This is a genomic window from Sphingomonas sp. FW306-05-A (assembly GCF_058782275.1).
The window spans coordinates 1,255,124-1,312,794 of record NZ_JBYSXN010000001.1 but is presented as its reverse complement, the minus strand read 5'-3'; the positions used below and the strand labels follow the sequence as shown (position 1 = coordinate 1,312,794).

Here is a 57,671-nt window from a genome sequence, read left to right as displayed (position 1 = left end):
GTTGCGGCTTCGGACTGGCGACGCGCCCGGCGTAGCTCAGCGTGGCGCGCAGCCCGCGTGCGGCGACCGCCTGCGCGAGCGCGCTCGCCTCGGTCGTGCCGCCGAGGATCAGGATGTTCGGCATGGCGGATGAACTCGGGGAAGCGTGGCTGACGATCGTCGGGATCGGCGAGGATGGACCAGCGGGGCTGTCCCCCGCAAGCCGCGATGCACTGGCGCGCGCGGAATGGGTGACGGGGGCGGCGCGGCATCTCGCGTTGCTGGCGGAGTTGCTGGGCGATCTGGCGGCGGACGTTGCCCCGTGGCCGGTGCCGTTCGCGGACGGGATCGCACCGTTGCTGGCGCGGCGGGGGCAGCGGGTGGTGGTGCTGGTGTCGGGCGATCCGTTCTGGTTCGGGGCGGGATCGGTGGTGACGCGGGCGCTTCTTCCCGGCGAATGGGTCGCGCATCCGGTGTCCTCGACCTTTGCGCTGGCGGCGGCACGACTGGGGTGGGCGATCGAGACGACCGCGTGCCTCGGGCTCCATGCCGCGCCGCTTGCGCGGTTGCGCACCGTGGTGGCGCCGGGGGTCCGGGCGATCGTACTGTTGCGCGATGGCGCGGCGGTGGCGGCGCTGGCGGGGTATCTGGCGGCGCTGGGGTTTGGCGAGAGCGACCTGTGGGTGCTGGAGGCGCTGGGGGGACCGCGGGAGCGGGTGCGGCGCGTGACGGCGGCGGGGTTCGCGCTTGGCGATATCGCGCATCCGGTTGCGGTGGGGGTGCTGGTCGCGGGCGCGGGCGCGGTGGTTCCGACCGTTGCGGGGCGGCCCGACGCCTTGTTCGCGCATGACGGGCAGATCACCAAGCGCCCGGTGCGCGCACTGACGCTGTCGGCGCTTGCACCGCGACCGTTCGAGACCTTGTGGGATATCGGTGCGGGGTCCGGGTCGATCGCGATCGAATGGCTGCTCGCACATCCGACGACGCAGGCGGTGGCGTTCGAGGCGGATCCGGTGCGCGCTGACCGGATGCGGGGCAATGCGGAGGCGCTGGGCGTGGATCGGCTGGGCGTCGCCGTGGCGCGCGCGCCGGAGGGGTTGGCGGGGCATCCCTTACCCGATGCGGTGTTCATCGGTGGGGGGCTTTCGGCGGCGATGCTCGACTGGCTGTGGGCGCACCTTCCGCCGGGCACGCGGTTGGTCGCCAATGCGGTGACGCTCGAGTCCGAGGCGCTGCTCGCGCAGTGGCAGGGCCTGAGGGGCGGCGATCTGCTCCGCATTGCGCTGTCCGAGGTGGCGCCGATCGGGACGCGGCGTGGGTGGCGGGCACACTATCCGATCGTGCAGTGGAGCGTGACGCTGTGATCGTCGCGGGCTTCGGGTTTCGGCACGCGGCGACGCTGGCGGCGTGCGAGGCGGCGCTGGTGCAGGCGGAGCTGGGGCAGCGGCGTGTCACCGCGCTTGCGACGCTTGCCGACAAGGCCCCCCTGCTCGCCCCGCTCGCCGCCACGCGCGGGATCGCGCTGATCGCGCTTGCACCCGAACGGCTGCTGCACGTCGAGACGCCGACGCAGTCGAGCGCCAGTCTCGCCGCGCGCGGTACCGGGAGCGTTGCCGAAGCCGCAGCCCTCGCCGCGGCCGGGACCGGCGCGCGGGTGATCGTGCGGCGCTGCATTTCCCCCGACCGGATGGCGACTTGTGCCATCGCAGAAGGACCCAGCACATGACCGTTCACTTCATCGGCGCGGGGCCCGGCGCGCCAGACCTGCTCACGCTGCGCGGGCGAGACCTGATCGCGGGGTCACCGGTGTGCCTGTATGCGGGATCGCTGGTGCCCGCGGCGCTGCTCGACCATTGTCCGGCGGGGGCGCGGATCGTCAACACAGCGCCCTTGTCGCTCGACCAGATCATCGCCGAGATCGCGAGCGCGCACGCGGCGGGGCATGACGTTGCGCGGCTCCATTCGGGGGACCTGTCGATCTGGTCGGCGATGGGCGAGCAACTGCGCCGCCTGCGCGCGCTGGGGATCCCGGTGAGCATCACGCCCGGCGTTCCGGCGTTCGCGGCGGCGGCGGCGGTGCTGGAGGCGGAACTGACGCTGCCCGGGCTGACCCAGTCGGTCGTGCTGACCCGCACCTCGGGTCGCGCGAGCGCGATGCCCGATGCCGAGGCGCTGCCCGCCTTCGCGGCGACGGGCGCGACGCTGGCGATCCATCTGTCGATCCACTTGCTCGATCGGGTCGTCGCCGAGCTGACCCCGGCCTACGGCGCAGATTGCCCGGTCGCGATCGTGTGGCGGGCGAGCTGGCCGGACGAGCGGATCGTGCGCGCGACGCTCGAAACGATCGTCGCAGCGGCAGCGGACGGGCCGGAGCGGACCGCGCTGATCCTCGTTGGGCGGGTGCTGGCCCCCGGCGATTTTGGCGAGAGCAGCCTGTACGCAGCGGACTACGACCGTCGCTTCCGACCGACCACGCCGCAGTCGCGGTTCGCCGGGACCGAGGCATGACGCCCGGACTGATGATCGCCGCCCCAGCCTCGGGCACGGGCAAGACCACGGTGATGCTTGGCCTGCTGCGCGCGTTTCGCGATGCCGGGTTGCGGGTGCAGCCGTTCAAGAGCGGCCCGGACTATATCGACCCCGCCTTCCACCGCGCGGCGAGCGGGCGACCGTCGTTCAATCTCGATAGCTGGGCGATGTCGGCGGGGATGCTGCACGGGCTTGGCGCGAAGGCGAGCGATGCCGATCTGGTCCTGGCGGAAGGATCGATGGGGCTGTTCGACGGTGTCGCGACGCCGGGCGCGACCGGGAACGGGGCGAGCGCGGACGTGGCTCGCCGGATGGGCTGGCCGGTCGTGCTGGTGATCGACGTATCGGGCCAGGCGCAATCCGCCGCCGCCACCGCGCTCGGCTTCGCGCGCTACGATCCGGACGTCGAGATTGCGGGCGTGATCCTCAACCGGGTCGCTAGCCCGCGCCACGAGCGGCTGGCGCGCAGCGGGATGGCGGCGGTCGGGCTTCGCGTGTTCGGGGCATTGCCGCGGCGTGGCGACCTCAAGCTGCCCGAGCGGCACCTCGGGCTGGTCCAGGCGTCCGAACATCCCGATCTCGACGCGCGGATCGCGGATTATGCTACGTTCCTGCGCGAGCATGTCGATCTGGACGCGTTGCGTGCGGCGGCACGGGCGGTCGGCGCCCCGACCGGGGCGGTGGAAGCGCCCCGTCTCGCGCCACCCGCCCAACGGATCGCGCTGGCGCAGGACGCGGCGTTTTCGTTCGTTTATCCGCACATGCTCGCTGCATGGCGCCACGCGGGGGCGGAGATCCTGCCTTTCTCGCCGCTGGCCGACGAGGCTCCGGCGGGGGACGCGGATCTGGTGTGGTTGCCCGGCGGCTATCCCGAACTCCATGCCGGACGGCTTGCCGCCGCCGAGCATTTCCGGGCGGGACTAATCGCGCACGCGCAGACGCGACCGGTCCACGGCGAGTGCGGCGGCTATATGGCGCTCGGCCAGGGGCTGATCGACGCGGACGGCGTGCGGCATGCGATGGCGGGGCTGCTCGGACTGGTGACGAGCTATGAGCGGCGCAAGATGCATCTCGGCTATCGCCACGCGACGCTGGTCGCGCCGATGGCGGGTGCGGGCATCGGCACGGCGCTGCGGGGGCACGAGTTCCATTATTCGACAATCCTCGACCAGCCCGACCCGGCGCTGGCGCATGTCGTCGATGCGGAAGGCACCGCTGTGGCGGAGACCGGATCGTATCGCGACCGCGTGACGGGCACCTTCTTCCACCTGATCGCGCCCGATGCCTGAGCGCCCCGTCATCGACCTCCACCTGATCGGGATCGGCACGGGCAACCTGGACCATCTGACGCGGGCCGCGGAAGCCGCAATGAATGCCGCCGACGTGATCCTCCTCCCGCGCAAGCGCGAAGCGGCGTCCGACCTGATCGTGCTGCGGCGGGAGATCTGCGCACGCGTGTTGACGGGGGCGACGCGGGTGGTCGAGTTCGACTTGCCCGAACGTGATGGAAAGAGCGCGTATCTCGCCGCAGTCGGCGATTGGCATGACGCGATCGCCGCGTGCTGGGCCACGCAGATCGCCGCGCAGCTTCCGGACGGGGGCAGGTTTGCGCTGCTCGTGTGGGGTGATCCGTCGCTGTACGACAGCAGCCTGCGGATCGCCGAGCGGCTGCGCGCGGACGGGGTCGCGCTGCGCGTCCACGTCGTGCCCGGCATCACCAGCTTGCAGGCGCTGACCGCGGCGCACGCGATCCCGCTCAATAGGCTCGGTGCGCCGGTCCTGATCACGACCGGGCGGCGGTTGCGGGCGGAAGGCTGGCCCGATGGCGTCGATACGCTGGCGGTGATGCTCGACGGGGATTGTGCGTTCACCATGCTCGATCCGGACGTGATCACGATCTGGTGGGGTGCGTATCTCGGGATGCCGCACGAGGCGCTGATCGCCGGGCCGCTGGCCGAGGTCGCGGAGACGATCGTCGCGCGCCGGGCAATGCTGCGCGCCGAGCATGGCTGGATCATGGACACGTATTTGCTGCGCCGCGGGGTGGCGGCATGACCGCGCCCGAGTTCGATCCGGAGTTCGCCGATCGCTTCGAAACGCTGCTGCGCTGGCGCCGGGACGTCCGGCATTTCGACCCGCGCCCGTTGTCGGAGGCAGTCATACAGGGCTTGCTCGAAACCGCGGCGCTCGCGCCGTCGGTGGGCAATGCGCAGCCCTGGCGGTTCGTCCGCATCCGCTCGCTGCCGCTCCGCGAAACGATCGTCGCGCATGTCGATGACGTGTCCGCAAAAGCCGCAATGGCGATCCACGACACAGAACGCCGGGATCGCTATCGCGCGCTCAAGCTGCACGGCATTCGCGAGGCGCCCGAGCTGATCGCGGTGTTCTGCGACGAGGAACCCTTCGCGGGCCATACGCTGGGCCGCACCACGATGCCCGAGATGCTGCGCTATTCGACCGTGATGGCGATCCACACGCTGTGGCTGGCGGCGCGCGCACACGGGATCGGGCTCGGCTGGGTGTCGATCCTCGAGCCATCCGTCGTCACCGAACTGCTCGACGTGCCGCCGCAGTGGAGCCTGATCGCGCTGCTGTGTCTCGGCTATCCGCTGGACCCTTCCGACATCCCCGAACTCGAACGGCGCGGCTGGCAAGCGCGCGAGCCGGTCGCAGTCCGGACGCTGGAACGATGACTTCCCTTCCCTCCACCCCATTGGAACTAACCCCATGCTGATCCCGGTCGAGAAGGCCCTTTCCGTCGTTGCGTGCAACACCTGCCGCGTTTCCGCAGATGCCCGGGAGGACGCCGACGGCGTGCGTGGTGGCGCATTGCTGGTGGCGGCGCTGGAAGCCGCGAAGGCCGCCGATCCCCGCTATGCCGATGTCGCGATCCAGCAGATGCCGTGCCTGTTCTCGTGCAGCGAGCATTGCTCGGTGCACCTGCGCGCGCCCGGCAAGGTCGGCTATCTGCTCGGGCGCTTCACCCCCGATGCGGACGCGGCGCGCGCGATCCTCGATTACGCGGTCCATTACGCCGGCAGCGCGGAGGGGCGCGTTCCATTCAAGGACTGGCCGCAGGGCATCAAGGGCCATTTCATCGCGCGCACGCCGCCGGAGGGCTATCTTGTCGAAGCGTGATCCCCAGCGCGCGCCTGCCGCGTCTCCGGTGCCGTCGCCGATCGACCGTCCGACGCTCAGGCGACGGATCGGGCTGGTGTACGTCCTGCTGATCGGCGCGAACGTCGGGGCGTGGATTTGGGCGCTGGCGCTGTTCCACGCGCAACCGCTGATGCTAGGCACCGCGCTGCTCGCCTGGGGGCTGGGGTTGCGCCACGCGGTCGATGCGGATCACATCGCCGCGATCGACAACGTCACGCGCAAGCTGATGCAGGACGGGCAGCGACCGATGGCGGTCGGCTTCTGGTTCGCGATCGGACACAGCATGATCATCCTGCTGGCCTCTGTCGCTGTTGCGTTCACGGCGTCTGCACTGTCGGGGTTCGAGGCGCTGAAGGCGAGCGGCGGGGTGATCGCGACGATCGTGTCGGCGGCGTTCCTGTTCACCATCGCCGCGATGAACCTGGTCATCCTGCGCTCGGTCTGGCGGACGTTCCAGCATGTCCGCAGCGGTGGGGCGTATGTCGACGAGGATCTCGACATGCTGCTCGGCGGGCGCGGGTTGCTGTCGCGCATCTTCCGTCCGCTGTTCCGGCTGGTGTCGCGGAGCTGGCACATGGCACCGCTCGGGTTTTTGTTCGGGCTGGGGTTCGATACCGCGACCGAGGTTGCGATCCTGGGGTTGTCGGCGGCGCAGGCGGCTCATGATTTTGCTCTGGGACCGGTGCTGGTGCTGCCTGCGCTGTTCGCGGCGGGGATGGCGCTGGTCGATACAACCGACGGCATCCTGATGCTTGGCGCGTATGAGTGGGCGTTCGTCAAGCCGATCCGCAAGCTGTACTACAACATTACGATCACTGCGGTTTCCGCGTTCGTGGCGATCGTGATCGGCGGGATCGAGACGCTCGCGCTGATTGCGGACAAGCTCGGGCTGCACGGTGGCGTGTGGTCGGCGGCGAGCGATTTGGGGGGGCGGTTCAACCTGTTGGGCTTCGGGATTATCGGAGTGTTCGCGTTGTGCTGGATCGTCAGCTGGGCGGTATTCCGGTGGAAGCGGTTCGATGAGATCGAGGTGCGGTACGGGGGGTGACGGGGGTTCCTTGCTACATCCTGCCGTCATTCCCGCGCAGGCGGGAATCCATTGCCACAGCTTGTGCCCGTTTACGACACGGCGGAACGAATGGATCCCCGCCTGCGCGGGGATGACGGCCTAAGTCTTGCGCCCGGCCTATCCGCCGAACGCCGCCGCCAGTGCAGCTGCACCGACGATCCGGCCCTTGTCGGTGATGTACTCGCTGACCAGCCGCGCGGGGGTGATGTCGAACGCGGGGTTTGCCGCGGGGGACGCCGTCACCGCGATCCGCCGCAACACGCCGTCCTGATCCGGGCCTTCGATCGACAGGACTTCGCTGGCGACGCGTTCCTCGACATGGACCGACGCCCCGTCGGCGGTGTTCGCATCATAGGTCGAGGACGGGAGCGCGACCACGAACGGGATGCCGTTGTCGTGCGCCGCCAGCGCCTTCAGATACGTCCCGATCTTGTTGCAGACGTCGCCGTTACGCGTGACGCGGTCGGTGCCGACGATGACAAGATCGACCTGTCCGCGCTGCATCAGCAGCCCGCCGGCATTGTCGACGATATAGCTGTGCGGCACGCCGTGCCCCGCGAGTTCGAGCGCGGTGAGCGCGCCCTGGTTGCGCGGGCGGGTTTCGTCAACCCAGACGTGGAGCGGGATGCCGAGATCGTGCGCCATGTAGAGCGGCGCGGTCGCGGTGCCCCAGTCGACCGTCGCGAGCCAGCCCGCGTTGCAATGCGTCAGGATGTTGAGCGGCCTGTCGGGGTTGCGCGCGGCCAGATCCTTTAGGATTTCCAGCCCTGCCCGTCCAATCGCCTCGTTGATCGCGACATCCTCGTCGCACAATGCGGCAGCATCGGCATAGGCGGCAGCGGCGCGGTCCTGTTCGGGCATGCGGATCACGACCGCGCGAACGCGGTCGAGCGCCCATTTCAGATTGACCGCGGTCGGGCGCGTCGCAAGCAACTGGCGATAAGCGCGGTCGAGCGCTTCGTCGCCCGCATCGACCCGCAGCGCCAGCGCGAGCCCGTATGCCGCGACCGCGCCGATCAACGGCGCGCCGCGTGTCGCCATGTCGGCGATCGCGTGTGCACAATCGTCGGCGGTGGTCAGGCGCATCGGCTCGACCGACCAGGGCAGTTTGCGCTGGTCGAAGATGCCGACGCTCCAGCCATCGGGATTGACCCAGATCGAGCGCGTCCGGGTTCCGGCGAGGATCATGCGGTCACCTTTTCGGGGAGGATCGTGTCGAAGCTGGTCGCGACGGGATAGGCGCTGGTTTCGTCGGGCGTGTCGCGTACGAGCAGCGTGACCTGCATCCCCGCGGCAGACGCCGCCGCGAGTTCCTCCGCGATGTCGGAGAGGAACAGGATTTCCGCAGCGGGGACCCCGATGCGGTCAGCGATCGTGCGATAGGATGCCGCGTCGCGTTTGGCGCCGACTGCTGTGTCGAAATTCCCTGCAAACAGCGGCGTCAGGTCGCCCGCCGCAGTGTGCGCGAACAGCAGTTTCTGCGCCGCGACCGACCCGGAGGAATAGACGTACAGCGGCAGGCCCTGCGCGTGCCAGCGCTGGAGGCCCGTGATCGCATCGGAATAGACATGGCCGATCAGGCTGCCGTCGGCATAGCCTTGCGCCCAGATCATCCCCTGGATCGTCTTGAGCGGGGCAATCTTGCGGTCCTCGTCCTGCCATTCCAGCAACTGCGCGATCGCGCCCGGCACGTCGAGCGCCGGTTCCTTCGCAGCATCGCGCACGGCCTGCAGTTCGGCAGCGAGCCGGTCGGCATTGGCGGCAACGAACGCCGCAAGCCGCGCGCGGGCATAAGGGAACAGCACGTCGTGGACGAACGCGATGCTCGACGTCGTGCCTTCGATATCGGTGACGATCGCGCGGACGATCACGCAGCCCCCGCGTACAGCGGCACGCCGCGTGCGATCGTGTCGCCGGTGAAACTGGCGACCCAGCCGTCGGGTTCGGCGAACAGGCGGATCGCGGTGAAGCGCGGGGCCGGTCCCATGTCGAACCAGTGGCGCGTGCCCTCGGGCACTGCGATCAGATCGTCGCGGGTGCATTCCAGCGCATAGACCGCGTCGTCGCCGCGGATGTAGAAGACGCCCGATCCCTCGACGAAGAAGCGGACCTCGTCCTCGCCATGGGTATGCTCGTCGAGGAACTTGGTGCGCAGCGTCTCGCGCGCGGGATTGTCGGGGAGCAGGCGGATGACGTCGCACGAGCGGTAGCCGCCCTCTGCCATCAGCCGGTCGATGTCGTCGCGATACGCCGCGATCACGTCGGTGTCGCTTGCGTCCTCGGGCAAGGTGACGCTCGCCGCCCAGCGTTCGAACGTGATGCCGAGCGGGGCCAGCCGGGTCGCGATCTCGCCCGCGTCGGTCGTTTCCGATCGCACCGCATGCGGGGCCGCCAGGTCGTAGAGGGTCAGCGTCGTCATGCTCCGCACCTTTCGAGTTTGAGCGTTTCCCACTCGCAGGCGAGAAGATACTCGACCGCTTCGGTCACGTGTTCGGCTTCGGCGATCGTGCGGCCCCAGGCGTACAGCCCGTGGCCACGGATGTAGAAGGCGGGGACGATCGGCGCTTGCGCGACCAGCAGCGGCCGCAGGATCTCGGCCATCGCCGCCATGTCCTGGCTGTTCTCGACCAGCGGGATCGCGACCCGCGCTTCGTGTGTATCGACGCCGGGGAAGATCTTGAGCAGTTCATAGCCGTCGAACACGATCTCGCGCGAACCGGCAAGCGCGCGGCTGAGCACGACACCCGGCACCGAATGGGTGTGGAGGATCCCCCCCGCCCCAGGATCGACCGCGTAGATCAGGCAATGCAGCAACGTCTCCGCAGACGGGCGCTTGCCGTCGAGCGAGACGCCCTGGGCGGTGGCGCGCATGATCTGTTCGGGCGCGAGCCGCCCCTTGTGGCCGCCGGAGACGGTCAGCGCGAGCGTTCCATCCGGCAGGCGCGCCGAATAGTTTCCTGCGGTCGCGGGCGCGAGACCCGCGCGGTCGAGCCGGTTGCCCGCCGCGATGATCGCGTCGGTGGCTTCGTCGAACGTCATGCGAGGAGCTTCTTGCGGAAATCGGCGACGCGGTCGGCGGCAAGCGCCAGCGTCGCTTCGTCCTTGGCGAAGCAGAAGCGGACATAGCCCGTCTGCGCGCGCTCGGCGTAGAAGGCCGAGACGGGGATGGTCGCGACCCCTGCCTCGACCAGCAGCCGGTGCGCGAACTCCTCGTCACTTATCGTGATCCCCGACGCTGCGAGATCGACGATCAGGAACCACGTCGCCCCACCCGGCATCACCGCATAGCCCGCAGCAGCCAGTCGCTCGGCGAGGAAAGTCCGCGCCTGCCGATAGATGTCGCGGTGCTCGGCGTGCCATTCGGACGGCAGCGCCAGTCCTTCCGCGACCGCCCATTGCAGCGGGGTCGCGGTGGTGAAGGTGAGGAACTGGTGCGTCGCGGCAATTGCGTCGGCAAGCGGCGGCGCGGCGATCGCCCAGCCGACCTTCCACCCGGTGAGCGAGAAGATCTTGCCCGCCGATCCGATCTTGATCGTCCGGTCGCGCAGCGCGGGGATCGTCATCGGAGAGACATGCTCGCCCTCGAACATCATCGCCTCCCACACCTCGTCGCAGATCAGCGTGACGTCATGCCGCACGCACAGCTCGGCGATCGCGGCCCAGTCCTCCGCGCCGATCGCGCTTCCGGTCGGGTTGTTGGGGATGTTGAGCAGCAATACCGCGGTCTTGTCGGTGATCGCCTCGGCGAGCGCCGCGATCGGCAGATGCCAGTCGGGCGGCGTCAGGTCGACCAGCCGTGCGATCCCGCCTGCGCGTTGCACGAGCGGGAGATACGCGTCGTACAGGGGCTGAACCAGAACGACTTCATCGCCGGGGCGAACCAGCGCGAGCAACGCCGCGGCAAGCGCCTCGGTCGCGCCCGAGGTTACGACGACTTCATCGGTGTTGACCGCAAGCCGCTGTTCGCGCTGATAATAATCCACGATCGCGGACCGCAGCGCCGGGAGGCCCCGCATCGGCGGATATTGACTCGATCGCTCGGTCAGTGCGCGCGCGGCGGCATCGAGCAGCTCGGCAGGGCCGTGGCCGATACGCGCCATGTCGGGGAAACCCTGCCCCAGATTGATCGCGCCGAGGTCCTGCGCGAGCCGCGACTGGCGTTCGAAGATGGTCGTTGGCGGGGGCAAAAGGCGGGGATCCCAGATTGATGCGGCTATGCTGGTGCTCCCTATAAAGCGTCGGACCGGCATGCGCAGCGAAAATGCGCCAGCGCCCCCCGCGCGAATTCTTGCGCGCGGGAAAGCGGTGGTTTCGCTCTTCTCAAGCCTTGCCAGTATCGGGGCCGGTATCGGGAACGCGCAGCATCGCCAGCGCGGCCAGCGCCATCACCGCCGCCCCAACGGCCATCGTCCAGATCGGTTCGGTCGGGAAGAAGGCGCGCAGCACCGATCCCATTACGGTTGCCACGAGCAACTGCGGAATGACGATGAACACGTTGAAAAGCCCCATATAAATCCCGAGCTTCGCTTGCGGCAGGCTCGATGCGAGGATCGCATATGGCATAGCGAGGATCGACGCCCAGGCGATGCCGACGCCGACTTCGCTGAGGATCAGCCAGTGCGGGTCGCGAATGACGAAGAAGCTGGCGAAGGCGGCGGCCCCGCACAGCAGGCCCGCGATATGCGTCCGCACCTTGCCGATCTTTGCGGCAACGCGCGGGAGCACGAGCAACGCGATCAGCGCGGCGACGCCGTTATAGACCGCAAACAGGACGCCGACCCAGTCCCCCGCCGCATTATACGCCGCGCTGGTGGGATCGCTCGATCCGAACGCATATTGCGCGACCACCGGGGTCGAATAGATCCACATGATGAACAGCGCGGACCAGCTGAAGAACTGGACCAGCGCCAGACGCTTCATCACCACGGGCATCGCCGAAAAGTCGTCGACGATCATGCTCAGCGCATTGTCGGTATCGCCGCTGCGCGCGCGCCGGATCGCGACCGCGCTCGCCAGACCGTAGGCGACGAGCAGTCCGCCGAGCAGATAGACTTCCTTCTGCAGCGCGAGGGTCGGCACCGCGACGAGGATCGCAACGCCCGCCACGATCCAAGCCGCGCTTCGTCCGAGCCCGCGCGCGGCGAGCGCGCGCATCGGCTGGGCGAGATCCTCGGCGGCGTCGCGCTCGCCGAACGACGCCATTTGTTCGGGGCTGTATTCGCGCGTGCTGCCGACGGTCCACAACACCGCGAGCAACAGCGCGCCCCCCCCCGCCCAGAAGCTGAACCGCACCGTATCGGGCACGCCGTCGAGCGCGGTCTCCGACACGCCGAGATGCGCGAGCACGAACGGGAAGATCGAGCCAACGACGGCCCCCGCCCCGATGAAGACGGTCTGGAGCGCATAGCCGGCGCTATGCTGGTCCTTGCGCAACATATCGCCGACGAACGCGCGGAACGGCTCCATCGATACGTTGATCGAGGCGTCGAGCACCCACAAGGTCAGCGCCGCCAGCCATAATGCTCTGGCCTCGGGCATGACGAACAACGCCAGCGCCGCAAGCACCGCGCCTGCGAAGAAATACGGCCGACGACGGCCGAAGCGGTTCCACGTCCGGTCGCTGTAATGGCCGATGATCGGCTGGACGAGCAGCCCGGTGAGCGGGGCGGCGATCCACAGATAGGACAGGTCGTCCAGCGATCCGCCGAGCGTCTGGAAGATGCGGCTCATGTTCGCGTTCTGGAGCGCGAAGCCGATCTGGATCCCGAAGAAGCCGAAGCTGATGTTCCACAGGCCGCCGAAGCCCTGCACCGGTTTTTCGTTCACGTCGTCCCTCTCATGCCCGGTTCGTCGCGACGGCCGGGCTTGTCACGGGCCTGAGTGCCGACAAGCCGCGGCGCGCACAAGGGCACCGGGCGATGCATACGAATGCAGCGTGGGACAGTGGGTCAGGGCAAGGCTTGCATGACGGCCCCGTGCGGTTCCAAGACACGGCTGATGCAGACTCCACGCCTCCACCGGCAGGGCCGGGAACAGAATCCGCTGCTGGTGATCGACGATTTCTGGCCCGATCCCGAAATGCTGCGTGAAGACGCGGCGTCCCTGCGGATGGGCGAGATCGGCCCGCATTACCCGGGTATCCGCGCCGAAGTCCCGCCGCGGCTGGCGGAGACGATCCGTCGAAAAGTGGCCCCCTTGCTGGCCGAGCATTTCGGGCTCGACCCGGCACCGCGCGTGTCGGAAGCCTATTATTCGCTCGTCACGACCGACCCTGCGCGGCTCGCGCCGATCCAGCGGTTGCCGCATTTCGATGGGGTGGAAGCGCGCCGGATCGCGGTGCTGCTGTTCCTCGGGCATGGCGCGCAGGGTGGGACGGCATTTTACCGCCAGCGCGAGACGGGGTTCGAGAGCGTGGATGCGGCGCGGCTGGAGCGGTTCAGGGGCGCGCTTGCGGACGGCGTGCGGGCGCACGGGATGCCCGAGGCGGCGTATATTGCGGGCGATACGCCCTTGTACGAGCGGATCGCGGTGCAGCCGGGGGCGTATAATCGGGCGCTGGTCTATGCAGGGAACACGTTGCACTGCGCGGATCTGCCGCCCGAGGTGGTGTTGAGCGGGGATCCGCTGGTGGGGCGGTTGACGTTGAATGTGTTCCTGTTTGACGAGTGAGGGTGGACGGATAGGGTCGCCCCTTAATCTTGCGCTTCCCCGGCGAAGGCCGGGGCCCAGGAGGACAGGCTTTTCAAACTGGGCACAGCGCAGCGAACTTCTGCGCACCTCCTGGGCCCCGGCCTTCGCCGGGGAAGCAGTAGAAGTCGAGGGACATGAACGACGGAACTGGCGCGTCGGTATGGCCGATTCTGCCGGCACCCCCGCCCTACCCGCCACGACCTTCCTGCACTACCGCCACCCCCCGACTAACGCTTCCCCGGCGAAGGCCGGGGCCCAGGAGGACGGGTTTTGCAAACTGGGCACAGCGCCGCTAACTTCTGCGCCCCGGCCTTCGCCGGGGAAGCAGTAGAAAGGGGGTACCGCGTCTGGCGCTGCTCCCCCCGATGGCGCCGCCCTACCCCCCGCTACTCGCCCGCACGACCAACCGCGTCGCAAGTGGCGCTGGCGTGACCGCGTCGCCGTGCAGCCGCGCCAGCAATGTCGCGACGAGCACCTCGCCCGCTTGCCGCGCATCCTGCGCGACCGTGGAGAGCGGCGGGCTGGTCAGCGACGCGGACGGAATATCGTCGAAGCCGACGATCGCGACGTCGTCCGGCACCCGCCGCCCCGCCGCCGCCAGCGCGCGCATCGCACCGATCGCGATGCTGTCGCTCGCGGCGAAGATCGCGTCGTAGGAAGCACCGCGCCGCGACAATTCCGCGATCGCTTCCAGCCCCGAGTCCTCGAGCGTCAGCGCATCGACTCGCAACGTCGCGTCGACCTCCAGCCCCGCTTCGGCGAGGGCCTGGCAATAACCACGATACCGCTCCTCGACTTCGGGGTAGCGGCTGTCCGCCGTACCCAGAAATGCAATCCGTCGCCGACCGCGGGCGATCAGGTGCGCGGTCGCCTGTGCGCCACCGTCGCGATTGTCCGACCCAACCGTGATCGCACCGGGCCCCGTCCCCACTGCGCCCCAGCGGACGACATGCGATCCTTGCTCGGCGAGATGATCGAGCCGCACGCGATACGTATCGTAATCGCCATAGCCGAGCAGGATGATCCCGTCGGCCTTGTGGCTGTCCTGATAATCGACATGCCAGTCGCCCGACAGCTGCTGGAACGAGATCAAGAGATCGTAACCGGCTTTGGCCGACGCCCGCGTGATCGACCCCAGCATCGATAAAAAGAATGGGTTTATAGCGCCATCCTCCTCCGCCGCCTCCTCGAAGAACAGCAATGCAAGCGTATGCGTGGCCTGACTCCGCAGGCTCGAGGCGTTCTTGTCGACCGCATAATTGAGCTTCCGCGCGATCGCCTCGATCCGCGCCCGGGTCTGCGGGTTAACCGTCTTAACCCCCCGTAAAGCGCGCGAAACCGTCGGCTGCGACACGCCGGCGAGCTGTGCGATATCAAGGGAAGTCGGCCGTCTCGCCATCGTTGCAACCGTCCAGATAAGCGCCCGGCCTGATGCCGACGTGCGCGGACACGCTACACCGGAAAGCCTTTCGAGAATACGTATGCCCGATCCTTCTGCAAACTCGCGGTTCGAAATATAGCGGCGCCAGGGCAATCGACGCTGAATCACGACGTCGACGAAACTGTACGTGAGGATCTGCGGGCTGGGCCCGCTCGAAAGGGAACGCCACCAAATGACCGAACAAGCGATGAGCCGCGCCATGAGCGCGACCGCACCCGCACGCCTGCTGTCCGAGACGCTGATCGGCCGCCGTGTGAGCGTGATCGCGCTTGCCGCTGCGCTTGTTACGCCAGGCGTCGCGTTTGCGCAGGACGCAGCAACGACCGCCAACGCCAACCCGACCGCCAAGGCGCAGGTCGAGGCGACGACGACCCAGGCCGAGCCGACGCCGGCACCCGCCGCGCCCGCCGAGACCCCGACCGAAGCTGCTGCCGCGCCCGTCGACGAGAATATCGTCGTCACCGGCATCCGCGCAGGTCTTGCCAGCTCGGCGAAGATCAAGCGCCAGTCGGTGCTGATCGTCGACTCCGTTTCCGCCGAGGACGTCGGCAAGCTGCCCGACGTGTCGATCGCGGATTCGCTCGCGCGTCTTCCCGGTGTCACTGCGCAGCGGCTCGAGGGCCGCGACCAGCGCCTGTCGATCCGCGGCCTCGGCCCCGACTTTTCGACCACGCTGCTCAACGGGCGCGAGCAGGTCACGACGGGTGACAATCGCGGCGTCGAGTTCGACCAATATCCGTCGGAATTCTTCAAGAACGTCAACGTCTACAAGTCGGCGGACGCCTCGCTGATCGCGGCTGGTATCGCCGGCACGGTCGACCTGCGGATGCTGCGCCCGCTCGACCAGGGCAAGCGCATCCTCGCGGTCAGCGCGCGCGGCCAGATGAACGGGATCGACAAGCTCAACCCCGACGGCACGCGCTACGGCTATCGCGCGTCGGCGACCTATGTCGACAAGTTCGCGGGCGACACGCTGGGGATCGCGCTCGGCGTTTCCGCGACGCAGACGCCGTCGCAGGACGAGCGCTACAACGCCTGGGGCTATAGCGGTGCCGGCACGGAGGCCAGCCCGTTCCTGCTCAATGGCGCGAAACCGTATGTCCAGTCGAACCTGCTGAAGCGCTACGGCGGTGTCGCGACGATCGAGTGGCGGCCGTCCGACACCTTCCATTCGACCTTCGACGCGCTGTATTCGCACTTTGAGGAAACGCAGATCCTGCGCGGGATCGAATTTCCGCTCGCCGGGCAGCTCGGTGCCACCGGGACGACGGTTTCGGGCGTGACGGTCAACAACGGCTTTGGCACCCAGGCGACCTTCGGCAACGTCTTCGGCGTCCAGCGCAACGATTATAACCAGCGCAAGGCGGAGAATTTCTCGCTCGGCTGGAACAATGACCTCAAGCTGACCGACTCGATCCACCTCAACGTCGATGCGAGCTGGAGCCATGCCGACCGCACCGACTTCCTGCTCGAAACCAACACCGGCACCGGCTTCGCCAAGAGCGGTCCGGCCGACACGGTCACGGTCAAGCAGAACGGCAACGGGACCTACACCTTCTCCCCGACGCTCGATTACACCAACACCAACGTCTTCAAGCTGACCGATCCGCAGGGCTGGGGCAACAACGGCAACCAGCCGGTGGTCCAGACGGGCTTCCTCAACCGCCCGAGCTTCAAGGACGACCTGAAGTCGCTCCGCGCGAACCTCAACGGCGAGTTCTCGGACAGCGTCGTCAAGGGCTGGGAAGCTGGCGTCAACTACAGCCAGCGCAAGAAGACCAGCGCCTACACGTCCTACTTCCTCTGCCCGCCCGGCGGCGGCACGAATTGCACGGTGGCAAGCGGTTCGCCGCTCAGCAGCACTGTTCCTGCGGACGCGCTGCTCGGGACGAACGTCGCGCTCGGTTACCTCGGCATCCCGCAGATGCTGACGCTCGATCCGCTGTACCTCTACAACAACACGCTCAATTCGGCGTTCGACGGCCGTCCGTCCGCACTGGTGCGGGACAATAGCGTGACCGAGAAGATCTGGACCGGCTACGCCAAGGTCACGATCGACGGAATGGTCGGCGACAAGCCGCTCAAGGGCTCGATCGGGACTCAGGTCATCCATTCGGACCAGAGCTCGTCCGGGCAGATCGCCAGCGTCGTGGGCGGCGTCGTTACGATCGCACCGGTGACGCAGACCTATCGCTACACCAACGTTCTGCCCTCGGCGACGATGTCGCTCGAGCTGATCCCGCTGGGCTTCGTCAAGATGGGCGCGTCGCAGACGATGATCCGTCCGCGGCTCGACCAGGAGCGCGTCACGCAGGACGTGGCGATCAACCCGGGGAATATCGGCCAGACGCCCGCGGGCCTGTTCCCGGTGTTCACCTCGACCGGCGGCAACGTCAATTTGAAGCCGTACAAGTCGACCAACATCGACCTGTCGTTCGAGAAGTATTTCAACGCGGGCGGTTATGTCGCGTTGTCGGGCTACTTCAAGCACTTGACCGACTTCGTCGATCCGAACAACTCGCTGCCCTATGACTTCTCGGCACTGCTCCCGGCGCTGACGCCGGCGCAGCAGGCGCAGGTCATCGCCGCGGGCCAGACCACCGGCAACGTCTCGACGCCCGCCAATACCGGGCGCGGCGAAGTGCTCGGGGTCGAAGCGACGCTGTCGCTGCCGTTCAAGGCGATCACGTCCGCGCTGGACGGGTTCGGAGTCTTCGCAAGCGGCAACTACACCGAGTCGACGATCAAGTACGCGAGCAACCCGACCCAGGCGATCACCCTGCCCGGTCTGTCGGCGTGGACCGGCAGCGGGACGATCTACTTCGAGAAGCGTGGCTTCCAGGTGCGCGCGAACTATCGCTACCGCTCGAGCTTCCTCGCCGAAGTCGCCGGTCTGTCGGCGAACCCGACGTACCGGACCGCGCGCGCCGAGGCGATCCTCGATGCGCAGATCGGCTATGAGTTCCAGAGCGGGTTCCTCAAGAACTTCGCGATCCTGGCACAGGCGAAGAACCTGACCGATCGTCCGTTCGTGACGTACCAGGACAACGACCCGCGCAAGGTCAACGATTACCAGCGCTATGGTCGGGACTATTACGTGGGCGTCACGTACAAGTTCTGAACGCGGCTGACGGCCGACGGCGAACCTTCTTCGCCGTCGGCCGATCCGCTGCCTGTTAGTGTAGAAGCGGGGACGCCGATCATGACTGAACAGCCTGGACCGATCCGGATCGTCATCGTCGGTGGCGGGACCGCCGGATGGATGACCGCGGCGACCTTCGCCCGGTTCCTCGAAGTCGGGTTCGAGATCGATCTGGTCGAGTCCGACGAAATCGGCACGGTCGGCGTCGGCGAGGCGACGATCCCGCAGATCCGGCTGTTCAACGATGCGCTCGGACTGGACGAGGATGCGTTCCTGCGCGCGACGCAGGGGACGTACAAACTCGGGATCGAATTCGTCGATTGGCTACGGCCGGGGCATCGCTATATGCATGCGTTCGGCGATGTCGGGCGCGATGTCGGGTTGCTGCCGTTCCACCAATATTGGTTGCGGGCGAAGGCGCTTGGCACTGCCAAGGACCTGACCGCCTATTCGCTCAACAATCAGGCCGCTCTGGCGGACCGGATGCAGCGTGGCCCCGCGCGCACTGCGCGGGTGCTCCCCGACATGCCGTCCGCCTTCCACTTCGACGCCGGACTCTATGCGCGGCATCTGGGGCGCTACAGCGAGACGCGCGGGATCAACCGGATCGAAGGCAAGGTCGCGCGCGTCGAACAGGATGCGAGCGGCGACGTGTCCGCTGTCGTGCTCGAGAACGGCACGACGCTATCGGCGGATCTCTATATCGATTGCACCGGCTTTCGCGGGCTGCTGATCGAGCAGACGCTCAAGACCGGCTATGAAGACTGGACGCACTGGCTCCCCGCGAACCGTGCGATCGCGGTGCCATCCGAACGCAGCGCCGCGTTCACGCCCTACACCCGCTCAACCGCCAAGGCGGCGGGCTGGCAGTGGCGCATTCCGTTGCAGCATCGCACGGGCAATGGGCTGGTCTATTCCTCACAACATCTGAGTGATGACGAGGCGACGGCGACCTTGCTTGCCGGGCTCGACGGGGAAGCACTCGCCGATCCGCGCCCGATCCAGTTCACGACCGGTAAGCGCCGCAAGATGTGGAACCGCAACGTCGTCGCGATCGGACTGTCGGGCGGGTTTCTCGAACCGCTCGAGTCGACCAGCATCCATCTGATCCAGTCCGCGATCGCACGGTTGATGAAGCTGCTCCCCGGCCGCACCGTCGCCGAAGCGGACCGCGTCGAGTTCAATCGCCAGAGCGACTTCGAATACGAACGGATCCGCGACTTCATCATCCTGCATTATCACGCGAACGACCGGAGCGAGCCGTTCTGGAAGATGTGCCGCGGACAGGCGCTGCCCGAAACGCTCTCCGCCAAGCTCGCGCTGTGGCGCGGTAACGGCCACATCACGCGCGAGCATGAGGAACTGTTCACCGAAGTCGGCTGGTTCCAGGTGCTCGCCGGACAAGGCGTGATGCCCGCCGGATACCATCCGCTCGCCGATGCGATCCCGGCGACGGATCTGGCGGAATTTCTCGACACTATCGACCAGCTCAACGCCCGTGAGGTTGCCCAGATGCCAAGCCATGCCGATTTCATCGCGCGCCACTGCGCCGCGCCCGCTCCCGTTACTGGGCCGGTGACGGCATGAGCATCGCGACGGCATTGCTGCTCGCGCTCGCAGGCCAGGCTGCCGCGCCCGCGGCGGTTCCTGCCGCAGTCCCGATCGAACAGGTCCGCGCGCGCAAGGCCGAGGACGAAGTGATCTACTTCGTCCTGCCCGACCGGTTCGAGAATGGCGATCCGGCGAACGACAAGGGCGGGTTGAGCGGCGACCGGCTGACCACCGGCTATGATCCCACGTCCAAGGGCTTCTACCACGGCGGCGACATCAAGGGCCTGATGCAGCGGCTCGATTACATCCAGTCGCTTGGCGTCACCGCGATCTGGGTCGCGCCGATCATCAAGAACAAGGCGGTCCAGGGCGGCAAAGGCAATGAGAGCGCGGGCTATCACGGTTATTGGATCACCGACTTTACCAAGGTCGATCCGCATTTCGGCACCGACGCCGAGTTTGCGGCGTTCGTCGACGCAGCCCATGCGCGCGGCATGAAGGTCTATATGGACATCATCGCCAACCACACGGCGGACGTGATCCAGTACCGCGAATGCACCAACAAGCCGTGCACGTATCGTAGCAAGGGCGACTATCCCTATCAGCGGCGTGGCGGCGTGAACGGCAAGCCGATCAACCCCGGGTTCGCGGGCGATGCGGTCCAGACACCCGAGAACTTCGCGAAGCTGACCGACCCGGCCTATGCCTACACGCCGTTCGTGCCCGCAGCGGAGGCGAGCGTGAAGGTGCCCGCGTGGCTCAACGACCCGAAATATTACCATAACCGCGGGGATACGACCTTCACGGGCGAGTCCGCGCGCTATGGCGATTTTGCCGGTCTCGACGATCTGATGACCGAGGATCCGCGCGTGGTTGCAGGGTTCATCAGCATTTATGGCAGCTGGATCGACCGGTTCGGGGTCGACGGCTTCCGCATCGACACCGCGCGCCACGTGAACCCCGAATTCTGGCAGCAGTTCGTTCCCGCGATGCAGTCCCGCGCGGCGGCGCGCGGCATCCCCAACTTCCCGATCTTCGGCGAAGTCTATTCGGAAGCGGTCGACCCCGGTTACACTGCGCAGTTCACGCGGCGTGACAAATATCCCGAAGTGCTCGATTTCTCGTTCCAGGCGGCGGCGCGCGCGATGCTCAGCGGCAAGGCCGGGACCGACGTGTTCGCCAAGCTGATCGACGGGGACGTGCTGTACGAAGGCGGCGACGCGACCGCGCTGCGGCTGCCGACGTTCCTCGGAAATCACGACATGGGGCGGATGGGCCATATGCTCGACGAGGCGTGGCCCAAGGCGAGCGAGGCCGAGCGGCTTCAGCGGATGACGCTGGCGCATGTCTTGCTGTTGTCGGCGCGGGGCGTGCCGACGATCTATTCGGGCGACGAACAGGGCTTTACCGGCCATGGCGGCGACCAGGACTCGCGCGAGGACATGTTCGCCAGCAAGGTCGAGACCTATAACGACAACCGGCTGATCGGCACGACCACCACCACCGCGACCGAGCATTTCGGGACGGACAATCCGATCTTCCAGACGATCGCGAAGCTTTCGCAGATCCGCCGCGATCACCCGCAATTGCGCCACGGTCGCACCGTCGTCCGTGCGGCATCGGACAAGCCCGGTCTGCTCGCCTTCACGCGCGGCGACGATGACGGGCACGAAGTCTTCGTCGCGCTCAACACATCCAGCCAGCCCGTTACCGCGAACGTCGAAGTCGGCGCGCAATCGGCCGGGTTTGCGACGCTCGCCGGAAGCTGCCCCGCCCGCGTGATCGCGCCCGGCGCGCTGATGATAACGCTCCCACCGCTCGGCTACGCGATCTGCGCCGCCGCCCCTGCCCGCCTCCCCAGCAAATGAGCCTCATGACCGCCGCCATCGTCCAGTCCGACCCGTCCGCCACCGATCCGTGGTGGAAGGGCGCAGCCATTTATCAGATCTATCCGCGCAGCTTCGCCGATTCGAACGGGGACGGGATCGGGGATCTTGCGGGCATAACCGCACATCTCGACCATGTCGCATCGCTCGGGATGGATGCGGTGTGGTTGTCGCCGTTCTTCACCTCGCCGATGAAGGATTTCGGCTATGACGTGGCGGATTACCGCGACGTCGACCCGATCTTCGGCACGCTCGACGATTTCGACGCGTTGATCGCGCGGGCGCACGAGCTCGGGCTGCGGATCATCATCGATCAGGTCTATTCGCACACGTCGGACGACCACCCCTGGTTTCAGGCAAGCCGTGCGAGCCGGTCGGGCGACAAGGCGGACTGGTATGTCTGGGCGGATGCCAAGCCCGACGGCAGCCCGCCGTCCAACTGGCAATCGGTGTTCGGTGGCCCGGCATGGACGTGGGACGCGCGCCGCCAGCAATATTATCTGCACAACTTCCTCAAGGAACAGCCGCAGCTCAACGGGCACAATCCGGCGGTGCAGCAGGAACTGCTCGATACCGCGCGCTTCTGGCTCGATCGCGGGGTCGATGGCTTCCGGCTGGATGCGATCAACTTCGCGATGCATAACCCTGCGCTGACCGACAACCCACCTGCCCCCGCGACCAACCGCGCGCGGACACGCTCGTTCGATTTCCAGCTCAAGCTGCACAACCAGAGCCATGCCGATATTCCGGCATTCCTCGAACGCATCCGCGCGCTGACCGACGCCTATGGTGCTGGCTTCACCGTCGCCGAAATCGGTGGCGAGGATAGCGACCGCGAGATGAAGCTGTTCACGGCGGGCGGCAAGCGGCTCGACAGCGCGTACAGCTTCGACTTCCTTTATGCCGATGCGTTGACGCCCGATCTCGTCGCGGATTCGCTCGCGCGCTGGCCGAACGATCCGACGATCGGCTGGCCGAGCTGGGCGTTCGAGAATCACGATGCGCCACGCGCGGTGTCGCGCTGGACGACGCCACAGCACGCGAACGCCTTTGCGCGGATGAAGCTGCTGCTGCTGGCGTGCCTGCGCGGCAACATCTTCCTGTATCAGGGCGAGGAACTCGGACTGACCCAAGTCGACATCGCGTTCGAGGATCTGCTCGACCCGGAAGCGATCGCCAACTGGCCGATGACCTTGTCGCGCGATGGCGCGCGGACGCCGATGCCGTGGGTCGGCAACGCGCCCGATCTGGGGTTCGGGAGCGAGACGCCGTGGCTTCCGTTCGGCGGCGATCACGGCGCGCTTGCGATCGACGTGCAGGATGCGGACGCGGGGTCGTTGCTCAACTGGACGCGCCGCGTAGTCGCGACCCGCAACGCGCACCGCGCCTTGCGCAACGGCGATCTGCGCATGCTGTACAATGACGACGCGCTGCTCGTGTTCGAACGCGAGGGCGACGGCGAGTGGTTGCTGTGCGTGTTCAACTTCGGCGATACCGCGCGCGCCTGGCCCGAAGGGGTCAGTCAGGACGGGTCCGTCCTGATCGGTACGCAGGACGCGATCGACAGCCTTGCTCCGTTCGCTGCTATGGTGCTGCGCCGGTGACGTCGCCCGCCGGGGACCGAAGCGACGCGAAAGCGATCGTGATCCTCGGCGGGGGCACGGCTGGCTGGATCGCGGCGTGCCTGATCGCGCATCGCTGGCCCGATGCGCGCGTGACTTTGGTCGAAAGCCCCGAGATCGGGATCGTCGGGGTGGGCGAAGGCTCGACCCCGCAGTTGAAGGCGTTCTTCGACGCGATCGGGGTGGACGAGGCGGAATGGATGCCCGCCTGCGATGCGACCTACAAGCTCGGGATCGACTTCGCGGGCTGGTCGGATCGGGCGGGGTTCGAGCGATATTTCCACCCCTTCCCGACCGCACTCGACAGCCATACGGCGGGCTCGTTCTTCTACAACACCCGCGCGCGCCGCACCGGGCGTGACGTGGTCGCGCACCCCGACCGCTTCCTCCTCCCCGCCCGGCTCGCAGCGGACGCGCGCGCACCGCAGCCTGACGAGCACTTCCCGTTCGAGGTCAGCTACGGCTATCATTTCGATGCGTATAAGGTCGGCGCGTTTCTCGCGCAGCACGCGGTTGGCAAACTCGGCGTGACGCATCTTCAGCGGCGCGTGACGCGGGTGGACCGGCGCACGGATGGCGGGATTGCCGCGCTGCTATGCGACGACGGTGCCAGCATCACGGGCGACTTCTTCGTCGACAGCAGCGGCTTTCGCAGCGTGCTGTTCGAGCAGACGCTCGGCGTGCGCTTCGTCGGTTATGCCGACACGCTCTTCAACGATCGCGCGGTGGTCCTCCCCACACCACGCGATTCCGCCGCACCGCTGCCAAGCCAGACCCGCGCGACCGCCTTGTCGGCGGGATGGGCGTGGGACATCCCGCTCACCAGCCGCACCGGCAACGGCTATGTCTATTCCAGCCGCCATCTGACGCCGGAGCAGGCCGAGGCCGAACTGCGCGCGCATCTCGGGGTTGGCGAGGCGGGCACCGCGCGGCATTTGAAGATGCGCGTCGGGCGGGTCGCGGAAAGCTGGTCGTACAACGCCCTGGCGGTCGGGCTCGCGCAGGGGTTCCTCGAACCGCTCGAGGCGACGGCGCTGCATCTCGTGATCGCGACGGTGGAAGCCTTTCTCGACGCGGTCGATGCGGATGGCTTCACCGAAGCCGCGTGCGTGCCGTTCAACGCGCGGATCGCGGCGCGGTATGACGGCGTGCGCGATTACATCGTTGCGCATTACCGGCTCAACCAGCGCCATGCCGATCCCCACGGCTATTGGGCGGCAGCCCGCAAGGTCGAGCCGTCGGATACGCTCAAACGCGTCATGTCGGCCTGGTTCACCGGTGCGGACCTCGTCGCCGAGATCGATCGGCTAGACATCGCGCGCTACTATAACGCGATCAGCTGGCATTGCCTGTTCGCGGGCTATGGCACCTTCCCCAACAATGCGCGGCTGGTCCCGCCCGGCCCGGATATCGACCGGATCGACATGGACCGGATCGACGATTGTCTGCGCCGCTGCGCGCTCAACTTTCCGCCCCACCAGACCTGCCTCCCCCGGCCGATTACCTGAAAGACCTTTGATGAAACGCCTCCCCCTCGCGCTGTTGCTCGCGTCTGTCGCGCTGCCGCTGACCGCTACCGCCGCCCACGCCCAGACCGCCGCCGCCGCCCCCACGCTGGCCGCGCAAAGCAATGGCGTAGACGTCACCGCCGGCACGCTGAAGATGAAGCTGATCGCGCTCTCGGACGACCTCGTCCGCGTCCGGATCGCACGCGATGGCGTCTATCCCGAGGATGCGAGTTGGGCGGTCTTGCCCGCGCAGCGCAAGAGCCGCGCGAAGGTCACGGCGACCCCGGACGGCTTCACCACCGCGCACCTTCGCGTCCGTATCGGCGCTGGCGGCGCGGTGACGTTCGAGACACTCGACGGCAAGATCATCTCCGCCGAGGCGGCGCCCGTTACGATTGACGGCAAGGCGTTCAAGATCGCCAAGACGCTCCCCGTCACCGAGCATTTCTACGGCCTCGGTGACAAGACCGGCGGGCTGGACCGGCGTGGGAAGGAATTCGTCGACTGGAACACCGACGCGTTCGGCTTCACCAGCGGGGACGACCCGATCTACAAGTCGATCCCGTTCTTCGCCTCCACGGGCGGCGCGGGGGGCAGCTATGGCGTGTTGCTCGACAACACGTATCGCACCTGGTTCGACTTTGGGCACCGCGATGCCGAGACGCTGACGTTTGGTGGCCCCGATGGCCCGATCGACTATTACTTCGTCAACGGCCCCAGCCTCGCCGAAGTCACGCGCCGCTATGCCGGGCTGACCGGTCGCGCGCCGCTCGCGCCGAAATGGGCGCTCGGCTATCAGCAGTCTCGCTACAGCTACATGTCCGCCGACGAAGTCCGCGACATCGCGCGCCACCTGCGCGCGGACCGGGTACCGACCGACGTGATCTGGCTCGACATCGATTATCAGGATCGCAACCGGCCGTTTACGACCAACCCGAAGACGTTCCCGGAACTGCCGGGTCTGGTGAAGGACATGAAGGCGGAAGGGATCAAGCTGATCGCGATCACCGACCTCCACATCGCCAAGGCCGACACCGGCTATGCGCCCTACACCACTGGCAAGCGGATCGACGCGTTCGTCAAGAACCCAGACGGCAGCGACTATGTCGCGCCGGTGTGGCCGGGGGACTCGGTGTTCCCGGACTTCACGACGACCAAGGCGCGGACCTGGTGGGGAACGCTGTACAAGGGGTTCCTCGACGCGGGCGTTGCGGGCTTCTGGAACGACATGAACGAGCCGGCGATCTTCAATACGCCGACCAAGACGATGCCGCTCGATACGGTCCATCGCATCGACAGCGACGACTTCGCGCCCCGCACCGGCGATCACCGCGAGATCCACAATGTCTACGGGATGCAGAACACGCGGGCGACCTATGACGGCCTGCTCGCGCTGCGCCCGAACGAGCGCCCGTTCGTCATGACCCGCGCGAGCTATGCGGGCGGGCAACGCTATTCGGTGACCTGGACCGGCGACAATCTCGCGACCTGGGATCACCTCAAGCTGTCGGTCCACCAGATCATCAACCTCGGCCTGTCGGGCTTCGCCTATAGCGCCGCCGACGTCAGCGGGTTTGCGGGCGGGCCAAGCCCCGATCTGCTCACCCGCTGGTTCGAGATCGGCGCATTCACGCCGGTCTTCCGCGATCACTCGGCGACGGGCACGCCGCGCGTCGAGCCGTGGGTCGACGGGCCCGACCATCTCGCGATCCGCCGCCGCTTCGTCGAGGAGCGGTATCGGTTGATGCCGTATTTCTACGCGCTGGCCGACCAGAACAGCCGGCTGGGCGATCCGATCATGCGCCCGGTGTTCTACGATTATCCGAGTGCCGCGTCTGCGAGCTGCAACCAGTCGATGGCGTTCACACTCGGCAAGGCGCTGCTGATCGCGCCGCCGCCCAGCCCCGAATCGCCGCAGACCTATGACGTCTGCCTGCCCGCCGGGGGCTGGTACGATTACTGGACCGGCCTGCGCACCGGTACACCCGAGCCGACCACGCAGGGCCCGATCCAGTCCGCAACCCAGGCGGTCCCGACCGCGCGCAGCAACGGCGACCGCGTCAGCGAAACGCCGCGGCTCGACCGCTTGCCGGTGTTCGTCCGGGCGGGCACGATCCTGCCGCGCCAGCCGCTCGTCCAGAGCACCGCGCAGACGCCTTCGGGGCCGCTGATGCTCGACGTCTATCCGGGCGCGGAGTGCGCCGGCACGCTGTATGAGGATGACGGCACGACGCTCGCCTATCAGCGCCGTGGCTTCCTGCGGCAGAAGGTCACGTGCGCCATGACACCGAACGGGCTGTCGATCGCGTTCGACACGCGCGAGGGGAGCTTCAAGCCGTGGTGGTCGCAAGTGACCGTGACGGTTCATGGGTGGTCGACGGCTGCGACCGCGACGGTGAACGGCAAGGGGGTAGCGAGCATTGTCGATAGCGCGGGGCAGACCGTGGCGTTCACGATGGCGGCACCGGTCAAGGCGTCGACGATCGTGGTGGCGCGGTAGGTCGGGGCGCAAAAGACAAGGCGGAAACGCGTTGCGAAACCGCGCCTGTCCGTTCGGGACAGGGGTGGTTTTGTCCTGGCGAAGAGCAGATCCGACCATAGCGGAACGGCGGTTTGCAGAAAGGGGGCGTTCTGCAAATCCGTCCGTCATCCTGAACTTGTTTCAGGATCCAGCCCTCCGCGAGTCCGGACGATGCCGGATGCGCGGTGGATGCTGAAACAAGTTCAGCATGACGGCAGCTTGGGGGGGCGCAGTGACGATCTACCCGTCGCTTAAAACTACTCCCCCGATTGCGGCCCCAGCCCTGCCGCGAAGGCGATCCGCAGCGCATCGGGGAAGCTCGGCACGTCGAGCTTCGCCATCAGATTGGCGCGGTGGACCTCGACCGTGCGCGGGCTGATGCCGAAATCGAACGCGATCGTCTTGTTGGGCAGGCCGTGCGCGAGTTGCTGCAACACGTCGCGTTCGCGTGGCGTCAGCGCAGCGATCCGCACGCGCGCGGCGTCGGCCTCAGCGGCGTGGCGGTCGGCATCCTCGATCCGCCCGATCGCCGCCTCGACCATTCCGAGCAGGACCGCGCGTTCGAACGGCTTCTCGAGGAAATCGACCGCCCCGCCCTTCATCGCGCGGACCGCGGTGCCGACGTCACCGTGCCCGGTCAAAATGATGACGGGCATCGCGATCCCGCGCTCTGCCAGCGCCGCCTGGACCTCCAGCCCGTCCATCTCGGGCATGCGCACGTCGAGCAGGATGCACCCCATCGGGGCATGACGCGCTTCCTTGAGGAACGCGACCCCGCTCGGCCAGGTATGCACCGCATAGCCCGCGGTCCGCAGCATGAAGCCCGCGGACTTGCGGATCGCTTCCTCGTCGTCGACGATGTGGACCACGGGTCGTTCAGTCATCGCGGGCCTCCGGCTGTGCGAGCGGGATGGTGAAGTGGAAGGCGGTGCCGACCGGACGGGATTCCGCCCAGATCCGCCCGCCATGCGCCTCGATGATCGTCCGGCAGATCGACAGGCCAAGCCCCATCCCGTCGCGCTTGGTGCTGGCGAAGGCCCCGAACATGTTGCCGACGATCGCCGGATCGAGCCCGCTGCCGCTGTCGGTGACGGTGACTTGCGCGAAGTCGCCCTGCCGCCGCGCCGAGACCCGGACGATCCCGCCGGGGTCGGCCGGGATCGCCTCGACCGCATTGCGCAACAGGTTGATCAGCACTTGCTGGATCTGGACCCGATCGACCAGCACTGGTCCGGTCGCCGGGTCGATCGCGCGATCGATCCGGATCGTGGGCGTCGCCGCGCCGACGCGCCCCAGCGCGCACGCATCGTCGACGATATCGCCGACCGTCTCGACCGACTTGTCGAGTTCGCCGCGGGCGACGAAATCGCGCAGCCGACGCACGATCTTCCCGGCGCGAAGCGCCTCCGCAGCGGCTTCGGCAAGCGCTTCCTCGACGATCGCAGCGCTGCCCGGTGCGCCCTCCTGCAGCAGCGCAAGCGACGTCTCGACGTAATTGGCGACCGCAGTGACCGGCTGGTTGAGTTCATGCGCCAGCGTCGACGCCATCGTCCCCATCGCGGTGACGCGCGAGATGTGGAGCAGTTCGGACTGGAGTTCGGCGAGTTGGGCGGCAGCGCTCTCGCGTTCGGTGAGATCGCGGATAAACCCGGTAAACACCCGCCGCCCGCGCCCGCGCGCCTCGCCGATCGCGAGTTCGTGCGCGAAGGTCGTTCCGTCCTTGCGCAACCCGATGACGCGGCGCGCCTTGCCGATGATACGGCGCTCGCCCGTATCGAGATAGCGCGACAGATAGCGGTCATGGGCTTCGCGGTCCGGCGTCGTCATCAGCATCGAGACGTTGCGGCCGATCACCTCGTGCTCGCCATAACCGAACAGCCGCTCCGCGGCGGCGCTGAACGACTGGATCACGCCGTGGTCGTCGATCACGATCATTGCATCGGGGACAGTCTCTAGGATCGAATTGAGCAGGATCGCGCTCGCCTCGATCGAACTGGCGGACGCACGCTCCGCGGTCACGTCGCGGACCACCAGCCAGAAGCCGTCGACCGAGCCGTCCGTGCCGGCGATCGCGGTCAGTGCGGTCGTCGCGCGGAACAGGCTGCCGGTCTTGTGGCGGCAGAGGTCGTCCGCGGTCTTGCGCTCGGTCGCGGGCATGGCGGTGAGGTGATTGCGCATGGCAGCGCCCGCGCTGGGGGCGAGCAACCGCTCGACGGTTTCGCCGTCGATTTGCTCGAACGTCCAGCCGAACAGGCGATCTGCGGCGGCACTCCACCCATTGACGTGCCCCGCGTAATCCAGTCGCACGATGGCATGATCGGGCAGTGCGGCGATCAGGCTGGGCAAAGCAGACATGGTGTTGGTGCTAGCGCTGGTGCTGATGACGGACGCCGCACTCTCCCCATGCGAACCCACCCCCAGCCCCTCCCTTTCAGGGAGGGGAGGAATGACGCGCGCGTTCGCGGCTTTTGACGGATCTTCGGATGGCATTGTTGTTCCCACTGCATCCCGGCTCTACCGCGACGCCTGTTCCCGGATATCTACGTAGTATCACGCAGAGCCCAGGTTGCGCGAAGGTTGTCGTGGATGTGGTGCCGCGAGCCGGACCATCAGGTCGACGAGCCGGGCGACGTCGCGCGGCTGGGGTTCGCTGGCCGAGGCGAGTACCCGGATGAAACTCTCGAAGTAGGCCGAGCGCCCCTGGTAGGCGAGCGACCAGCCGGTGAAGCGCCGCGGGGCAATGGTTTCGTGCCGCAGGATCGTCACGTCGCTATGGCGCGGATCGCGCAGGATGTTCGCCATCAGCGGGGCGATCGCCTCGCGCCGCCCCTCGATCACCTGCGCGAAATGATGTTCGGTTGCGATCAGCGTGCCGGTGATGCCGAACGTCGCGTTACGCTCTCGCGCCCCGCCGACGATCGCGCGAACGGTACTGGCGGCCTGTTCGGGGGTGAATGTCGGCGTACTGAGATAAACGATGGAATGATGCATGGGTCGGCCGTCGATCGAGGTTTCCCGCATCGTCGATCGTCCCGCGCCCGCGCGCCATACGAACTTTCCCGAGGGTCGGCGCGCTACGCCGCCGCAAGCGCGGCAAGACCGGGTCCGTCGCGCACGACCAGCGAGCGGTAGTCGGGAAGCGCGATATGCCCCGAGCGTTCGAAGTCGCGCAATTTGCGGCTGACCGTCTCGATCGACAGCCCGAGCAGATCGCCCAGCTGCTGCCGGCTGAGCGGGATCGCGATCCGTCCGGCGGCATCCGCCTGACTGCGGTCGGCGAGTTCGAGCAGGAAGGTGGCGACGCGTTGCGGCGCGGACAGCCGCGCCAGCATCAGCATCTGCCGTTGCGCGCGCGACAAGTCCGCCAGTGCCTGGACGAGCAGGGCGTGTTCAAGTTCCGGGGTCGTTCCCGCAAGCCGCTCGAACGCGGCGCGCGGGAAGACGCACAGCACTGCATCAGTGATCGCGGTGAGGCTATGGTCGCAGACGGGGCCGAACAGCCGACCGACCATGTCGCCCGGAAACGCCAGCCCGACCAACTGTTCGCGTCCGTCGGACAGCATCAGGCTGCGTTTGAACACCCCAGCCCGGATCGTTGCGACGACCACCGACTCCGCCCCTTCCCAGGCGAAGGTTTCGCCGGCGCGCAGCGTCTCGGTCCGGCGCAATGCGGCGAGTGCGATCCGCTGCGACGGCGGCAGGTGAGCGCAGATCGCAGGGTCCGCAACCGGGCACGTGTTGCACGACATGGCCGCGTCCATGTCATCGCGTGGGGATTGAAGTTGCATGAGCGTCCCTTCCGCCCACACGATAAGACCATCGGCCCCGCAACGATCGCCGTAATCTTACGTAGGACTGCGCTTGTCGGTGCGCAAATCGACGACGGCATCCTCCCGCTAGGCGGTTCCCGGTACGAACATCGGAGGAACATCATGCGGCTTACCTTGATCATCGGCGCGGCGCTCAGCACCGCGCTTGCCTTCCCCGCGCAAGCACAGATCGCCAAGGGCGATGTGCTCGTCCGCGCGCGTGCCATTCTGGTCGCGCCCAACGAGAGCAGTGGTCCCGTGACGCCGGGTTTTCCTGGCAGCAAGCTGGGGGTCGATAACAGTTACGCCCCCGAGGTCGACTTCACCTATATGCTGACCGACCATATCGGCACCGAGTTGATCCTCGCGACGACCAAGCACGACGTTGCCGGACGCGGGACGATCGCTGCGCTCGACAAGGTCGCGAGCACCTGGGTACTGCCGCCGACGCTAACGCTGCAATATCACTTCGCACCCAAGGGGCATGTCCGCCCCTATCTCGGGGCCGGGATCAACTACACGATCTTCTACAACGCCAAGGCGAGCGACTCGCTGGTCAAGGCGATCGGGCCGACCAAGGTGCACCTGAAGGACAGCATCGGCTATGCGTTGCAGGCGGGGATCGACGTCGACGTGTCGAAGCGCGTGTTCGTCAATCTCGACGTGAAGTATATCGACATCGACAGCACGGCACGGCTCACCACCGGCGCCGCGCTCAATCAGTCCCGGGTCCATATCGACCCGATCGTCGCGGGGATCGGGCTGGGGATCCGCCTCTGATCCGACCGCTTGCCAGGCACGCGTGACACTACCGGAAACCGCACGACCTCGGTCGTGCGGTTTGACGTGCGTCAAACGTCAGCGGCGCGATCCATGCGACATTCGGCTGTACCCCAAGGAGCAGGACGATGCCGCACGACAACGACTGGTTTCTCTATCTCGTGATCGCCGCGATGGCAGGGTTCACGCTGGTGCTGATGTGGGCCGCCCTCACCGACCGCGACCCGCGGCAGCCGCCCGAGGCGCACTGAGCCCCCAACCGATCCTCGCCACACACCAAAACGGCCGCTCCGGTTTCCCGGAGCGGCCGTTTTGGTATCGGCAGATTACGCTCGCTCAATCGTCGGCGGGCAACTCCAGTTCGTGCCACAGGCCGTTGAGAATCCCGAAGGCGACCGCGAGGCCGAGGCCGAGAACCCAGCTGAAATACCACATGTCATTCTCCTCGTGCGGGGGTGTCAGTACAGGTCGACGTTGGCTACGACCTGCGCGGTGGTCACGCGGCCGAACATCACGCGGTATGCCCAGGCGGTGTAGAGCAGCACGATCGGCAGCAAGACGACCGTCACGCCGAGCATCAGCGCGAGCGTGGACGCGCTGGACGAGGCGTTCCAGACGGTCAGGCTCGAATGCGGGTCGATGCTCGACGGCAGGATGAACGGGAACATCGATACGCCGACGGTCGCGATGATCCCCGCCGCGGCAAGCGACGACCCGGCGAGCGCGGCCGCCTCGCGCCGGAACAGGATGCCCGCCAGCGCGAGCGCGGTGCCGCCGAAGCCGAGCACGGGTGCAATCATCATCCACGGATGCCGACCGTAATTGGCGAGCCATGCGCCGGTCTCGACCACCGTCGTCATCCGCGTTGGGTTCGACGGACCGAACGCATCCGCGCTGCCCTCTATCGCATAGCCGGTACCGTGCGCGACAAAGCCCCAGCCGATCGCGAACAAAGCGAGCGAGACGATTGCTGCCCCCGCACCCACGGCGCGCGCGCGGTAATGCACTGCGCCATGCTCGACCTTGACCGCGAGCCACGCGCTGCCGTGGAGCACGAGCATAGCCACCGACAGCAAGCCGCAGACGATCGTGAATGGCGTGAACAGACCAAGCAGGCCGCCGACATAGGTCGCGCGCAGATCGTCGTCGATCTTGAACGGCGCGCCCTGCAGCACGTTGCCGACCGCGACGCCGAAGACCAGCGCAGGTACGAGGCCGCTGACGAACAACGCCCAGTCCCACCGCGCTCGCCATTTCGGATCGGGCGACTTGGAGCGATATTTGAACGCGACCGGTCGCAGGATCAGCGCCGCGAGCACGAGGAACATTGCGAGGTAGAAGCCCGAGAAGCTGATCGCATAGACCAGCGGCCAGGCGGCGAAGATCGCGCCGCCGCCGAGGATGAACCACACCTGGTTCCCCTCCCACGTCGGTGCGACCGCGTTGATGACGAGCCGCCGCTCGACATCGTCGCGCGCGATGAACGGCAGCAGCGCCGCAACGCCGAGATCGAACCCGTCGGTAATCGCGAAACCAATCAGCAGCACGCCGAGCAGCGCCCACCAGATCAGGCGGAGGACTTCATAATCGAGAAAAGCCATGATCGGAGTGTCCTTCAGGCAGCAAGCTGGGGAATGGGCAGCGTCGAGACCGGCGCGGGTTCGGGCAGGTCCTCGATCGGGCCGTGTGCGATCGCGGCGAGGATCAGCCGCACCTCGATCACCGCCAGCGTCCCGTACAAGGCGGTGAAGCCCACGATCGTCGTGATCAGCAGCGCGGGCGTCAGCGACGACGTCGCGAGGAACGTCGGCAGCACGCCATCGATCGCCCAAGGCTGGCGCCCGAGTTCGGCGACGACCCAGCCGAGTTCCGCCGCAAGCCACGGCAAAGGGATCGCCGCCACCGCGATGCGGAGGAACCAGCGATATTGCTCATGCCGCCGCGCGGTCGAGATCAGGAAAGCCGCGGTGAACAGCGCGATCATCAGGAACCCGATCCCCGCCATCGCGCGGAACGACCAGAACATCAGCGAGACGCTCGGCACCGTATCCCAGGCGGCGGTATCAATCATTGCGGGCGTCGCGGTCGCCGGATCGGCGACGTAGCGCTTGAGCAGCAAGGCATAGCCGAGATCGCGCTTGTGCATCTCGAACGCGGCGCGGGCCGCAGGATCGGTTGGGGTGCGCTTGAGCACTTGCACCGCCTGATAGGCGATCTGGCCCGACGTGATCCGCTCGTGCGCCTTGAGCACCAGCTCCGACATGCCGGTGACTTCACCCGATACGCTGCGCGTCGCGATCAGGCCAAGCACCCATGGCACCTCGACCTGATAGCGCGTCGTCCGGGTCTCGAAATCGGGCAAGCCGATCAGCGTCATACCGGCAGGCGCGGGTGCGGTATGCCAGGCCGCCTCGATCGCGGCGAGTTTCATCTTCTGGTTGTCGGTCAGCGCGTAACCGCTCTCATCGCCGAGCACGACGACTGACAGCGACGAGGCAAGCCCGAATGCCGCCGCCACCGTCATCGAACGCTTGGCGAACTGGGTCCAGCGGCCTTTGAGGAGATAGAAAGCGGACACGCCCAGCACGAGCACCGAGGCGATCACATAGCCCGCGCTCACGGTGTGGACGAACTTGGCCTGCGCGACCGGGTTGAACAGCACCGCGCCGAAGTCGGTGACTTCCATCCGCATCGTGTCGGTATTGAAGCGCGCGCCGACCGGGTTCTGCATCCAGCCGTTCGCGATCAGAATCCACAGCGCGGACAGGTTGGTGCCGACCGCGACCATGAAGGTGACGAACAGATGCTGGCGCTTGCTCAGCTTCTCCCAGCCGAAGAACATCAGCCCGACGAAGGTCGCCTCGAGGAAGAACGCCATCAACCCCTCGATCGCGAGCGGCGCGCCGAACACGTCTCCGACATATTGCGAGAAATACGACCAGTTGGTGCCGAACTGGAATTCCATCGTCAGCCCGGTGGCGACACCGAGGACGAAGTTGATCCCGAAGATCTTCGCCCAGAAGCGCGTGACGACCCGCCAGATTGGCCGGTTGGTCATGACGTACAAGGACTCCATGATAACCAGCATGAAGCTGAGCCCGAGCGTCAGCGGCACGAACAGAAAGTGATAGAGCGCGGTCAGCGCAAATTGTAGTCGCGATAGATCGACGACACTGAAGTCCATGATGATACCTCCTGGCTCTGCGTGAAGCGAGCCACCCCTGCCAGTTCGGCTAACCGCCCGGGGGTGTTTCCAGGAATACGCGGTTTCCCGTATTCGATCGCGGCGGTCGGTGTCCTAGGCAGCGACCATGACCACTGCCGCCCTTACCCTGCCCCCGCACCGCGCGCTTCTGGCGACACTTGCGGATCGTGTCTCTCGCCTGCCGTCGTTACTGTTGTTGATTGATACAGGCGGTGCGATCGGCTTTGCGGCGGGACTGGCGGGCGCGGTTGCGACGGTGGCGGCAGGGTCGTCGGATGTGGCCGGATGGATCGCGTTGATGCTGGTTGCCGGGGCCGTTCGTGGCGGCGCGTCGATGGCATCCCTCCGTACCGGGGCGCGAGATGCCGCCGCAACCAAGAAGGCGCTGCGTCTGAACGTCGTGACGGCGCTGTTCCGTCCGCTTGCTGGCGACGGGCTGACCGGCGCGACGCTGACCAGCGCGGTCGACGAGGTGGAAGCGGTCGACGGCTATGTCGCGCGGTTCCTGCCCGCGCGCCGCGCCGCTGCGATCGCCCCGATCCTGGTGTGTGTCGCCATCGCTTTCGCCAGCCCGATCTCGGCTATCATCCTGCTCCTTACGTTGTTGCCGTTCATCGCGGCGATGGCGCTTGCGGGCGGTGCCGCCGCCGCGGAATCGAAGCGGCAGTTCGAAGCGCTTGCCCGGCTGTCGATCCGCTTCGCCGACCGGCTCCGCGCGCTGCCGGTCATCCTCGCCTTCGGGGCGGTCGAGCGTGAGACCGCGGGCATTGCGGTGGCGTCCGACGCGGTGGCCGCGCGGACGATGCGAGTGCTGCGCGTGGCGTTCCTGTCGTCGGCATCGCTCGAATTCTTTGCTGCGCTGTCGGTCGCGCTGGTCGCGGTCTACGCGGGGTTCAATCTGCTGGGTTTGCTTCCGTCAGCGGTGCCTGAACATCTGACGCTTGGGCGGGCGTTCTTTGCGCTGGCGCTGGCACCCGAATTCTACGCGCCGATGCGGCGGCTCGCGGCGGCCTATCATGACCGGCAGGCAGCCGAGACCGCGAGCGCGCGGCTTGACGCGGTCATCGCGGCGCAGGCTCCCGCGGCACCGCATTGGGCGCGCGCCGGCGACGGTCCACCCCGCGTGACGTTCGACCGGGTGACGATCCGCTATCCGGAGACGGACGTGGCGGTGGTTTCAGACTTCTCGCTGGACGTCGCGGCGGGGGAGATCGTCGCCCTCGAAGGCCGTTCGGGCTGTGGCAAGTCGAGCTTGCTGCATCTCCTGCTCGGGCTCGTCCCGGCGACTGCGGGACGGATCGGGATCGACGGGGCGTGGCTGCCGGAACACGCGAGCATGGCGCGGATCGCCGCCTGGTCGGGGCAGAACCCGTTGCTGCTTGCGGGTACGATCGCGGAGAATATCGCCTTGTCCGACCCGTCAGCTGCGCGGCACGCGATTGAGCAGGCCGCGACCCGCGCCGGGCTCGCACCCGCGCTCGCGCTGCGTGCCCAGGGGATCGATACCGACCTTGATGCGCTAGGCAGCGGGCTCTCGGGCGGGGAGCGTCGTCGGATCGGGCTGGCGCGCGCGATCCTCAAACCGGCACCGTTGCTGTTGCTCGACGAACCGACCGCGCATCTGGATGCGGCCGCCGAAACCACGATGATCGAGACGATCCGGCGCGCCTGCATCGGGCGCACCGTGCTGATCGCCACGCATAGCCCTGCGCTTGCCGCCATCGCGGACCGCATCATCCGGATGGATACGATATGACCCCGGGTTCGCCACAGAGCATTGCATCGATCTTGCGCCATGCGGCTTCCGAGCATCGACGGTCGCTTCGGCGCGCGGCGGCGGCTGGTTTTGCGGTGGCTGCGGCGACGGTGCTGCTGCTGGGCCTGTCGGGCTGGTTCCTGACCGCCGCCGCGCTCGCAGCGGTGATGGGGTCCGCCCATGTCTTCAACTACATGCTTCCCGCCGTTGCGATCCGCCTGCTCGCGATCGTGCGCACCGGCGCACGCTATGGCGAGCGCCTGACCGGGCACGATGCAGCGCTCGGCATGATGGCGCGCGTTCGGCCGGTGCTGTTCCGCGCGATTGCGATTGCGCGACCGGCGCGGACGTTCGGTTTCTCGACCGGCGAGGCCAGCGCGCGACTGGTGCAGGACGTCTCCGTCATCGAGGCTGCGGTCGTTCGGCGATCCGCGCCTTGGTCGCTGCTGGGCGCAATGGGGTCCGCGGGGGCGCTGACATTGCTCGGTGGCTGGGGCCCGGTGGTATCGGTCGGCGTGACCGTCCTCGCGACGGTTGCGCTGGCCGCGGTGGTTGCGCGCGCGATGGCGCGTCCGGCCCGTGCCGTCCTGCTGGCGAACGGCACGCTGAAGGACATCGTGGGGCTCTATGGTTCCGCTGCCGCCGAGTTGCGCTGCTATGATCTCGAGGATCGCGCAGGCGCGGACGTTGCGCAAGCGGGTGCCGTTCTGGCGAAGGGGCAACTCGGCGGCGTGGACGCTGCGAGCTGGCTCGATCTTTTGCAATCCGTCGCGCTGGCGCTCGCCGCGGCGGTCGCGTTCTTACTCGCGATGCCGTCAGGCGCCCCGATCGCGGCGCTTGCGGGGCTCGCAGCGGCGATGGCGGTGGATGGGGCCGCGCCGTTCCTGCGCGACCTCGCGCAACGCGCGAGCGTCGCGGTGGCGACCGACCGGCTTGACGAGATACTGCGCCAACCGGCCGACGGACATTGCCCGTCACAGAACGACGTCCCGCAAGCGCTCGATCTGTCGTTCGCGGCGTTCGGGTGGCAGACTTTCGGTCGCGGCGACCGCGTGGCGCTCGTCGGCAAGTCCGGCTGTGGCAAGACGAGCCTGATCGAGACGCTGCTCGGCCTGCGTGAGGGCGCGCGTGGTGCGATCAGGATCGGCGGCGTCGACGGCGTCGATATCGCGCCTGACCGGCTCCGCACGATCTGCGCGCTATCGCCGCAGGATGCACATCTGATCGCGGGAACGGTGCGCGACAATCTGCTGCTTGCCGATCCGGCGGCGGACGACGCACGTTTGTGGGCCGCACTTCACGATGCGGCGCTCGATGACCGTGTCGCCGCACTGGCGCTGGGGCTGGACACGTGGATCGGGGAGAATGGCGCGTGTCTTTCCGGTGGGGAACGACGGCGGCTCTCGCTTGCACGCGCGTTGCTGGCGCGCGCGCCGTGGCTGCTGCTCGACGAGCCGACCGAGGGGCTCGATCCCGCGACCGAAGAGGCCGTGCTGGCGCGGGTTTCGGCACGGCTCGACGCAACTGGCCAGGGGGCGCTGATCGTGACGCACAGCGCGCGTGTCCTTCATGCCTGCAATCTGGTTGCGGACATGACGCCGGTGGACGCCGCGCGATCACTCGAGGCGGCCTGAGCAGCCGCTTTGATTAGCGCGTGAGGGCTGCGTCGGCCCAGGTGGCGGGGTCGGGGAAGCGCATCGGCTGCGCGGTGCGTACGACGAGTTCGATGATCTTGACGCCCTGGACCGGGACGGACATCGGCACCGCGGCATCACCGAACCGCAGGGGCTTGGACTGTTGCAGCAATTTGCCGTCGCCATAGACCGCAAACCGCACCGGCTGGCTGCGGTCGCGCGCGGAATCGTCCAGCCCGACCATCGTGGTGAAGCGCGCAAACCCCCGATTGCGCACCTCCAGCCGCGAATTGGCGAGCACGCCGAGCCCGGTCGTGAAGCGCTTGCCGCCGATCTGCAACGTTTCGCCGTAAGGGGTCGTGTCGGCCTGCGCGCCGCCCCAGCCGCCGTAGCGCGGGCGATCGCCGCCGCCGCGTGTGCTGTTCCAGCCGGAGACCGCACGGTGCACCAGCGGTTCGTGCTCCGGCACGGTCACGCCGTCGACCGCTGGGTTCACGCTGCCCGGCTGTTCGGACAGATACAAGCCAGCGGGAAGTTGCCGGGGTCCATGCGCTGTAAAGATCATCGTCTGGTGCGGAGCGAGCGTCATCTTGGTTTCGCCGCGGAAGTCCTGTTTCCTGCCGGCCCACAGGTCTTCCAGCGCGATCGTGCCGTCGGTCGTGAACTTCAGATGCTCCGAGGTCAGCACGGCATCGGTCGGCACCGCGTTGCGGTTGAACAGCGCAACAGCCTTGTCGCCGTTGGCGAGCGTCTTGACGAGGATCTGGACGTCGTCAGTGTCATACGCCAGCACCGCCTGATTGCCCGCCGGATCCTGATTGACCGCGATGATCCGCGCATTGCCGAGCAGGTCGATCATCGGCTTCGACGCCTTGCGCAGATCATAGCCGATGAACAGCGGCGCATTCTCCATCGCCCACAAGGCGAAGTGCGAGCGCGCTTCCTCCAGATGCGTCATCTCGAAGTCGCCGGTGCCGACGAACAGCATGTCGGGGTCGTTCCAGCCGCCCGGATGCGCGTAGAGCGCACGCCGCGAGACGGTGTCGAAATTGTGCAGCATCCGGGTCCAGCTTGCGGAAATATCCTCGCTGGTGCGCGATATGTTGCCGAGGTTCTTGCCCCAGGCGCGGACGTCGGACGATCCCCACAGGCAGATCGAGTAGAGATAATCCATGTCGGGGTTGTGACGCTTCAACGCGTCGCCGACTTCCTGATACAGCGCGCGCACGGCCGGGATGTTGGTCCGGCCGAGCGAGTCCGCATCAACGATCGGCGGGAACGCGCGATACTTGCCGGCGATCACCGCAGGGTTGGTCGCAGGGAGACCTCGCACGCCGCAGCCGTCGACCTTGATCAGGTCGAAGCCCCATTCGGCGAAGTAGAGCCGGATATCCTGGTCGACATGCCCGTACAGCCCGATCTCGCGCTCGGCGACGGTGCCTTCGGGCTGGTTGGGCATGGTCGAGGTGAACACCTGACCGCACGAATTGCGCCCGATGTCGGAATAGATCCCGGCCTTGAACCCGAGCGCATGGAGCCTGTCTGTGAACGGCTTGAAGCTCGTCTCGCCGCCCGGCCCCGCGCCCTTGGCCGAGGGGAAGGTCGCGGTGCGGATGATCATCCGACCGTCGGGCTGGCGCCGCTTGAGCCACCAGCCGTCGTCGATATCGATGTAGCGATAGCCCTTCGCCTGCAACCCGCTGTCCGCGATGATCTTGGCGCTGGCGAGCACCTTCTCCTCGCTGACGTCGGTGTAAAAGGCGTTCCAGCTGTTCCACCCCATCGGCGGCAATTGCGCGGCCCCCGCGGTGTTGGCGCTCCACCGCCCGGTCGGCGCGAGGTCGTCCGCCAGCGCGAACGTCGGCGCAAGCGTTGCGCCGAGGCTCGCCGCGCCGAGCAGGAACCGACGCAGGCGTCGTTGGGTCACATTACGCATGGTCGTTTCCTGTCGGAAGGGCTGGTGGTCAGCGCAGGTCGAGCACGACCACCGACATCGGCGGCAGCGTCGCGGTCAGCGTGCCGCCCGAAACCTGCGCGCCGGTGAAGGCTTCGGGTTTGACGACATCGGGCTGCTCGAAGCTGTTGTGCGCATCCATCGTCGCACCCGTGACGATCCGGCCCGAGACACTCCCCGCGGTCGCACCGCTCATCGCGACCGACAATGGGATCGCGCGATGCGGATCGAGGTTGACCAGAGCCACATGCACCTGCCCCGCCGTATCGCGCACCGCCGACGCACTGATCGCGGGCAAGGCGAACTCGTCCTTGTGATAGTAAGGCGTCTTCAGCTCGATCGGCAGCGTGGTCGCGTCCTGCCACGGCTTGTACAGGTCGAACACCCAATAGGTCGGCGTCTTGACCATCTTCGCGCCGTCGGTGAGCAGCATCGCCTGCAATACGTTCACCATCTGCGCGATTGCCGCCATCTTCACGCGGTCGGCATGATGCGCGAAGATGTTGAGGTTGATCCCCGCGACGACCGCGTCGCGGACGCTGTTCTGCTGGATCAGAAAGCCCGGATTGCTGCCGGGCGCGGGATCGAACCAGGTGCCCCATTCGTCTACGACCAGCCATGTCTTCTTGGCCGGATCATATTTGTCCATCACCTCGGAATGCTTGGTGACGAACTCCTCCATCCGCAGCGTATGCGCCATGGTCGAGGCCCATTCGCTCTCGGGGAAGCCGAGCGCCGCGCCCTTGTCGCTCCAGTTCTTGTCGCGCGGGCGGGTGTAGTAATGGAGCGCGAGGCCGTCGATGTTCTTGCCTGCGATCCGCATCATAGTGTCGGTCCAGGCATAGTCGACGTCGGTCGGGCCGCTGGCGATCTTGAGCATCTTGGTCGTACCGCTTGCCTTGGCGAACTGTGCGTAGCGGTTGGTCAGGTCGGCGGCATATTCCGCGCGCATGTTCCCGCCGCAGCCCCACAGCTCGTTACCGATGCCGATGTATTGCAGCTTGAACGGCGCGGGATGGCCGTTGGCGGCACGCTCCTTCGCCAGCGTCGAGCCGTTCGGCGAGGTCATATACTCGATCCACTGCGCGGTCTCGCTCGGCGGCGCGCTGCCGAGATTGGCGGAGACATAGGCCTCCGCGCCGAGACGTTCGACGAAGCCCATATATTCGTTGGTGCCGAACGCGTTGTCCTCGTTCACGCCGCCCCAATTGGTGTTGATCTTGACCGGGCGCTTGGCGCGCGGGCCGATCCCGTCACGCCAGTGATATTCGTCCGCGAAACAGCCGCCGGGCCAGCGCACCATCGGCACCTTGATCGCCTTCAGCGCCTCCAGCACGTCGCGGCGATAGCCGTGGTCGTTGGGGATTTTCGACTTCTCGCCGACCCAGATGCCATCGTAGATGCCGTGCCCGAGATGTTCGGCGAACTGCCCGAAAACCTGCCGGTTCATGCGTGGTCCCGGCTTGTCGGCCTGGATCGTCGCGGTCGCGGACTCGGTCGGAGCCTGCTGCGCGGTTGCGACAGATGCGGCAAGAACACTTGCGGTCAGGCACAAGGTTAGACGGGCACGTTTCAACATGGCGAGGGTCCTTCTCCGATATCAGGCTTCACCCTTGCTCGAGGGGTTGCTCTTTGACCGATATTGTCTGAGTATAAGTGCCAAGCCGTGACGTCAACGGCGCATGTTTCGGCGCGGACACCCCGCCCGCGGAGAAGGATTCCTATGCTTAAGACCCTCGCAACGACGACGCTTTCCCTTTGCTTGCTCGCGCCCGCGGCTGCTTATGCCGGCACCGCCGATCGTGCTCCGTTCGGGAAGCTCGCCAATGGCCAGCCGGTCGAGGTGATTACGCTGACCAATGCCAAGGGGATGAAAGCCCGGATCCTTAGCTACGGCGCGATCCTGCAGGGCGTCGACGTGCCCGACCGCGACGGCAAGATGGCGGATGTGACGCTCGGCTACACCGACATGCGCGGCTATCTGGCGGCCCCCAATTACTTTGGCGCAACCGTCGGGCGTTATGCGAACCGCATCAAGGCGGGCAAGTTTACGCTAGACGGCAAGAGCTATTCGCTCGCGCTCAACAACAAGACCAACGCATTGCATGGCGGCGTTCAGGGCTTCGACAAGCGGTTGTGGAAAGTCGTCGAGGTTACCGGTGGTGCCACCAGCCACGTGACGCTCGCCTACACGGCCGCGGACGGCGAAGAGGGCTATCCCGGCGAACTCAAGGTCACCGCGACCTATTCGCTCAACGATGCCAACGAACTGACGGTCGATTACCGTGCGACGACCAACAAGCCGACGATCGTCAACATCACCAACCACAGCTTCTTCAACCTGGGCGGCGAAGCGTCGCAGCGCTCTATCTATGACGCGGTGCTGACGATCCCGGCGGAAACCACGACGCCGGTCGACGCGACCTTGATCCCCGACGGGACGTTCCGGCCGGTCCAAGGCACCCCGCTCGACTTCCGCAAACCGACCGTCATCGGTAGCCGGATCCGCGACGCGAGCGATTCCCAGATCCTCTTCGGACAGGGGTATGACGAGAATTACGTGATCGCGCGCGACCTGAGCAAGACGCCCCGCCTCGCTGCGCGGGTCGAGGACCCGGCGACCGGGCGCACGATGGAAGTGCTGTCGAACCAGCCCGGCGTGCAGCTCTACACCGGCAACTTCCTCGACGGCACCGCAGTCGGCAAATCGGGCCGCGCCTATCGCCAGGGCGATGCAATCGCGCTCGAACCGCAGGTCTTCCCCGATACGCCGAACCAGCCCGTGCTGGGGTCGGCGCGGCTCGATCCGGGCCAGGCGTATCGCAACGTGATCGTGTATCGCTTCTCGGTAAGCGCACGCTGATGCGCACGCTGGCGATTGGCGTGGGGGCGCTGGTCGCCGGCACGCTCTCTTATCCCGCAACGGCCGCTCCCAAAGTCGGCGGGCTGATGGGCGACCATGCGGTCGTCCAGCGCGACCAGCCGATCGTCGTGACCGGCGAGGCGATCCCGGGCGAAGCCGTCTCGGTCGTGCTCGGCGGTCGGTCGGCGCAAGCAAAGGCCGCGCGCGATGGGAGCTTCCGGGTCACCCTGCCCGCACTTCCGGCAGGCGGGCCGTACGATCTGCTCGTCATGGCCCCGAGCGGGACGACCGAACTCCACGACGTGCTCATCGGCGACGTGTTCCTGTGCTCGGGCCAGAGTAACATGGAGATGACGGTCGACCGCGCGCAGGACGGGTTCGGCCAGACGATGGGGTCGGCGGACGATCAGCTCCGGCTGGTCACGATCGCCAAGCAGACGTCGGTCAAGCCGCTCGATCGCTTTGCCACGCAACCCGCCTGGGCCGCAGCCGGTCCCAAGACGACGGGCGGCTTCTCGGCGTCGTGCTTCTACATGGTGCAGGAGTTGCGCAAGACCGCCAAGGTGCCGATTGGCGCGATCCATTCGAGCTGGGGCGGATCGCAGATCGCCGCCTGGATGGGCGAGACCGCGCAGCGTGCGTCTGGGCGCGGGGCGCAAGCTGACCTGCTCGACCTGTACGCCCGCGACCCCGCCGCCGCGAACCGTAACGCGGGGCTGGCGTGGGAAAGCTGGTGGCGCGCGAAGACCGGCGACAAGCCGGGGCAGGAACCGTGGCAGCCGCAGGTAGCGCTCGACTGGAAGCCCGTGCCGCGGATCACGTTTTACGAGAATTGGGGCGTTCCCGCGCTCGAAACCTATCTCGGCATGCTGTGGTACCAGAAGACCGTGACGCTGACCGCCGAGCAGGCGCGGCAGTTGGCGACGATCTCGATCGGCGCGATCGACGACGCGGACCGCACCTGGATCAACGGCAAGCCCGTCGGTGGGCGCGGCGGATGGGACGCGCGTTCCTATCCTGTGGCGCCTGGGACGCTGCAGGCGGGCAGCAACGTCATCACGATCAACGTCGAGAACGCCTATTCGCCCGGCGGCATGCCCGGCCCTGCCGAGGCGATGAAGCTGACCTTCGCCGATGGCAGCAGCGTGCCGATCTCAGATGGGTGGCGCTATGCCTTGGCGAAGCGCGTCGCGGGAACGACGCCGCGCGTGCCGTGGGACGAGATCACCGGCGCGGGCACGATCTACAATGCGATGATCAAGCCGCTCGGGCAGACGGGAATGGCGGGCGTGGCCTGGTATCAGGGCGAGTCCGACACCGCTTATCCGGGCTATGCGGGGCGTTTGAAGGCGATGATGGCGGAATGGCGCGCGCAGGTCGGCGTGGCGCAGCTGCCCTTTGCGATCGTGTCGCTCCCCGGCTTCGGCAAGCCTGCGGTGACGCCCGGCGAAAGCGGGACGGCGCAGGTTCGCGAGGACATGCGGCAAGTTGCCGAAACCGATGGCCATGCCGCGCTCGCCGTGGCGATCGACCTCGGGGATCCACTCGACATCCATCCGGGCGAGAAGCACGAAGTCGGGCGGCGTCTGGCGCGCGCGATGGGGGCGATGGCTTATGGTTCACCTGCCTCCGCATCGGGGCCGCGGGTGACCCAGGCGGCGCGGGACGCAAGCGGCGGTGCGACGGTGACGTTCGACGGCGTGACCGGTGCGCTCCATGCGCGGAGCGCGGCGCAGGCGATTGGGTTCGAACTGTGCGGGGCCGAGGCGGGGTCGTGCCGCTATGTCACGGCGAGGGTGTCGGGCAATCGCGTGATGTTGGCGGGGGATGGAAAACCCGCGACGCGGGTGCGCTATGCCTGGGCGGATTTTCCGGTGGTCAATCTGGTCGACGATGCCGGGCTTCCTGCGGGTCCGTTCGAGATGCCGTTACGCTGATCCACGTTCTCCCGCGAAAGCGCGAGTCCAGGGTTACGAGCGTGGCGCTTGCAACCCTGGACTCCCGCTTTCGCGGGAGAACGACGCTTATGAAGCCGGCCCATCCACGACGCGGAACTGACCGCTGCAGTGCATCAGGCTCATCATCTGCAGCATGCCGTCGAAATAGCGTTGCTCGCCGGTCGGGACCGGCATGTCCCACAGCGCCTTCAGGAACGCCTTAGAATTCGCCCCCGGCGTCGCCGCGAACGCACCGACCGCCGTTGCCGCGACCATTCCGGGGGAATGCCGCGTCGACAAGGGCTTGCCGTCGAGCGTGTAGCGATCCGCCATTCGGTCGATCCCCTCCCCCGCCAGGAACGTCTGGATCCGGTCGCTGAGCACGCGCTGGCGCGGGTCCTTGCCCCACCAGCTGTAATCGACCGACCAGTTGCTAACGGTCCGCCAGCTGTCATAGCCGAACGGATCGGGCGTGCCGTCGCGGGTCAGCATCGTGGTGCCGTCGAAGTGACTGCGATCGGGTGCAAGTGCGGTCTTTGGCCCGGTGACTCGCACGAACAGGTCGCGGCTGACGTCTGCTGCTTTTGCCCAGAACGCGCGATCCTCGACCGGGCCCCAACGCGACCAAAGCTCGTAAAAGGCGGGCAAATGATAGGACGCATCGGTGCCGCCGACACTGGTTTCGGCGACGAAGCGGATCATCGCGTGCGCTTCGTCGACCATCGGGCCGACCGTCGCCTGGCGGGGGCGGTTATTCGGACGATAGGGCGGCCACGGCTTGCCGTCCTTGGCGGCTTGCGCTGCCATCGCGCGGTTGTTGATGCTCGGCCAGGGGGCAGCGGGCATTTCGAATGGTTTGTCGTCGGGGTGGATGCGGAACGGGGTGGTCCCTGTCATCACCGGATGATGCCGCATTGCGCGCAGAATCGTGTCGGCTTCGGCCTGATAATTGTAGATTCCGCTGCTGTTTCCCCACCGTTTTGACGCGAAATAGAGCGCCATTGCGTAATATTCCTCCCCATCCGGCGCGGCACCGACCGAGCGGGGCGATCCATCCGTCCCCATCGACCAGGCGAAATAGCCGACCGAGGGGTTCTTCGGGTCGGTAATCTGCATGTGCGTCTTCGACCAGTTCCACAGCGCATCGAACTCGCGCTTCTTGCCGAGCTGGACGGCGATCATCATGCCGTAGCTCATGCCTTCGGTGCGCGCGTCGTTGTTCGCCCAATCGGTGATGTAGGCAAGCGGGCCGTTGGCGTTGGCACCGCTCTCGAAATAGATGCGCTCCTCCTGCCCGTCGCCGTAGAACAGCTGGTTGAACACCGCGTCGATCTTGGCCTTGGTCTGCGCCTCCGACACACCGAGCTGTTCGGCGAAGAGATTGCGATACTGGCCGGTCTTGACCGCGCCCGAACCGTCGCCGGGGAACCGCTTGATCGGGCCGAGCGGCTTGTCGGTGTGCCCGGTGTCGATCGTTCCGGGCGGCGGGGTGGAGGCAGCCGGAGGTGCCGCCTGCATCGCGCTGGCGACGGAGGGCATGCCGGTTGCCAGTACCGTCAGCGCGACCATCGGAAGGATCCGAACGCGCAGGTGCCGTCGTGCCGTATATGCCATGTCCATCCTCTCACCCCGCGTCCTGATGGCGCGGTTATGCTAACGCAATCATCTGGAAGCTAACGAACTTTCGCGACGGCGCAAGCGGATCGAGCGAGATCGTTTTACCGCTTCCGCCGCCACTGCGCGCGTGGCAATGATAACGATACCGCTTTGACGAACGAATGGCGGACAGGAGAGCGATGATGAGAGCGACTGCGTGGACAGCATGCTTGTGCCTTGCGCTATTGTCGGGCGCGGCCACCGCGCAGGATCCGGCACCCGAGACCCCGCCCGTCCTGACAACGATCAAGCTCTGGCCGAACGGCGCGCCGGGCACGGACAAGCGTCCGCCGAGCGCCGAGGTGGGTCGGGATTATTGGGTGCGCAACATCCGCGAACCGTCGCTGATCGCCTACCCTGCCAAGGCCGCGCACAATAACGGGTCTGCGGTCGTGATCTTCCCCGGCGGCGGGCACAAATTGCTCGTCTGGACCAACGAGGGGACCAAGGTCGCGACTGCGCTCAACCGGATGGGGGTGTCGGCGTTCGTCCTGAAATACCGGCTCGCGAACGAACCGGGATCGCCGTATTCGGTCGAGGGCGATGCGGCGGACGATGCGCGGCGCGCGCTGCGCTGGGTGAGGGCGCATGCCGCGGATTACGGGATCGATCCGCACCGCGTCGGCGTGATGGGCTTTTCGGCGGGCGGGGAACTGGTGTCGCTGATCGCGGACAATCCCGAACCCGCCGGTCGCCCGGCGAGCGACGCAATCGACCGCCATTCCGCGCGGCCGGATTTTCAGGTGCTCGTTTTCCCCGGACCGCGAGGCATTCCGGCCAAGGCGATCGCGAGTGCGCCGCCCGCGTTCATCGTTGCGGGGAGCCGCGATCCGTGTTGCGCGGCGCCTTCGGTGGCACTGTACGAGCAGTTTCGCACCGCGGGCGTTTCCGCCGAGTTGCACATGTTCGCGGACAGCGGCCATGCCTTCAACCTGGACGAGAGCGAGCGGATCTCGATCCTGCACTGGCCCGATCGGCTCGCCGACTGGCTGGCGGACGGCGGGTGGTTCGATGCGAACCGCAAACCCGCCGCCCAGCCCGCCGCCCCGCTCGCCGCCCCGCCGAAATGACGCGACCGGCGGCGCTCAGTCGCCGCCGGTCACGCTGTCGCCGATCGTGTAAGCCGATCCCATCGCGCTGCCGTTCGACCCCGTCCACCAGTAGGGCGCGCGCTTGCGGGTACCGGTGACGACCTCGTCCATCGTCAGCGGGTCGTACAGCCGACCGCCGAGCATCACGCGGTTGATCTTGTCGCTGTTGCGGATGTCGACGCTCGGGTCGGCATCGAGCACGAGCAGATCGGCGAGCTTGCCGACTTCGAGCGACCCCACGTCCTTGGCATAGCCAAGCGAGGTCGCCGACATGATCGTGCCCGCGCGCAACGCCTCGATCGGCGACCAGCCGCCGCGGACGAAGCTCCACAACTCCCAATGCGGGCCGAGCCCGGCTTGCTGGCCATGCGCGCCGATCGACACCTGGATCCCGCGATCGGCGAGCTTCTTGGCCTCGCGCGCGCTTTCGCCGTCGACGTAATCCTCCTCGGGCGCCATCGTGCGGCGGGCGTTCTGCGCCTCGAGCAGCGCAGGCGGCGCGTGGCGCGAAAGCAAAGGATGTTTCCACACATCCATATGCTGCCGCCAGTACGGATCGCCCGCGGGGCCACCGTAGGTGACGACCAGCGTGGGGGTGTAGTTGGTCTTGGTCTGGCTCCACAGGCTGACGAGGTCGTCGTAGAAATGCTCGAGCGGGATGTTGTGCTCGACCGTGGAATTGCCGTCCTGGATCAGCGAGACGTCCATCGCGTAGAGCGACCCGCCCTCGGGGACGACTTCCATCTGCTCGGCCTGCGCCGCCGCGACGACCATTTGGCGCTGTTCGCGGCGTGGCTGGTTGTAGTTCTTGACGCTGTGCGCGCCCTCCGCCTTGAGCCGCCTTACGTCCGCGAGCGCATCCTCATAGCTGTTGATCTCGGCATAGACCTCGGGCGATTTCGCGCCGTAGATCACCTCACCGGTCGAGAAGATGCGCGGCGCGATGATCTTGCCGGTGCGCTGCATTTCGGACGCGACGAAGATTTCTGCCGCGCGCGAGGATGGATCGTGGATCGTCGTCGCGCCCATCGCGAGATTGACGATCGACGACCAGTTCTGTTGCGGGATCAGATCGTCCTCGCCCTGCGGCCCGTGCGCATGGGCATCGACCAGCCCCGGGATGATCGTCTTGCCCGCGACGTCGACGACCTTCGCGCCCGCCGCGATCTGCACCGCGGCGCGCGGGCCGACCGCGACGATGCGGTCGCCACGAATGACGATCGCGCCGTCGTCGATGATCCCGCCGTCCTTCGCCGCCATCGACACGATCCGCGCGCCGACCAGCGCGACGGTGCCGCCGGGCTTGTCCGCGGCGACGTCCATCGACAGCGAAACGCCCGTCTTGGGGGCCGGGTACTTGGGCGCGTCCTCATCCGCGGGCGCGACGCGGAACAGGTCCGCGGTCTTGGCGGTGTAGAGCGTCGGGCCCATGCTCCAGTGGAGCTGTGTCCCGTCGTTCGACCAGTTGAGGAAATCCGCGCCTTCCGAGCTCACCTGCGTCGCGGGGAGCGGTCCGCCCTTCTTGTCGACCTCGACCCCCTGCGTGCCGGGCAACAACGGCATGACGAAGCCCTGATAATTCTGCCGGAACGCGACATACTCGCCGTTCGGCGAGACGACATAGTCGTTGACCAGCTCGCCCGTCGCATGGACGTGCTTGGCCTCGCCGGTCAGGTCGGTGCTGACGAGCTGGCTCTTGCCCTTGTCCTTGGCGAGCATGAACAGCCGGTCATTGGACGCGCCGAACTGCGGCGCGCTGCCATCCTTCGACACGCGGCTGATCGCGCCGCCTGCGGTCGCGACGCGGTAGACGCCGGTATCGCCGCCGCCGCGCGCCGCGGTCAGATAGCCGCCGCCGCCACGCTCGAACGCGATCGTCTTGCCATCGGGCGAGAAGCGCGGGCGGGCATAGTGCCCCGCGACGCTCGTCACTGCGCGCGCCACACCGCCACCTGCGGGAACAATGCGGATCGAGCCGAGCGCGGCGTCGGTCCAGTCGACGAACACGATCGAGCGCCCGTCGCGCGACCAGCTCGGCCACAATTCCATGCTCGCTTCGTCGCCCTTGACCAGCCGCCGCGCAGTGCCGCCCGTGACCGGCTTGGTCCACAATTTGCCGAGCGTTTCGAACACGATTGTACGGCCATCGGGTGACACGCTCGCCCAGCGCGGCATCTTGGTGGCGAACCGGTCGGGCGCGACCGCGACTTGCGGATGGGTCGCGTCGATCACGACGCGGGTATCGTCGATCCGGAACGGGATCACCGCCCCTGCGCTGCCGTCCGCGCCGACGCGGTTAAGCTTGCCGCCCGCCCAGAACACCATCGTCTTGCTGTCGGGGGTCCACGCCATGTTGGGATAGACCCCGGTCACCGCCCACGTCTCCTGCACGTCGCGGTCGAGCGCGTCGTAGATCCGGCGTTCGTCGCCGCTCTCCAGCGTCTTGACCCACAAGGTCGTCTTGCCGTGGTCGCGACGGACGAAGGCGATCTTCTTGCCGTCGGGCGACGGGGTCGGACGGACCGATCCGCCGACGCCCGAGACCGCGGTCGTCACTTCGCCCGTGTCGATATCGTAGCGTTCGATGTTGAACAAATCGGTCCGCGAATTCTGTGCATATTCGAAGATCGGGCCGGGCGAGACGTTGCGGGTGTAATAGATGCCCTTGCCGTCAGGCGCGTAGATCGGTTCGCCGAGTTCCTTCTGCAGCTCCTCGCTCGCGCGCTTGACGAGCTGAACCCCTGCCCCGCCCGAGACGTGGTAGAGCCACAACTCGCCGGTGCCGAGCGAACGGCCGGTGGTGAAATGTTTCTTGGCGACGATGAAGCGACCGTCGGGCGACCAGGTCGGCTGGTTGAGCAGGCGGAAGTCTTCCTTGGTCAGCTGCCGCTTGTCGCTGCCGTCGACGTTCATGATCCAGATGTTGTCGCCGCCGCCGCGATCCGAGGTGAAGGCGATCCGCCTGCCGTCGGGCGAGAAGCGCGGCTGATGTTCGTAGGACAATCCCTGCGCGATCCGCGTCGGCGTGCCGCCCGCGATCGGCATGGTGTAGATGTCGCCGAGCAGATCGAACGCAATGAGCCTGCCGTCGCGCGAGACGTCGACGTTCATCCAGCTGCCATTGTCGACCTTAATCGGGACTTCGCGGGTGCGCATCCCCGGCGGGGCTTCGACGTTCCACTTGGGCTTCTTGGGCGCAGTCGCCGCGGGTGCCGTCGTCGGGGCGGGGTTGGTTTGCTGCGCGGGCGCGGTGGCCGTTTCGGCTGGCTTGAGCGGATCGCTTGCCTGATTCTCGGGTGCCTGCGTCTGGTCTGGCGTGGGCTTGGGTACGGGTTGGGGGTTGACCTGCGCGAACACTTCGCTTGCCAGCAACGCTGCGGCAACCGCCGCCGTAACCCGATATTTCATTGTGCCCCCAAGATCATTCTGCGCGGTTGCGCCGTGTCGCACGAACGCTGCCACGAAGTCGCCGCGATCCGCAACCCCGCAACCGAAGTCGTTTGACTGTGCTGCGGGACCGATCGACCGCATCGACCGTTTACCGTGTCAGAACCGCGAATTGCCGGAGCACGACATCACCATGAAGATCACGCTGAAGCCGCTTGCCGAGCAGGTCATCGTTATTACCGGCGCAAGTTCGGGGATCGGCCTTGTCACCGCCAAACGTGCGGCTGCCGAGGGTGCCAAGGTCGTCCTGGTCGCGCGCAACGAAGCATCACTGCGCGAAGCGGTCGAGGGCATCACCGCCGCGGGCGGGGACGCGATTTTCGCGGTCGCGGACGTCGGCGACATCAAGGCGGTCCGCACTGCCGCTGCCGCCGCGCGCACGCGCTACGGACGGATCGACACATGGGTCAACAACGCGGGTACCGCGATCTACGGCAAGCTGATCGACACCCCGCTGGACGAGCATGAGCAGCTGTTCCGCACCAACTATTTCGGGGCGGTGCACGGCGCGCTGACCGCGGTCGAGCATTTGCGGGAGAAAGGCGGCGCGATCATCACCGTCGGGTCGATCGCCTCCGAACTCCCTTCCCCCATTCTCAGCGCCTATTCGGCGTCGAAACATGCGGCCAAGGGGTTCGTGGACGCCTTGCGGATGGAGTTGACCGCGGACGCGCTGCCGATCGCAATCACGCTGATCAAGCCATCCGGGATCGACACGCCAATTGCCCAGCACGCTGCGAACCATGTGGATGGCGAAGGCCTGATCCCGCCCCCGGTCTATGACCCCGAACTGGTCGCGACGGCGATCCTCGACGCCGCGCAGAATGTCCGGCGCGAGATCACCGTTGGCGGCGCCGGGCGGTTGCAGGTGCTGCTGGGGACGCACTTCCCCGCGCTGCTCGACCGGATGGCGGGGCTGATGGTCCCGGTGATGTCGGACAAGACCCGTCCGAAGACGCAGTCGACGACGATCTTCGCACCGACGCAACGCGGGCAGGAACGCTCGGGTGTTCAGCCGGGTCGCAAGACCAGCATTTACACCGCCGCGCAGCGCCATCCACGCGCGATCCAGGCGATCACGCTGGCGGGGATCGGCGGAGTCGCCGCGGTCCTGATAGCGCGACGCCGTGCCGCCGATCCCGCATCGACCAAGGACTGATCTTGCCCCATTATCTCGTCGCCGAGAGCGAAACCCCCGAAGAACGTGAAGCCCGCCGTGAGCATGCGGGCAAGAGTTCGGGCGAAACCTACGCCGCCACCCTGAAGCAGCTTCGCCCGGATGCCGAAATCACGATCGTCGCGCCGGCGGATGAGGACGCGCAGGTCTATTCGGCGGAGACGATCGCTGCGTTCGACGCGGTGTTCGTGACCGGGTCGCCGCTGCACGTCTATGACGACACGCCCGAAGTTGCGCGGCAACTTGCCTTCATGCGCACCGTTTTCGCGTCGCGCACGCGTTCGTTCGGGTCGTGCGCGGGCCTGCAACTGGCGGTGGCGGCGGCGGGCGGGGCCGTGCGCAAGATGCCCGATCGGATGGAGGCGGGGATCGCGCGTCGCATTACCGCGACCGAAGCGGGGCGCAGCCATCCGCTGCTGGCCGGGCGGGCGGCGAGCTGGGATGCGCCTGCGATCCACGGTGACGAGGTGGAGCGGCTGCCCGACGATGCAACCTTGCTCGCAAGTAACGCGGTGACGACCGTACAGGCGGCCGAGATCCGCCACGACGGTGGGATCTTCTGGGGGGTGCAATACCACCCGGAACTCGCGCTCGGCGAAATCGCGATCGCGCTCCGGCGTCAGGCGGATGCGCTGGTCGAGGCAGGCCTTGCGGACGACACGCACGCGGTCGAGGCGCGTGCCGCGCTGCTCGACGCGTTGCACGACAGGCCCGACCATCGTGCACTGTACTGGAGTTTGGGGATCGATCGCGAATTCGCCGACGAGGCGCGGCGTCGACTGGAGCTTACGAACTTCCTGGAGATGCTCGACTGAGCGGACGGGCCTCTACCCGGACAACCCCAGCCCGGTGGCCACGGCCAGCGCGACGCCACAGCCTGCCACGACACACGCACCAAGCGTGATCCATTGGGACCGCGCAACCATTGCGATCGACAGCAGCACGATCGCAAGCTGCAAGGCGGTCTCGCCGAGTTCGAACCCCTCCCCGCGGTGCGCGGCGCGTTCGCCGGCGGCGCGTTGCTCGGCGCCGGCCTGTTCGAGCTGGCCGATCGCGTGGCCAGCGTGGTCGGGGGTGCGCAAGCGTGCGGCTTCGCGCGCCCAGTCGCTTCGGTCGGCAAGCGTCGCGTCGGGTTGCGCGGCGGCGGTCTTGAGGACGGTTTCGCGGACGATCTTGGCCTGCATGTAGGCGAAGCTGTCGGAGGCGGCGATGTGCTGGAGGACGCTCTCGCGCTGTGCTCCGGCGGCGTTCATGTGGACGATCGCGAGCGCCACAGCGAACCCGCCGACCAGCAGCGAGACGCGATCGCGGAAGCGGCGCTCGCTCTCCCGCTCCTGACGATCGGCAGCGTTGGAGCTTTCCTCCGCCCGCTCGATCGCCTCGTCGATCAGGTCCTTGGCGTCGGCGGGTTCCATCGGGTCTCCAAGATGGTCAAGGTTGCACACGTGTGCGCTGCGTGGCGCACCGCTCCGCCGTCGCGTAACCGTATCATAACAATGGCTTACAGGTTCGCCTGCTCATCCCGTGGGAGGTCGTCGTCGGGGCCGTAATAGAGTTCGGCACATTCGGCCCGCAGGCATCCGCCCTCGAACACGATGTCGTCGCGGTAGGCGTTGCGGACGAAATCGAGCGTGTCGGTGTGGCGCGCCTCGAAGTACATCGGATGGACGTCGGCGGCTTCGGCACCATAGACTACCCGGCCCACCTTCGACCAGATCGACGCCATCGTACACATCCCGCACGGTTGCAGTGTCGAGTACAGCGTCGCGCCGCGCAGCTCCAGTTCGCCCGTCGCCTCGCATGCGCGGCGGATCGCCATCATTTCGGCGTGCGCGGTCGCGTCGGGAAGTTCGTGCGTCTGGTTGCGTTCTTCCGAGATGACCTTGCCGTCGAGCACGATCACCGACCCCAGCGGCGAAGTGGACGGGTCGGAGCCCTTGGACCGCGCAATCTCGATCGCGCGCCGCATCCACTTTTCGTCTTCCTGGGTCATCGCACGCCTCACCGCTATCATCGATCAGCCAATGAAGCGGCTGAACGGGCGTTCCGTTCCCGCGCGGGGCGCTAGCCGGTCGTCCGGGCGAGATAGGTCTCGGCAAGGCTGCGCACGTCGACCCGCGCCTTCAGTCGGGCAGCGAGCAATGCGGTGCCGCTGATCTTGCGCTGGACGAACAGCGTGTCGACCGGGGGCACGTGCCAGGTCGACCGGTCGCGCGCCATGTCGATCCCCTGATCGCGCAGCACGCCGACGAACGCGCGATCGCCAAAGTCGAACGGCCCGGCCTTGCCGAGTTCGCCGATCACCACGTCGATCATCCGGTCGACCAGATCGCGGTGCGCGGTGACGGCGGCTGGCCCGAGGAACCCCGCCGCGACCGCCGCCTCGCGGACGGCATCGCGGTCGCCCGCCAGCCCGGCCTGCAACAATGTGCGATAACCGGTCGCGGTCTCGTCCGGCACGGCACGCGCCGCACCGAAATCAAGCAGAATCATCCGTTCCGTGTCGGGTTGCCAGCGATAATTGCCGAAATTGGGGTCGGTTTGCATCAGCCCCCAGTCGAGCATTTCACGCAGGACCAGATCGATGAGATTGGCCATCACGCGGTCGCGCAGCGCCTGCGGGGCCGTCTCGAGCGTTTCGATCGGGACGCCCGCGACATAGTCCATCGCCAGCACGTGCGGCGTCGTCAGATCGGGATGGAGCGCGGGGACGAGGAACTGTGGTTCATCGCGCAACAGGTCGCCGAAGCGCGCGAGCATTTCGCCTTCGCGCAGATAGTCGGCCTCCTCGTGCAGCTGGCGCTTCGCCTCGGCGAGAAGCGGGGCGATGTCGAGCGTCTTGGGGAGCACGCCCGATACCCGGAGCAGCGTCGCGACATTGTCAACGTCCGAATCGATGCTGTCCTTGACGCCGGGATATTGCACCTTGATCGCGAGCTCGCGGCCACCCGGCAGGCGGGCGCGATGGACCTGGCCGATCGAGGCGGCGGCGATCGGATGCGCCTGGAAATGCGCGAAGCGGCGACGCCAGTCCTTGCCCCATTCCTTCGCCAGCACCGTATCGAGCTGCTGCGGCGGCATGTGGTGCGCATTGTCGCGCAGCCGCCCCATGATCGTCGCGAGTTCGGGCGGAAGCATGTCGCCCGCGTCCATCGAAATCATCTGCCCGAGCTTCATCGCAGCACCACGCAGATGCGACAATTGGTCCGCGACGCGCATCGCATTGGCGGGGGTGAGCAACAGGTCGCCCATCTTGGGGACCTCGCCGCTGGCGAGCCGTCGCGCGCCTTCGGCCATCACGTTGCCCGCGACCCCACCCGCCATCCGCCCGAACACGCCGAGCCGCGCGAGGCGGCCACTCGGTACGGATCGTCCTTTGCTGCGATCGTCGCTCACGCCGTGTCTTTCGTCGGAAGTTGGGGTGCCGTCACGCGGCGTTCTGTTCGGCCCTGCGGGCAAGGCGTTGCAGCCGGGGGCGGATGCGGAGGAATGCGCGATAGGCGTGTTCCAGCAGCGGGAGCATGCCGGGCGCTCTTGCGGCGAGCCCGAGCCAGCGCAACCGCGGGATCGCGCGCCACATCGCGGCGAAGGCGGCGGCTCCCGAGAGCAGGACACCGTCCTCACGGGCATGGAAGCGCGCGAGCAGGTCGGCGCGATCGATCGGGCAACTGCCGCCGTCGGCCTTGTCGACATCGACGAAGGTGATCGCCTGCGCGCGATCGAGCCGCTGCATCAGCGCGATCTCGCGCCGGCACAGGGGGCATCCGCCGTCATACCATACCGTGAGGTCCGTCATGGGGGGTATATGGGGATGCGTGCGGCTGGGTCGAGGTGGGGGGTGGAGATTAAGGCCCGCTTCGTCGGTGGAAGGGTTTGGGGTGGGTTTGCGTGCGCGATTGCGGGGTTCGTTTTGCTGCGCTGCCCCACCCCCGGCCCCTCCCCTGAAGGGGAGGGGTGGAAGAGGCGAGCCCTTGGGTTTGGGGCGTTGCGGGAACAACGGGCGCTAGCCCCTCCCCTTCAGGGGGGGGGTTGGGGTGGGGCTGGCCTGCGCGATTGCGGGGGCCGGTTTGCTGCACGGCCCCACCCCCGGCCCCTCCCCTGAAGGGGAGGGGTGAAAGGGGCGCGCGCTTGGGTTTGGGGTACATCGGGAACAACGGGCGCTAGCCCCTCCCCTTCAGGGGAGGGGTTGGGGTGGGGCTGGCCTGCGTGATTGCAGGGTCCGGTTTGCTGCACCGCCCCACCCCCGGCCCCTCCCCTGAAGGGGAGGGGTGAAGAAGAGGCGTGCTCTTGGGTTTGGGCGTGGCGGGAACATCACGCGCTAGCCCCTCCCCTTCAGGGGAGGGGTTGGGATGGGGCTGGCGTGTGTGATTGCGGGGGCCGGTTTGCTGCATTGCCCCACCCCCGGCCCCTCCCCTGAAGGGGAGGGGTGAAAGGGGCGCGCGCTTGGGTTTGGGGCGTGGCGGAAACAACAAACGCTAGCCCCTCTCCTTCAGGGGAGGGGTTGGGGTGGGGACGACCTGCGTAATTGTGGGGTCCGCTCTGCTGCACGGCCCCACCCCCGGCCCCTCCCCTGAAGGGGAGGGGTGGAAGTCCGTCAGTTCAGGCCGCCGCCTAGCACGCGGTACAGCGTGACGAGGTTGTTCGCGCGCGCGAGGCGGGTCGTCACCAGATCCTGGCGTGCACCGTACGCCGTGCGTTGCGAATCGAGCGAAGTCAGGAACGAGTCCACCCCTGCCCGATACCGCGCATCGGACAGGCGCGCGCCGACCAGCGCCGCCTCCGCGCGTCGCGTTCGCGCGCCGAGCTGCGCGTCGATCGTTCCGCGCGTGGCGAGCGCGTCGGCGACTTCGCGGAAGGCGGTCTGCAACGTCTTCTCATAGGTCGCGACCGCGCCTTGCTGCTGTGCACGCGCGAGTTGGAGGTTGCCCTTGCGACGGCCGAAGTCGAAGATCGGGAAGGTCGCCCCCGGCGTCGCCGACCAGCTTTCGCTGTTCGCGCCGAACAAGCCGGTCAGCGCACTGCTCACCGTGCCGAAGCTGGTGGTCAGTGAAATCGTCGGGAACATCGCAGCACGCGCGGCCCCGATATTGGCGTTTTGCGCGATCAATTGATGCTCGGCCTCAAGCACGTCCGGGCGGCGCAACAGCACCGCGGATTCCAGATTGCCGGGGAGCGCACTCAGCGTCCGGTCCTGCGTCCCCAGCATTTGCGGCAGCAGCGCCGCCGGGGTCGTCGTCCCGACCAGCAGGTCGAGCGCGTTGCGGT

48 protein-coding genes (2 of these 48 running past the window's edge) are annotated in these 57,671 nt (G+C 67.1%); 24 read left to right on the top strand and 24 right to left on the bottom strand.

The features are described 5' to 3' along the window. Positions 1-124, bottom strand: partial view of a cobalt-precorrin-6A reductase gene (locus AC3WJR_RS06055; protein ID WP_492723149.1) — the start only. The gene continues 626 nt to the left of window position 1, outside the view; only the first 124 of its 750 coding nucleotides appear in the window; the start codon lies at positions 122-124; the stop codon falls past the left edge of the window. Between AC3WJR_RS06055 and cbiE the strand changes: the two genes are divergently transcribed. From cbiE to AC3WJR_RS06015, 8 genes are read left to right on the top strand one after another with little or no spacing between them, the layout of a single operon-like run. Beyond that, entirely contained in the window at positions 123-1,343 is a 1,221-nt protein-coding gene (gene cbiE, locus AC3WJR_RS06050) for a precorrin-6y C5,15-methyltransferase (decarboxylating) subunit CbiE (RefSeq protein ID WP_492723147.1), read from the top strand. The two genes, AC3WJR_RS06055 and cbiE, sit on opposite strands and share 2 nt — an antisense overlap. After that, positions 1,325-1,705 (top strand): cobalamin biosynthesis protein, encoded by a 381-nt coding sequence (locus tag AC3WJR_RS06045; protein ID WP_492723145.1) that lies wholly within the window; start codon positions 1,325-1,327, stop codon positions 1,703-1,705. Before cbiE ends, AC3WJR_RS06045 begins: the two co-directional genes overlap by 19 nt. Continuing rightward, positions 1,702-2,487, top strand: coding sequence for a precorrin-4 C(11)-methyltransferase (gene cobM, locus AC3WJR_RS06040; RefSeq protein ID WP_492723143.1), 786 nt, complete (start codon positions 1,702-1,704; stop codon positions 2,485-2,487). The genes AC3WJR_RS06045 and cobM overlap by 4 nt, the downstream gene beginning before the upstream one ends. Continuing rightward, entirely contained in the window at positions 2,484-3,797 is a 1,314-nt protein-coding gene (locus tag AC3WJR_RS06035) for a cobyrinic acid a,c-diamide synthase CobB (protein ID WP_492723141.1), read from the top strand. Before cobM ends, AC3WJR_RS06035 begins: the two co-directional genes overlap by 4 nt. After that, positions 3,790-4,563, top strand: coding sequence for a precorrin-6A synthase (deacetylating) (cobF, locus tag AC3WJR_RS06030; protein ID WP_492723139.1), 774 nt, complete (start codon positions 3,790-3,792; stop codon positions 4,561-4,563). The genes AC3WJR_RS06035 and cobF overlap by 8 nt, the downstream gene beginning before the upstream one ends. Then, positions 4,560-5,201: a 5,6-dimethylbenzimidazole synthase gene (gene bluB, locus AC3WJR_RS06025; RefSeq protein WP_492723137.1), complete on the top strand. Its 642-nt coding sequence runs from the start codon at positions 4,560-4,562 to the stop codon at positions 5,199-5,201. Before cobF ends, bluB begins: the two co-directional genes overlap by 4 nt. A 34-nt stretch (positions 5,202-5,235) precedes the next feature. Next, positions 5,236-5,646: a DUF1636 domain-containing protein gene (locus AC3WJR_RS06020; protein WP_492723135.1), complete on the top strand. Its 411-nt coding sequence runs from the start codon at positions 5,236-5,238 to the stop codon at positions 5,644-5,646. Positions 5,647-5,674: 28 nt separating this feature from the next. Further along, a complete protein-coding gene (locus AC3WJR_RS06015) occupies positions 5,675-6,715 on the top strand; it encodes a HoxN/HupN/NixA family nickel/cobalt transporter (protein WP_492724179.1) in 1,041 nt (346 codons plus the stop codon). Between the two features lie 138 nt (positions 6,716-6,853). On the opposite strand, the gene mtnA is transcribed toward AC3WJR_RS06015, so the two are convergent. The 6 genes from mtnA to AC3WJR_RS05985 form a co-directional block, all read right to left on the bottom strand. After that, a complete protein-coding gene (gene mtnA / locus AC3WJR_RS06010; protein ID WP_492723133.1) occupies positions 6,854-7,924 on the bottom strand; it encodes an S-methyl-5-thioribose-1-phosphate isomerase in 1,071 nt (356 codons plus the stop codon). Next, entirely contained in the window at positions 7,921-8,607 is a 687-nt protein-coding gene (gene mtnC / locus AC3WJR_RS06005; protein ID WP_492723131.1) for an acireductone synthase, read from the bottom strand. The genes mtnA and mtnC overlap by 4 nt, the downstream gene beginning before the upstream one ends. After that, positions 8,604-9,155, bottom strand: a complete 552-nt coding sequence (locus tag AC3WJR_RS06000) for a 1,2-dihydroxy-3-keto-5-methylthiopentene dioxygenase (protein WP_492723129.1) — start codon at positions 9,153-9,155, stop codon at positions 8,604-8,606. The genes mtnC and AC3WJR_RS06000 overlap by 4 nt, the downstream gene beginning before the upstream one ends. Continuing rightward, positions 9,152-9,775: a methylthioribulose 1-phosphate dehydratase gene (gene mtnB / locus AC3WJR_RS05995; RefSeq protein WP_492723127.1), complete on the bottom strand. Its 624-nt coding sequence runs from the start codon at positions 9,773-9,775 to the stop codon at positions 9,152-9,154. Before mtnB ends, AC3WJR_RS06000 begins: the two co-directional genes overlap by 4 nt. Then, positions 9,772-10,923 carry an aminotransferase gene (locus AC3WJR_RS05990; protein ID WP_492723125.1) on the bottom strand — a complete coding sequence of 384 codons (1,152 nt, stop codon included), beginning with the start codon at positions 10,921-10,923 and terminating at the stop codon, positions 9,772-9,774. The genes mtnB and AC3WJR_RS05990 overlap by 4 nt, the downstream gene beginning before the upstream one ends. 133 nt (positions 10,924-11,056) lie before the next feature. Continuing rightward, positions 11,057-12,562 carry an MFS transporter gene (locus AC3WJR_RS05985; RefSeq protein ID WP_492723123.1) on the bottom strand — a complete coding sequence of 502 codons (1,506 nt, stop codon included), beginning with the start codon at positions 12,560-12,562 and terminating at the stop codon, positions 11,057-11,059. 171 nt (positions 12,563-12,733) lie between these two features. Here AC3WJR_RS05985 and AC3WJR_RS05980 point away from each other — a divergent pair, with 171 nt between their 5' ends. Continuing rightward, complete coding sequence (locus AC3WJR_RS05980) at positions 12,734-13,405, top strand: DUF6445 family protein (protein ID WP_492723121.1); 672 nt, start codon at positions 12,734-12,736, stop codon at positions 13,403-13,405. 397 nt (positions 13,406-13,802) lie between these two features. Here AC3WJR_RS05980 and AC3WJR_RS05975 read toward each other — a convergent pair whose 3' ends face one another. Further along, on the bottom strand, positions 13,803-14,825 hold the full coding sequence (locus AC3WJR_RS05975) for a LacI family DNA-binding transcriptional regulator (RefSeq protein WP_354281365.1): 1,023 nt from the start codon (positions 14,823-14,825) through the stop codon (positions 13,803-13,805). Between the two features lie 214 nt (positions 14,826-15,039). Between AC3WJR_RS05975 and AC3WJR_RS05970 the strand changes: the two genes are divergently transcribed. The 6 genes from AC3WJR_RS05970 (at position 15,040) to AC3WJR_RS05945 (ending at position 27,076) form a co-directional block, all read left to right on the top strand. After that, entirely contained in the window at positions 15,040-17,988 is a 2,949-nt protein-coding gene (locus AC3WJR_RS05970; RefSeq protein WP_492723119.1) for a TonB-dependent receptor, read from the top strand. A gap of 81 nt (positions 17,989-18,069) precedes the next feature. Further along, positions 18,070-19,596: a tryptophan halogenase family protein gene (locus tag AC3WJR_RS05965; protein ID WP_492723117.1), complete on the top strand. Its 1,527-nt coding sequence runs from the start codon at positions 18,070-18,072 to the stop codon at positions 19,594-19,596. Continuing rightward, the gene (locus tag AC3WJR_RS05960) at positions 19,593-21,428 is read left to right on the top strand and encodes an alpha-amylase family glycosyl hydrolase (RefSeq protein WP_492723115.1); all 1,836 of its coding nucleotides are present in this window, start codon (positions 19,593-19,595) and stop codon (positions 21,426-21,428) included. Before AC3WJR_RS05965 ends, AC3WJR_RS05960 begins: the two co-directional genes overlap by 4 nt. A gap of 5 nt (positions 21,429-21,433) precedes the next feature. Next, positions 21,434-23,050: an alpha-glucosidase gene (locus tag AC3WJR_RS05955; RefSeq protein WP_492723113.1), complete on the top strand. Its 1,617-nt coding sequence runs from the start codon at positions 21,434-21,436 to the stop codon at positions 23,048-23,050. After that, a complete protein-coding gene (locus AC3WJR_RS05950) occupies positions 23,047-24,576 on the top strand; it encodes a tryptophan halogenase family protein (protein ID WP_492723111.1) in 1,530 nt (509 codons plus the stop codon). Before AC3WJR_RS05955 ends, AC3WJR_RS05950 begins: the two co-directional genes overlap by 4 nt. Positions 24,577-24,586: 10 nt before the next feature. Beyond that, positions 24,587-27,076: a TIM-barrel domain-containing protein gene (locus AC3WJR_RS05945; RefSeq protein WP_492723109.1), complete on the top strand. Its 2,490-nt coding sequence runs from the start codon at positions 24,587-24,589 to the stop codon at positions 27,074-27,076. Between the two features lie 278 nt (positions 27,077-27,354). Here AC3WJR_RS05945 and AC3WJR_RS05940 read toward each other — a convergent pair whose 3' ends face one another. The 4 genes from AC3WJR_RS05940 to AC3WJR_RS05925 form a co-directional block, all read right to left on the bottom strand. Continuing rightward, entirely contained in the window at positions 27,355-27,981 is a 627-nt protein-coding gene (locus AC3WJR_RS05940) for a response regulator transcription factor (RefSeq protein ID WP_354281379.1), read from the bottom strand. Further along, the gene (locus AC3WJR_RS05935; protein WP_492723107.1) at positions 27,974-29,452 is read right to left on the bottom strand and encodes a PAS domain-containing sensor histidine kinase; all 1,479 of its coding nucleotides are present in this window, start codon (positions 29,450-29,452) and stop codon (positions 27,974-27,976) included. The genes AC3WJR_RS05940 and AC3WJR_RS05935 overlap by 8 nt, the downstream gene beginning before the upstream one ends. Before the next feature lie 195 nt (positions 29,453-29,647). After that, positions 29,648-30,088: a BLUF domain-containing protein gene (locus AC3WJR_RS05930; RefSeq protein WP_492723105.1), complete on the bottom strand. Its 441-nt coding sequence runs from the start codon at positions 30,086-30,088 to the stop codon at positions 29,648-29,650. A gap of 83 nt (positions 30,089-30,171) precedes the next feature. After that, positions 30,172-30,885, bottom strand: coding sequence for a Crp/Fnr family transcriptional regulator (locus tag AC3WJR_RS05925; RefSeq protein ID WP_492723103.1), 714 nt, complete (start codon positions 30,883-30,885; stop codon positions 30,172-30,174). Between the two features lie 144 nt (positions 30,886-31,029). On the opposite strand from AC3WJR_RS05925, the gene AC3WJR_RS05920 reads away from it, so the two are divergent. Then, complete coding sequence (locus tag AC3WJR_RS05920) at positions 31,030-31,686, top strand: OmpW/AlkL family protein (protein WP_492723101.1); 657 nt, start codon at positions 31,030-31,032, stop codon at positions 31,684-31,686. Between the two features lie 128 nt (positions 31,687-31,814). Then, complete coding sequence (locus AC3WJR_RS05915) at positions 31,815-31,937, top strand: hypothetical protein (protein ID WP_354281388.1); 123 nt, start codon at positions 31,815-31,817, stop codon at positions 31,935-31,937. Positions 31,938-32,022: 85 nt separating this feature from the next. Here the strand turns inward: AC3WJR_RS05915 and cydX are convergent, their stop codons facing one another. The 3 genes from cydX to AC3WJR_RS05900 are packed head-to-tail and all read right to left on the bottom strand — an operon-like array spanning position 32,023 to position 34,870. Then, on the bottom strand, positions 32,023-32,121 hold the full coding sequence (gene cydX, locus AC3WJR_RS05910; RefSeq protein ID WP_242140137.1) for a cytochrome bd-I oxidase subunit CydX: 99 nt from the start codon (positions 32,119-32,121) through the stop codon (positions 32,023-32,025). Between the two features lie 23 nt (positions 32,122-32,144). Continuing rightward, a complete protein-coding gene (cydB, locus tag AC3WJR_RS05905) occupies positions 32,145-33,287 on the bottom strand; it encodes a cytochrome d ubiquinol oxidase subunit II (RefSeq protein ID WP_492723098.1) in 1,143 nt (380 codons plus the stop codon). Between the two features lie 14 nt (positions 33,288-33,301). Next, entirely contained in the window at positions 33,302-34,870 is a 1,569-nt protein-coding gene (locus AC3WJR_RS05900) for a cytochrome ubiquinol oxidase subunit I (RefSeq protein ID WP_492723096.1), read from the bottom strand. Positions 34,871-34,997: 127 nt separating this feature from the next. On the opposite strand from AC3WJR_RS05900, the gene cydD reads away from it, so the two are divergent. After that, positions 34,998-36,647, top strand: a complete 1,650-nt coding sequence (gene cydD, locus AC3WJR_RS05895) for a thiol reductant ABC exporter subunit CydD (RefSeq protein WP_492723094.1) — start codon at positions 34,998-35,000, stop codon at positions 36,645-36,647. Continuing rightward, positions 36,644-38,281 carry an amino acid ABC transporter ATP-binding/permease protein gene (locus AC3WJR_RS05890; protein ID WP_492723092.1) on the top strand — a complete coding sequence of 546 codons (1,638 nt, stop codon included), beginning with the start codon at positions 36,644-36,646 and terminating at the stop codon, positions 38,279-38,281. Before cydD ends, AC3WJR_RS05890 begins: the two co-directional genes overlap by 4 nt. A 13-nt stretch (positions 38,282-38,294) precedes the next feature. On the opposite strand, the gene AC3WJR_RS05885 is transcribed toward AC3WJR_RS05890, so the two are convergent. Together AC3WJR_RS05885 and AC3WJR_RS05880 are read right to left on the bottom strand one after the other, a co-directional pair. Beyond that, positions 38,295-40,217, bottom strand: a complete 1,923-nt coding sequence (locus AC3WJR_RS05885) for an NPCBM/NEW2 domain-containing protein (protein ID WP_492723090.1) — start codon at positions 40,215-40,217, stop codon at positions 38,295-38,297. Positions 40,218-40,245: 28 nt separating this feature from the next. Then, complete coding sequence (locus AC3WJR_RS05880; protein WP_492723088.1) at positions 40,246-41,814, bottom strand: alpha-N-arabinofuranosidase; 1,569 nt, start codon at positions 41,812-41,814, stop codon at positions 40,246-40,248. Between the two features lie 144 nt (positions 41,815-41,958). On the opposite strand from AC3WJR_RS05880, the gene AC3WJR_RS05875 reads away from it, so the two are divergent. Together AC3WJR_RS05875 and AC3WJR_RS05870 are read left to right on the top strand one after the other, a co-directional pair. Then, on the top strand, positions 41,959-43,098 hold the full coding sequence (locus tag AC3WJR_RS05875; RefSeq protein WP_492723086.1) for an aldose epimerase family protein: 1,140 nt from the start codon (positions 41,959-41,961) through the stop codon (positions 43,096-43,098). After that, positions 43,098-45,035, top strand: a complete 1,938-nt coding sequence (locus AC3WJR_RS05870) for a sialate O-acetylesterase (protein WP_492723084.1) — start codon at positions 43,098-43,100, stop codon at positions 45,033-45,035. Before AC3WJR_RS05875 ends, AC3WJR_RS05870 begins: the two co-directional genes overlap by 1 nt. A gap of 87 nt (positions 45,036-45,122) precedes the next feature. Here the strand turns inward: AC3WJR_RS05870 and AC3WJR_RS05865 are convergent, their stop codons facing one another. After that, the gene (locus AC3WJR_RS05865; RefSeq protein ID WP_492723082.1) at positions 45,123-46,649 is read right to left on the bottom strand and encodes a family 8 glycosyl hydrolase; all 1,527 of its coding nucleotides are present in this window, start codon (positions 46,647-46,649) and stop codon (positions 45,123-45,125) included. 182 nt (positions 46,650-46,831) lie between these two features. Here AC3WJR_RS05865 and AC3WJR_RS05860 point away from each other — a divergent pair, with 182 nt between their 5' ends. Beyond that, positions 46,832-47,761: an alpha/beta hydrolase gene (locus tag AC3WJR_RS05860; protein WP_492723080.1), complete on the top strand. Its 930-nt coding sequence runs from the start codon at positions 46,832-46,834 to the stop codon at positions 47,759-47,761. A 15-nt stretch (positions 47,762-47,776) separates the two neighbouring features. Here the strand turns inward: AC3WJR_RS05860 and AC3WJR_RS05855 are convergent, their stop codons facing one another. Further along, the gene (locus AC3WJR_RS05855) at positions 47,777-51,190 is read right to left on the bottom strand and encodes an amidohydrolase family protein (protein ID WP_492723078.1); all 3,414 of its coding nucleotides are present in this window, start codon (positions 51,188-51,190) and stop codon (positions 47,777-47,779) included. A gap of 172 nt (positions 51,191-51,362) precedes the next feature. Here AC3WJR_RS05855 and AC3WJR_RS05850 point away from each other — a divergent pair, with 172 nt between their 5' ends. Both AC3WJR_RS05850 and AC3WJR_RS05845 read left to right on the top strand, forming a co-directional pair. Then, entirely contained in the window at positions 51,363-52,388 is a 1,026-nt protein-coding gene (locus AC3WJR_RS05850) for an SDR family oxidoreductase (RefSeq protein WP_492723076.1), read from the top strand. Positions 52,389-52,390: 2 nt separating this feature from the next. After that, positions 52,391-53,221 carry a type 1 glutamine amidotransferase gene (locus AC3WJR_RS05845; protein ID WP_492723074.1) on the top strand — a complete coding sequence of 277 codons (831 nt, stop codon included), beginning with the start codon at positions 52,391-52,393 and terminating at the stop codon, positions 53,219-53,221. A gap of 12 nt (positions 53,222-53,233) precedes the next feature. Here the strand turns inward: AC3WJR_RS05845 and AC3WJR_RS05840 are convergent, their stop codons facing one another. The 5 genes from AC3WJR_RS05840 to AC3WJR_RS05820 all read right to left on the bottom strand — a co-directional run. Next, a complete protein-coding gene (locus AC3WJR_RS05840; RefSeq protein WP_492723072.1) occupies positions 53,234-53,821 on the bottom strand; it encodes a DUF4337 family protein in 588 nt (195 codons plus the stop codon). Positions 53,822-53,907: 86 nt separating this feature from the next. Next, positions 53,908-54,399, bottom strand: coding sequence for a nucleoside deaminase (locus tag AC3WJR_RS05835; RefSeq protein WP_492723069.1), 492 nt, complete (start codon positions 54,397-54,399; stop codon positions 53,908-53,910). A 71-nt stretch (positions 54,400-54,470) separates the two neighbouring features. After that, positions 54,471-55,802 carry an ABC1 kinase family protein gene (locus AC3WJR_RS05830; RefSeq protein ID WP_492723067.1) on the bottom strand — a complete coding sequence of 444 codons (1,332 nt, stop codon included), beginning with the start codon at positions 55,800-55,802 and terminating at the stop codon, positions 54,471-54,473. A gap of 31 nt (positions 55,803-55,833) precedes the next feature. Continuing rightward, entirely contained in the window at positions 55,834-56,202 is a 369-nt protein-coding gene (locus tag AC3WJR_RS05825; protein ID WP_492723065.1) for a thiol-disulfide oxidoreductase DCC family protein, read from the bottom strand. Positions 56,203-57,000: 798 nt separating this feature from the next. Continuing rightward, positions 57,001-57,671, bottom strand: partial view of an efflux transporter outer membrane subunit gene (locus tag AC3WJR_RS05820; RefSeq protein ID WP_492723063.1) — the final stretch only. 889 nt of this gene lie beyond the right edge of the window; only the last 671 of its 1,560 coding nucleotides appear in the window; its start codon lies off the right edge, out of view; its stop codon occupies positions 57,001-57,003.

Bases quoted from the DNA above. Each gene is read 5' to 3' on its own strand.
- AC3WJR_RS05975 (WP_354281365.1), bottom strand. From the start codon at position 14,825: ATGGCGAGACGGCCGACTTCCCTTGATATCGCACAGCTCGCCGGCGTG.
- AC3WJR_RS05880 (WP_492723088.1), bottom strand. From the start codon at position 41,814: ATGTTGAAACGTGCCCGTCTAACCTTGTGCCTGACCGCAAGTGTTCTT.
- AC3WJR_RS05965 (WP_492723117.1), top strand. From the start codon at position 18,070: ATGACTGAACAGCCTGGACCGATCCGGATCGTCATCGTCGGTGGCGGG.
- AC3WJR_RS06000 (WP_492723129.1), bottom strand. From the start codon at position 9,155: ATGACGACGCTGACCCTCTACGACCTGGCGGCCCCGCATGCGGTGCGA.
- AC3WJR_RS05915 (WP_354281388.1), top strand. From the start codon at position 31,815: ATGCCGCACGACAACGACTGGTTTCTCTATCTCGTGATCGCCGCGATG.
- AC3WJR_RS05980 (WP_492723121.1), top strand. From the start codon at position 12,734: ATGCAGACTCCACGCCTCCACCGGCAGGGCCGGGAACAGAATCCGCTG.
- bluB (WP_492723137.1), top strand. From the start codon at position 4,560: ATGACCGCGCCCGAGTTCGATCCGGAGTTCGCCGATCGCTTCGAAACG.
- AC3WJR_RS05935 (WP_492723107.1), bottom strand. From the start codon at position 29,452: ATGTCTGCTTTGCCCAGCCTGATCGCCGCACTGCCCGATCATGCCATC.
- cobF (WP_492723139.1), top strand. From the start codon at position 3,790: ATGCCTGAGCGCCCCGTCATCGACCTCCACCTGATCGGGATCGGCACG.
- AC3WJR_RS06020 (WP_492723135.1), top strand. From the start codon at position 5,236: ATGCTGATCCCGGTCGAGAAGGCCCTTTCCGTCGTTGCGTGCAACACC.
- AC3WJR_RS05900 (WP_492723096.1), bottom strand. From the start codon at position 34,870: ATGGACTTCAGTGTCGTCGATCTATCGCGACTACAATTTGCGCTGACC.
- AC3WJR_RS05930 (WP_492723105.1), bottom strand. From the start codon at position 30,088: ATGCATCATTCCATCGTTTATCTCAGTACGCCGACATTCACCCCCGAA.
- AC3WJR_RS05855 (WP_492723078.1), bottom strand. From the start codon at position 51,190: ATGAAATATCGGGTTACGGCGGCGGTTGCCGCAGCGTTGCTGGCAAGC.
- AC3WJR_RS05925 (WP_492723103.1), bottom strand. From the start codon at position 30,885: ATGCAACTTCAATCCCCACGCGATGACATGGACGCGGCCATGTCGTGC.
- AC3WJR_RS05940 (WP_354281379.1), bottom strand. From the start codon at position 27,981: ATGACTGAACGACCCGTGGTCCACATCGTCGACGACGAGGAAGCGATC.
- AC3WJR_RS05955 (WP_492723113.1), top strand. From the start codon at position 21,434: ATGACCGCCGCCATCGTCCAGTCCGACCCGTCCGCCACCGATCCGTGG.
- mtnB (WP_492723127.1), bottom strand. From the start codon at position 9,775: ATGACGTTCGACGAAGCCACCGACGCGATCATCGCGGCGGGCAACCGG.
- AC3WJR_RS05825 (WP_492723065.1), bottom strand. From the start codon at position 56,202: ATGACGGACCTCACGGTATGGTATGACGGCGGATGCCCCCTGTGCCGG.
- cydX (WP_242140137.1), bottom strand. From the start codon at position 32,121: ATGTGGTATTTCAGCTGGGTTCTCGGCCTCGGCCTCGCGGTCGCCTTC.
- AC3WJR_RS05865 (WP_492723082.1), bottom strand. From the start codon at position 46,649: ATGGCATATACGGCACGACGGCACCTGCGCGTTCGGATCCTTCCGATG.
- AC3WJR_RS05840 (WP_492723072.1), bottom strand. From the start codon at position 53,821: ATGGAACCCGCCGACGCCAAGGACCTGATCGACGAGGCGATCGAGCGG.
- AC3WJR_RS05860 (WP_492723080.1), top strand. From the start codon at position 46,832: ATGATGAGAGCGACTGCGTGGACAGCATGCTTGTGCCTTGCGCTATTG.
- AC3WJR_RS05970 (WP_492723119.1), top strand. From the start codon at position 15,040: ATGACCGAACAAGCGATGAGCCGCGCCATGAGCGCGACCGCACCCGCA.
- AC3WJR_RS05890 (WP_492723092.1), top strand. From the start codon at position 36,644: ATGACCCCGGGTTCGCCACAGAGCATTGCATCGATCTTGCGCCATGCG.
- AC3WJR_RS06035 (WP_492723141.1), top strand. From the start codon at position 2,484: ATGACGCCCGGACTGATGATCGCCGCCCCAGCCTCGGGCACGGGCAAG.
- mtnA (WP_492723133.1), bottom strand. From the start codon at position 7,924: ATGATCCTCGCCGGAACCCGGACGCGCTCGATCTGGGTCAATCCCGAT.
- AC3WJR_RS05920 (WP_492723101.1), top strand. From the start codon at position 31,030: ATGCGGCTTACCTTGATCATCGGCGCGGCGCTCAGCACCGCGCTTGCC.
- AC3WJR_RS05960 (WP_492723115.1), top strand. From the start codon at position 19,593: ATGAGCATCGCGACGGCATTGCTGCTCGCGCTCGCAGGCCAGGCTGCC.
- cbiE (WP_492723147.1), top strand. From the start codon at position 123: ATGGCGGATGAACTCGGGGAAGCGTGGCTGACGATCGTCGGGATCGGC.
- cobM (WP_492723143.1), top strand. From the start codon at position 1,702: ATGACCGTTCACTTCATCGGCGCGGGGCCCGGCGCGCCAGACCTGCTC.
- AC3WJR_RS05870 (WP_492723084.1), top strand. From the start codon at position 43,098: ATGCGCACGCTGGCGATTGGCGTGGGGGCGCTGGTCGCCGGCACGCTC.
- AC3WJR_RS05875 (WP_492723086.1), top strand. From the start codon at position 41,959: ATGCTTAAGACCCTCGCAACGACGACGCTTTCCCTTTGCTTGCTCGCG.
- AC3WJR_RS05850 (WP_492723076.1), top strand. From the start codon at position 51,363: ATGAAGATCACGCTGAAGCCGCTTGCCGAGCAGGTCATCGTTATTACC.
- AC3WJR_RS05835 (WP_492723069.1), bottom strand. From the start codon at position 54,399: ATGACCCAGGAAGACGAAAAGTGGATGCGGCGCGCGATCGAGATTGCG.
- cydB (WP_492723098.1), bottom strand. From the start codon at position 33,287: ATGGCTTTTCTCGATTATGAAGTCCTCCGCCTGATCTGGTGGGCGCTG.
- AC3WJR_RS05945 (WP_492723109.1), top strand. From the start codon at position 24,587: ATGAAACGCCTCCCCCTCGCGCTGTTGCTCGCGTCTGTCGCGCTGCCG.
- AC3WJR_RS05885 (WP_492723090.1), bottom strand. From the start codon at position 40,217: ATGCGTAATGTGACCCAACGACGCCTGCGTCGGTTCCTGCTCGGCGCG.
- cydD (WP_492723094.1), top strand. From the start codon at position 34,998: ATGACCACTGCCGCCCTTACCCTGCCCCCGCACCGCGCGCTTCTGGCG.